A 43,698-nucleotide genomic window follows, 5' to 3' on the forward strand; every position below is an offset into this window, starting at 1 on the left:
TCAGCTACTGCTCGCCGGATCACGGCACGAAATCCTCGAACGAAGGCTTCATCAACGTATACGGCGACGCCGGTGCGGTCCGTCAGGCCGTTCGCGCTGCCCGCGATGCCGGTATCCAGACCCTCTCTGCTCTGGGCGGACCTTGTCCGTCAACCACAACTCCTTACATTTAAAAGCCAGCCGCTTCAAAAACTTTCGTCCCTAAACAAGCAAGGGCTGAACCCAGTTATATTTTAGGTTCAGCCTTTTTTAATTGGCGTTTGGATCACTCGATATCAAGTTTATCGTTTTTCAAAATCCGCGACCTTTCATTCGGCAGTCCTCCCGCTCTCCGGATCGTTCCGAAGCGCCGGGCCTCAGCGCATCCGCCTGATCCAGATAGACGCTGACCTCCACATCATCCCGATTCTATCCGTCAAATCCCGGCACCGTGCCGGCGCTCTCCCATTCCAGATATTTAAAAATTAATTCTAAAGGACGCGACGATTCCATCCATCGCCCGGGAGTGGCCCAGTCCGGCCGTCACCAGCAAAACGGCCTTTTGATGGGCCTTTATGCGGTCGATGCCGTCGTCATCTTGTTCTGCGCCAAAAATCAGGCCGTACCGCGGCATACATAACAAAGGCGACGCCATCCGCTGCGATGATATTCGGATACCGTGCGCGGATATCATCATCAATCGCATAAGGCGCCTCTCCCAGACTGCAGATGTTTGGATAGATATCGGCAGAAGCCGTATCAAACCATTTAAAGGCGTGCCCAGCTGCCTTGCCCCGGCGATAAACCATCTGCCGGTCGCTTCGACATGTCCCCGCTTCTCGGTCTGGCGGTGATCGTCAATATTCGCATACGCTCACCTTTCTTTTCTAAATCCAACCGTCTAAAAAAGCCCCGTTACCGGGGCTTAAAGAGGCTAATCATGGGCCGGCTTATTGAATGCCAATGCCCAGTTTTTCCTTCATGAATTTGATGGATTTGCGCATTTCGTCGATTTCCAACCGGCGGCCCTCTTCAATGGAATAGCCGGACAACGGCAGTTCGATTTCGAGGTCGATGGTGTCGAGTTCCGGCGGTGCCTGTTCGCGCAGAATCTTCATGATTTCCGCCACATCCACATCCCCGTCGCCAATGGCACACCCCAGGGAATGGGTGCCATCGGGATCGGCGAAAATTCTATTGTCGCAGAAGTGCACGCAATAAGTGTAGGGCGCCATTTTGCGCACGCACGCTTCGATGCCTTCAGCCATCACCAGAGAGTTGATCGTATCGCAGCAGGCGCCGATCAGCGGATGATGCAGTTGCTTGACGATGTAGATCACTTCGTCGGCGAAGAGGTCGCAATGATTTTCGATGGCGATCTTCATGCCGTATTTTTCGATGGTGGGGATATTGCGCTTGAAGTCCATGATGATCTTCGCGATTTGTTCCATGGCTTCCGGGCACATGCAGGCGTGAGAAATCGGGTGAGGATGTTCCACGTCGGTGGAGAATTTAACCAATTTGGCGCCGATCGCGTGGCCCACTTCGAGGGCTTCTTCGATGGTGGCGTTGACCCGGGGATCGCTGGGCGCGTTAAAGGAAATATTGAGTTCCAGATCCAGCCCGTGCTTTTCCGCATTGGCCTTGACCGCCGCCAGATGTTCAGCTGAGGTGTCGTTATCCAGATCGACCAGGGTGATGTGCAGCACTTCAATCCCTTCTTTGACGGCCAAATCCATCAAATCGTCCAAATTCATGGTTTTTTCAAAGGCATAGGTTCTCCCTTCGCTCTGAAAACCCCAGCTTTCGCCAAAGCCGCTCAGATGCAGCGTGTAGCTGTGCATACCCAATTTGAATTTCCGGTCCGCATTTTTTAACATGTTTATCTCCTTTGTCTTAAAAATTTAAAATGAGCCGGGCGCCGCCCGGCCCCGCTGTTCAAAAGCGAACCGCGCCGGCAACCGGTGCGGTTTTTCGCAGCGCATCTATCCAATCGATGCGTGAAGGCTACTCGGCCGCCTGACCGGCAGGCAATGCCGCCTCTCTGGCCGCATCGGCTTCGATTTGTTCCTTATTGATGTCCATCCAGACATCACAGTTTTTGATGCCGAGCCTCTGCGGATTGAAGTATGGATCCGCGACGCCGGCTTTTCGTTGTGCCATGTAATCGTCGTAGACCTTTTTAACGACGGGAATTTCGATCATCAGCGTAATCAGATTGAGCCATGCCATGCATCCGAACATGATTTCCGAAATCGCCCAGACCGTGCTGGCTTCAAGGTTGGCCCAGATGAAGAACATGATCGGCATGATAATGCGAACGCCCCAGATGAATTTCATCCGTTTCTTTTCCGGCAGATGTCTGAAAAGATAAGCGATGCCGGATTCACCTTCATAATAATAGGCAATGCAGGTGGAAAACGCAAAACAGGTCAGCGCGATGGCGATGATAGCGCCGCCGATGACCGGCCAGGATGCGTTGGCGCCTTCCTGCACCCAAACCACACCGGCGGTCGCGCTCAGCGCCTGTTGCTTCATCACGGCGGATCCGCTTCCAATATGGGCAAATTGCGCCAGACTGTTGGGATTTAAGACCTTTGATCCCGGAATCGCCACATTGTAGCAATTGGCAATCACCGCCATGATCCCGGAGCAGAAGCAGACAAACACGTCAATATAGACGGAGAATGCGTTAACAAGCCCTTGGGATGCCGGATGTGCACATTCCGCCGCAGCGGCTGAAGCCGGTGTTTCCCCGAAGCCGGATCCGGAGGAGTTGACCGCCCGCTTAACTCCATAGGAGAAGGCCCCGCCCAGAATCCCGCCGGAGATGGCGCTCTTTGTGAACGCGGAAGAAATGATTAACCCGATGGTGCCCGGAATGCTGGAAGCGTGGGTTGCCAAAACGACAATGGTGATGATCGCGTAGCCAATGGTCATGAACGGAACGATGATGGTCGAGAAAGAAGCGATTCTTCGGATGCCGCCGGCAACAACCAGCAGCAAGAGCACCGCGATCACCGCACCGGAAACCCAGGCCGGAACGTTAAAGCTGTTCTTGAAGGCCATGGCGATGTTGTTGGCACTGGGGCCGGTGACCATAAACGGCACACCCACGGCGGCAAGGACTGCGAAGAGCGCCGCGAAAACCTTTCCTAAGCGTTTCCATGGAATGCCGTGTTCCATATAAAAGTACGGGCCGCCGCGGTATTGACCGTCCATCCGAACCTTGTAAATCTGGCCCAAACTGTTTTCAGCGTAGGCAATGGCAGAGGTGACCAAAGCGGTAATGATCATCCAGAAAATGGCGCCTGGACCGCCCCACATGATCGCGACCATAACCCCGCCGATATTCCCGACAGCCACGCGATAAGCCACGACCGAACAGAAAGTTTCAAATGGCGAAATCCCTTCTTCGGAGCCTGCACCGCTCGTGAGCAGCTTCCACTGCAGCCCAATTTTTCTGACATTAGCAAATTTGATAACAAAGCAGTAAATGAGTGCGCCAAAGAATGTCAAAACAATCAAAGGCATCGCCCACAGCAAGTTATCGACGTTTTGAATCACGGTTGCAATATTCAATGTTCCCCTCCTCCAAAATGTGTCAATAAAAAATGAGAAAACACAAAAGGTTTTTTCAGCCGCTCTCACAGCCTGCGATATAGAACCTTTACACTTCCTATTATAAAGGTTTTCATGATGCATACTTTGCCAAAAATCGCATTCAATTTGCCGTAAATCTGTGAAAATGAATTTGGCAGCGTAAAAAAAGATATTTTTGCACTTGAGTTAGAATTTCTTGCATTTTATTAGATTGTCCGCACCTTCCCGCCGCGCACAAAAAGCCGCATCGAAGCAAAGCCACGATGCGGCAACTTAAAGAGGAATCTTTAAGAGGCTACCAACCAATTTTTCTAAGCCATTTGTATTTGCTGCGCGGCGCCATCGGTTCGCCGTTGTCCGGATCCTTCGCGCAGGCTTCCTCGTCGACATAGGAGCCGTCGGTATTCCGCGGACGCTTACCCAAATAGCGGATAAAGCCATAAGTCAGCCAGCCGCAGACAAAGGCCAGCGGAATCCCGCAGAAGGATTTGACGGTCTTCACCCCGTCGATGCCGCCGAGCACCACGAATACCGCCGCGATGATCGCAAAGACCAGACCCCAGAAAATCTTCAGCGGCCAGGGCGCCTCCGTGTTGGCATCGCTTTGCTTGATGCTCATGCTGGCCAGGGTGACCGTCATCGAATCGCACTGAGTCACCAGCGAAATTGTGATAATAATGAGCATGAAAATCTTGGCGATGGTCGAAAGCGGCAGCACATTAAAGGTCGAAAGGGTCAGCGCTTCGGCGCCTTGAGTTTGATAGATATGCCAAAAGTTAATATGCTCCCAAAGCTGCGCGTGGAGGATGGTCCCGCCGAACACGGCAAACCAGATGATCCCGAAGAGCGCCGGGAAGACCCATTCCACCGCGATGAATTCGCGAATCGTGCGTCCGTAGGCCACGCGGACCATGAAGAGCCCAAGCAGCGGCGCATAGGCCATCCAGTCTGCCCACCAATACATATCCCAGTTCTGGGCCCACATGCCGGAATTCTGGAAGGGCATGGTGTTCAGGCTGATGGAGAAAAATTTCGTGATATATTCGCCGATGCTGGCCGTGAACAGATTGCAGATATACGACGTCGGACCGAAGCAGAAGGCAAAAATCAATAAGATGAAAAAAAATTGCACATTTTTGTTGGACAGCCAGGTGATGCCGCTGCGCAGCCCGCTGAGCGCCGACGCGTTGTAGCACACAAACATAAAAGCGATCACCGCCACATACACCCACATGGTGGGATTGATGCCGGCGAAGGCCTTCACCGCGGCGGAAAGCTGCATCGCACCGTAGCCCAGGCCGCCGGCCACTGCTCCAGTAAGCGCAAAGGTCGTCAGCGCGTCAAAGACATCCGCACCGCGGCTGTTGACCACCTTGTCGCCAAAGATCGGTATGAGCAACGAGCTCGTGCGGAAAGGCGCTTTCTTGTTCAAAATGACATACGACAGGATAATCCCCATCACCACACAGGTGGCATAGGGGGTGAAGCCCCATTGCAGGAAGCAATGCACCATGCTCCAGATGACCGCCCCGTTGCTGCCGGATTTGATCCCTTCGCTGATGGCCGGCTGCATGGCGAACATCAGCGGCTCTGCCGAGCCCCAGAATACCACGCCGGCGCCGATACCGGTGCACAGCGAAATGCCGAACCACTGCATATAGCTGAATTTCGGCTTGGCATTGGGCCCGCCGAGGCGAATGTTGCCGATGGGCGTGACCATGACCACAATGCAGAAAACCACCATCGCCAGGCAGATCAAGCTCAAACACCAGCCGAAGTGCCACATGGCGTTGTTCATGATCAGCTCGTTGAGCACATGATAAAACTGCTTGGCGTTGACCGCGACGGCGATCAGCATCGCCACAAACAATACCAATGTGACCGACATAACCGCCGGGCGCATCGTATACCCGCGATTCTTGCCTTTAGCTTGTTTTGAATCCATTTGCTTCTCCTCCTCTCCGTTAACAATCCTGACCGAGCGCATTGCAATGCTTTGCAACCATTTTACACCCTCCCCATCAAAAAACGGTGCCGTTTTTCAGATTCTCTTTGCCGGATTTCAGAATTTAAATCGTTTACAGACCGGAACGGCTACTTCCGCCTTCAAACTTCCGCCGCCGACAGGTTGAACGAGCATCCTTAAACGCATGCAGATATCAGCGCCAATCACCGACTATGCATTAAACTCAACCACGCGTCAAACGCGTGGTTGTCGGCATACAAAAAACGGCCGCCCTTTCGGGAGGCCGCCGTGTGTGTTTGATTGAAGGCTGAAGAAGATGGCAGCAAAAGATCAAAGGGCCATTTTGTAAATCGCGGCCGCGTCTTCTCTGGTAAGTTTTAAGAAGTTGCCGTGATTCGGCGCCCCGTTAAACATATCGTCGACCATGGCCGGGATATCTTCTTCCTTGCCGCCGATTTCCGTGATGGTGGTGGGCATATCCATGAACTTGATCCATTCTTCGTATTTGTCGATCCCGTTCAGCGCCGTTTCTTCCGGATTTTCGAAGTTCATTTCGCAGCCGAAAACGCGGACGGCAAACTGGGCAAAGCGCATGATGTCCTTCTTGTGGCAATATTTCATCCAGGACGGATGCAGGATGCCGAGACCCGCGCCGTGGGAACATTTGTAGAAGGTGGACAGCTGGTTTTCCAGATGATGGGTGCCCCAGTCCTGAGCGCGGCCGACGCCGGTGATGTTGTTGTGGGCCTGGGTGCCGCACCACATGATGTTGGCCCGGGCTTCGTAGTTGTTCGGATCTGCTTTGATGCGTTTGGATTCCCGGTAGATCACGATCATCAGCGCCTCGAGCAGCCGATCGGTGAGCTCCACTTCCTTGGTGGTGGTGAAGTAACGTTCCATGCAGTGGGAGAACATATCGATGATGCCGCTGTAGGTTTGATACGGCGGCAGAGTCATCGTGACTTCCGGATTCATCACGGAGAAGACCGGGCGCAGGATATCGCCTTCCGCGCAGCGTTTCAGGTTGGTTTCCTTGCGGGTGACTACCGAGTCGGTGGACGCTTCGGATCCGGTGGCCGCGCTGGTCAGCACCACGCCGACCGGCAGGGCTTTAGTCACGAGGGGGCAGGTGCCGTCGTAAAAATCCCAGAAATCCCCGTCGTAAACCACGCCGAGGGCAATCCCTTTGCCCGAGTCGATGGCCGAGCCGCCGCCCACCGGCAACACGAAGTCGACCTTTTCTTTTTTGGCCAGTTCGATGCCTTCGTAAACCAAATCGCTGAACGGGTTGGACTGCGCCCCGCCGAGCTCGACGTGTGCGACGCCGGCTTCGTCCAAAGATTTGATCACGCGGTCCAGCAGGCCGGAGCGTTTGACGGAGCCGCCGCCGTAGTGAATGAGCACTTTATGGCCGCCGAAGCGCTTGACTAATTCCCCGGTTTTGGCTTCTGCGTCTTTGCCGAATTCAAAGAATGTCGGACTATAAAATTGAAAATTATCCATGATTACCCTCCTGAAATTTCAATACCATTTGGATATCCTTATTATAAAACCGCCTATGCAAAAAGTTTTTGCTGTTTGTCTCACTTTCTTTGCCGAAACTCATCTTTCTGACGACCGTTTGCTTCTCAAGGATCGGATGTCAATCTGGTAGCGCTTAATACGGTACTGCAGATTCTGCCGGCTCATGTCGAGCGCCTTGGCCGCCCGGGTGATATTACCGCGGTTTTCGGTCAGTACCCGCACCAGGGTGTCCCGCTCGATATCCTTGAGCCTGTCGGAAAGAGATTCCGCAGTCATTGCCGCCGGCCTCGGCGCCGCCTCGGGACGCGGATGACTGTCTGAAAGAATGTGCGGCGCAATATAATCCACGGTGATCATCGTCTGGTCCTGGGGCAGGAGGATCATCGCCTGCTCGATGGCGTGCTGCAGCTCCCGCACATTGCCCGGCCAGTCGTATTGGCAGAAGATTTCCGCCGTCGCCGTATCAATCCCGCGGATCTCTCGGTGATTTTTGGCATTAAACTGCAGAATAAAGTGCCGGGTCAGCAGGGCGATATCCTCCGCCCGATCGCGCAGCGGCGGCAGTTCGATATTCACCACCCCGAGGCGGTAAAACAAATCCTGCCGTAATCTGCTTTCCGCAATGGCCTGAAGCGGCGGCACGTTGATGCAGGTCAGCACCCGCACATCGATGCGGGTTTCGGTTTCGCTGCCGACCCGCCGCAGCACGCCGTCCTGCAGCACGCGCAAAAGCTTGGCCTGGAGAGAAATTTCCATGGAATTAATCTCGTCCAAAAGCAAGGTGCCGTGGTTGGCCTGCTCGAAGAGGCCGGGCCGATTTTCCGCCCCGGTATAGGCTCCCTTCACGCTGCCGAAGAGCAGGCTTTCCAACAGATTTTCCGGCAGCGCCGCGCAGTTGATGGCGAGAAACGGCCCGTCGGCCCGCAGACTCGCGTTGTGAATGCTCTGGGCGATGAGTTCCTTGCCCGTTCCCGTTTCGCCGTAGATCATCACCGCGGCATCGGTGCGGGCAATCTGCCGGCTCTGGCTCACCACCCGACGCATCGCCGCGCTGTTATAAACGATATCGTCAAAGGTAAAGCGCGCGCCGAGCGCCTTAGGCCGTTTGGCTTTTTCCGATCCCCGGCTGGCCACCAGCCGTTCCTGCAGATCAATAATCTGCCTGTGCAGGTCCGAGACGGTGCTCCAGTCCTCCACAATGTTGAAGGCGCCCAGCACCTGACCGCTTTTTAATACCGGGTAGGTGTTGGCCATGGTGTCCACCGACTTGCCGAAACGCGTAGTGTAACGGTGGCGCTCGTTCAGCGCCGGCTTGCGGGACTTGACCGTTTCCGGCAGCAGACAATTTTTCCCGTCGTTCATCCGATACACATCGTTGACGTTTTCGCCGAGTACATCCTTGGCCACCAGCGAATCCTGCTTAATCGCCGGTCCGTTAAAGAAATTCAGCCGGCTTTCGGCGTCGCACATCACCACTCCCTCTTTGATGTGCTCGACGACGTTCTGCATCATCGTCAGAAAATAATCATCCGCAGCATCGCGAAAGATCACCCAACGGCCACCCGGCGGCAAATCCTCCGGTTCCGGCCCGTCACAGCGGGTGAGATATTCGCCGAACCGCAGGCAAATAAACTGCTCCTTGGCATCGGGGTCCAAGAGCGCAGCGGCCTGATCGGGAAAGGGCAGGCCCTGCATGGAGCCGTCACCATGGAGCAATTTAACCCCGGCTTCGTTAATCTGCTGAATGCAATGATCCTTTCCCACCACAGCCGCCCCCCAGCCGCATTCGGAAAGGGCCGTCAATAAATCCGCACGCTTCATTTCTCTCCCTCACTCCTTCACTTAACACATTGATCACCCAGGATGTCCGTCTGCGCGAATCTTCAATTTTTCATAAACATATCATAGTTCTCGACTCAGAACAACAGCTGCGTTTATTTCTTCCGGTTCACCGTCTTGTTTTAATGCTGCCGACCTCTTTATCCCCTTGCACTGCCGAAGATCACAGCCCTATGCAATCCACTAAAACCCCATATGGGCATATGGGGTTTTATGATGGCGACGCCTTTTATCGCGCCGTTTAGATTATTTTTCGATGCCAACAATATCCTTAACCAGTTGCTTTTTGCCCTGAATATTGTCCTGGCGCGCAATCATGATGCGCTGGGCCTGGGGCGAACCGGCACCGTGCATGGATTCGGTCCGATAACCGACGGCCGCGGTCCCGAGGCAGACGTTTTCGAGGAAACGCATGACCTTCACGCGGTCTTCTGTCGGGATGCCTTCGTGAGCCGCGAAGTATTTGGTGCAGATATCGCCGATGGTTTCGCCGTTGCGGCCCGCCACCGTCGCCGACTTAAAGTCCTTGTCGGCCGGCAGGGTGACCATCAGGCCGCCGGCGATATCTTCGGCCAGGCGGACGATTTCATAGGGGAAGCGGGTGATGTTTTGCTTGCAGACATTGGCGAGCAGCAAATCGATTTGATAATTGCCGGCCGGGGTCGCATGCCCTTCGGCGGAACAGGCAATCCCGCAGGAATAAAGCGTTTCGTTCAAATGGGTCATTTCGATAAGCTTATCCTTGATGTGGGACGCGCATTCGACGCCGTTGCATTCCGCCGCAAGGGCTGCCGCCCCGATGACCACATCGCCCACACCGACTTTGCAGCCGCCGTAGCTCTGACGATGATAACCGGCAAAGCGTTCGACCATCATGCCGGAGAAGTCGGTTTCGCCGTTCATAAAGATATATGCGTTGGGAATAAAAACATCGTCCAGAACCACCAGGGCTTCCTGGCCGCCGAACTTCGGATTCCCGACATCGATGTCGCTGCCCTCCAGCTTGCGGGTGTCGCAGGACTGGCGCCCATAAACCATATAGACCCCTTCCGCATCGCTGGGACAGGCGAAGGACACCGCATAATCCTTGTCTTCTTCGCGCATGGCGATGGTCGGCATCATCAAATGCCAATGGGAGTTGATGGAGCCGGTCTGGTGAACCTTGGCACCGCGGACGACAATCCCGTCGTCCCGATGTGCCACCACGTGGACAAACATGTCCGGATCCGGCTGGGCATGAGGGGCGAGGCCGCGGTCCCCCTTCGGGTCGGTCATCGCACCGTCAACCACATAGTCGTTTTCCTGCACCATCTTCAGGAAGTTCTTGAAATTGTCGTGATAATGGGTGCCGTGGGCCTGATCGCATTCATAAGTGGTGGAATACACCGCGTTGAAGGAATCCATTCCCACACAGCGCTGGAAGCAGGATGCCGTTTTCTGGCCGAGCAGCCGTTGCATTTTAACCTTTCGCACCAGATCGTCGGCAGACTGATGCAGGTGATTGAAGCGGTTGACGGTTTCGCCGGTCAGGTTGGAGGTCGCTGTCATCAGATCCCGATAGGCCGGATCCTGGGCGAGGTCGTAGGTCATTTTAATGCTGTTAATGGAGGGACGAACGATGGGATGATCCACCCAGTTTTCGACGCGTTCGCCAAAGATATACACTCGCGTTTTTAATTTGCGCAAACTTTCGACGTATTGATCGCCTGTCATTAAAGCCATGGTTTTCTCCTTCTTTTTTCAATCTGAAAACCGAATCTCGGCAAGTGTCCCTGCCGAGTCGGTTTTATTTCCAAATAAACTTTGCGTGATGGTTTTATGGTTCTCTGTTAGCCAACGTCAGATAGCTTTGATATCTTTCCTTGGCATCCCGTTCAGCCTTGTCGTAAAGTTCCTGAGCCTTTTCGGGAAAGGAAAGTTTGAGGGAAGCGTAGCGGTTTTCTCCCATGAGGAAAGCCTGGAAGTCGCCCTTAGGTTCCTTGGAATCCATCGTGAACGGGTTTTTGCCCTGCTTCTTCAGATCCGGATTGTAGCGATACAGATGCCAGTAGCCGGCTTCCACCGCGTTCTTTTCCTCGGTGATGGATTGGCCCATGGCCTTCTTCATGTGATGCTCGATGCATGGGCAATAGCAGATGATCAGCGACGGGCCGTCATAGGCTTCGGCTTCACGGATCGCCTTGAGGGTCTGATTATAATCCGACCCCAGAGCCACCTGCGCCACATAGACATAGCCATAGCTCATGGCCATCATGCCGAGGTCTTTCTTTTTGGTGTCTTTTCCACTGGCGGCAAATTTCGCAATGGCGGAGGTCACTGTCGATTTCGATGCCTGGCCGCCGGTGTTGGAATACACTTCGGTATCGAGCACGAGTACGTTGATATCTTTGCCGGAGGCGAGCACATGGTCGAGACCGCCATAGCCGATATCGTAGGCCCAGCCGTCGCCGCCGAAGGCCCAAACGCTCTTCTTGGTGAGGTATTCTTTGTTGTCGCGGATAAATTCGGCCGCGTCACTGGTATCGCTTGCGATCGCGTCGAGCAGCACATCACTTACTTCACGAGAGACCGCTGCATCATTGCCTCTTTCGAGATAATCAGCGCAGGCCGCTTCGGCAATTCCCGCTTCTTTGAGCTGCTGCACTTTATCTTTCAGCTGCCGCTTGACGGCATCCTGACCAAGCACATAGCCGTAGGCATATTCTGCATTATCCTCAAAGAGGGACATGGCCCAGGTAGGGCCATACCCTTTTTGGTCGGTGCAATAGGGCGAGGCCGGTGTGGAGCCGCCGTAGGCCGAGGAGCAGCCGGAGGCGTTGGTGATGTACATCCGGTCGCCGAAGAGCTGGGTGATGAGCTTGATATAGGGGGTTTCGCCGCAGCCGGCGCAGGCGCCGGAGAATTCAAAGTAGGGTTTTGCAAACTGGGAGTTTTTGATGGTCTTGTCGTTGGCCACCGCCGTCTTGATGGCCACCTTTTCGACGCCGAAGATCCAGTTGTCGGCTTCCTTCAGCTGGGACGCGAAAGGCTTCATGACCAGCGACTTCTCCTTCGACGGGCAGACGTTGACACAGCTGCCGCAGCCGGTGCAGTCGTAGGGAGAAACCTGAATGCGGAATTGATAGGCGCCCATGTCCTTGCCGACGGCTTTCTTCGTTTCAAAGCCGGCCGGCGCCGCTTTGGCTTCCGCTTCGTCGAGGAGCACCGGGCGGATGGCCGCGTGGGGGCAGACCAGCGAGCAGTGATTGCACTGGATGCACTTGGTGAGATCCCATTCCGGCACTTCCACCGCCGCGCCGCGTTTTTCGTATTTGGTGGTCCCCGCCGGCCAGGTCCCGTCCTCGAGACCGTATTTGGTCATCTGAGCCACGGTCAGCGCGTCGCCTTCCTGGCGGTTCATCGGCACCACCACTTCTTTGATGAAGTCCGGAACGCCATTTTCGACCTTCGGATCTTCGGCGGTGCGCCAGCTTTCGGGAATATCGATCTTCACGAAGGCGTCGACGCCCTTTTCAACGGCCGCGTTGTTCATATTGACCACCTTCTGGCCTTTTTTCTTGAAATAGGACTTATAGTTGGCGTCCTTCATTTCCTGAACGGCCTGTTCGATCGGAATCACGCCGGAGAGCTTGAAGAAGGCCGACTGCAAGATGGTGTTGGTGCGACCGCCGAGCCCCAATTCGCGGGCGATGTCGATGGCGTCGATGGTGTAGAACTGGGCGTGTTTTTCGGCCAGCTGGCGTTTCATACTCGCCGGCAGATTAGCCTCGAGCTCGTCCATATCCCACTGGCAGTTGAGCAGGAAGGTGCCGCCATCCTTCAGGTTTTTCACCATGTCGTAATTGTGAACATAAGAGGGATTGTGGCAGGCCACGAAATCCGCCGCCTGAATCAAGTAGGGCGAGTGGATCGGATTCTTCCCGAAGCGCAGGTGAGACTGGGTCAAACCGCCGGACTTCTTCGAGTTGTACACGAAATAGGCTTGACAGTAAAGGTCGGTGGCGTTCCCGATGATCTTGATGGAGTTCTTGTTGGCACCCACGGTCCCGTCGGAGCCCATGCCCCAGAATTCGGCACTGGTTTCGCCTTCCGGCGTGGTGTTGATTTCACCGCCGATGGGCAGAGAAGTGAAAGTCACGTCGTCGACAATCCCAATGGTGAAGTTATTCTTCGGCTTGTCGGCTTTCAGATTGTCGAACACGGCGACGATCTGAGCCGGGGTGGTATCCTTGGAGCTCAAGCCGTAGCGGCCGCCGACGATGGTCATCGGCAGTTCCCGTTCTTTATAGATCGCGCAGATGTCCTGATAGAGCGGTTCGCCCATGGCGCCCGGTTCTTTGGTGCGGTCAAGCACGGCCATCTTGGTGACCGTCTTCGGGATCGCGTTTAAGAAATAATCCGCGGCGAAGGGACGATACAGGTGAACGTTGATCATCCCGACCTTTTCGCCCTTAGCGACCAGGTAGTCGATGGCTTCGCGGGTGGTTTCCGCGCCGGAGCCCATCAGCACGACCACGCGTTCGGCATCGTCCGCGCCGTAATAATTGAACAAATGATAATCGCGGCCCGTCAGCTTGTTAATTTCCTGCATATAGTGTTCAACGGCGTCGGGCAATTTGTCAAAGTTGGTATTCAACGCTTCGCGGCACTGGAAGAAGATATCCGGGTTGACCGTGGTTCCGCGGGTCGCCGGGTGCTCCGGGTTCAGCGCATGCTTTCTGAACGCCCTGATTGCATCCATATCGACCAGAAGGCGCAGATCTTCGTAATCCAGCGCGTCGATCTTCTGAATTTCGTGAGAGGTGCGGAAGCCGTCGAAGAAGTGCAGGATCGGCATCCGGCAGTGAATCGCCGCCAAGTGAGATATCGCGCCCAGGTCCATGACTTCCTGCGGAGAGGAAGATGCGATCATGCCGAAGCCCGTGCTGCGGACGCCCATTACATCAGAATGGTCGCCAAAGATGGACAGCGCGTGAACCGACAGCGTTCTGGCCGACACATGAAAGACTCCCGGCAGCATTTCTCCGGCGATTTTATACATATTCGGGATCATCAGCAAAAGTCCCTGGGACGCGGTGTAAGTTGTGGTCAGTGCGCCGCATTGCAGCGAGCCGTGAACCGTCCCGGCCGCTCCGCCTTCCGACTGCATTTCAACCACTTCAACCGGCTGGCCAAAGAGATTCTTCTTGCCGTTCGCCGCCCATTCGTCCACATGTTCCGCCATGGGTGAAGACGGCGTGATCGGAAAAATCCCCGCCACTTCCGTAAAGGCATACGAAATATAAGCCGCCGCTTCATTCCCGTCCATTAATGCGATTTTTTTGGACACAATTCTTTACCTCCTTCTCACGTCACGAATAACGATTTGTTCGTCCTCTCCGCAACATTTCAACATACACCACCATAAAAATGCATGCATATTTTTAATATACACACAGAATACACCGTTTGAAATCCTTTGTCAATAATGAATGAGAAAACTTTTTATTGTTTTTTAAATGATAAATTGCACTAAAAATATTTGAATCGCACATTCGGTTATTATATACTGTAAATATTTAAGAGATTTGATGGCGGCTGCACAACCGGCGGCGTCATCTCTTTTTTAGGAGGTATTATCTATGGGTTCTCAATCAATGACAGCCTATCAAAAAATAAAAGAAATGATTTTTCACATGGAACTGCTGCCGGGCGGCAAGATTTCCGAACCGCAGATCTCGGCCAAGCTCAACATCAGCCGAACGCCGGTTCACGATGCGTTGCGCCGGCTTGCGGCCGAAGGCCTCGTCACCATCGGGCGCAACCGCGGCGCTTCCGTGAACGACCTCTCGGATAAAGAGATTAAAGAAATCGGCACGGTGCGTTTGTCCCAGGATATTCTCTGTGCCAACCTTGCCTCCTATTACGGCAGCGCCGCCGACTTTGAATGGCTGCGCCAGCTGGCTAAGGCCTGCGAGGAAGCCGCCGCCCGGGGAGACATTTATTTGCGCATCAAGGCCGACAACGACTTTCATCTGGCTATTGCCAAAATTTCCGGCAACGCCTATTTGTATCGCCAACAATACGCCCTTTATCAGCAGGTGCACCTGGTGCAGATTTCCAAATACAAGGACATCAAAACCAGTCTCGTGCAGATCCATCATCATCTGCCGCTGATCCAAAGCATCCACAAGGCCGATCTGGACGAAGCCGCCGCGCTGATCTTTGACCATATCAAAGACTTTTACCACCTGGATCCCTATGTGATGAAGTGCTATACCCGGTCAGATGCGTCGGCCGACGCGCCGAAGCCGGCACAATAACGAGGTGATATGATGAGCGCCATCCAAAAAAAGCCTCGGCTCACCAAGCGTCAGCTGCAGGCCATCGAAACCAAAAAAAAGATTTACGACGCCGCTGTCCAAGTGATCAACGAAAAGGGATTTGGCAATGTCAGCATCGAAGACATCACAACCCGGGCCAACGTGGCCAAAGGCAGCTTTTATACCTATTTTAAATCCAAGGAAGACCTGCTGTTCGACACCTTCCGACAGTCCGATGCGGTTTATGCCCAAGCCTTTGCCCGGGTGCAGGACGAAGATTTTCTGCCCATGGTCACCCGCTTCGTCAAAATTTCCTACACGGAATACGAAAAGCGCGGCAAGGGCATCATCAAGGCCATCGTTGCCAATTATTTCACCTTTCCGGACAATAATTTTTACGGAGAAGACCGCGATCTGCTCAAGTGCCTGAATCACATTGTGACCAAGGGCAAGCTGCAAAACCACCTCTCGGCCCATGTGCCCACCACCCAATACGTCAGTCTCCTGCTGTCGACCCTCATCGGTGCCGAGGTCATGTGGTGCATCGACGACCGCGGCAGCTGCCTGGCCGATATGGTCGCCGATGCCATTGAAGTGGCCGCCCGGGGCATGATGCAAATGGCCGCAGTCCCTGCCAAAGAGATCGCAGTCAACGCTTGAATGCTTTTGAGGCGCCCGATTTTCTGCCGCCGCCCCGGCGGCTTTCTTTCTTCCGTACCCGCCCACGCAAAAACCCCCTCGGGACCTCGTCCTAAGGGGGGTTTTTAATGCTCATATGATTTTTTAATCCGAACGCTGCAGGACCTGCTGCTGATTCGCCGTGCCCCAGCGCATCACCGGGCGGGTCACCACGGCGATCAGCGCCGTATTGATCGGGAACATCACCAATTCCTTCACGGCCCGGGCCGTCAGCACGGCCACAAAGCCGTTGCCGTAAAGCATTGACAGCCACAGGCTATTGAGCAAAAACGAAATGAAAAGTGCGTTGATCGCCTGAGCGAGCACGGTGCGCTTCAGCGAGACATGGCCGTGCAGCATCAGCCCGAAGATCAGCCCGGACAGAGCAGCACTGATGGTAAAGCCCGGGAAGAAAGGTCCTGTCGGTCTCACCAGATAGCCCAAAATATCGGCTGCAGCCCCAACCACTGTACCGCCGATCGGCCCGAGCAGCATTCCCGCCGCTGCAATGGGCAGGATGTTAAAGCGCAGCTCGGTCAAACTGGTGATCGGCACTTTGAAAAAGCTGAAAATCACGGAAATCGCCACGAAGAGTGCTGCCAAAGTCAACGTCTTGGTCTTGTTAAAAATTGCCATCAAAAAACCTCCTTTGCAGTTTCCTTTCGCTACAAAGGAGGATATCCTCAAAAGTAGCAGCGGGATGCGATGTTCGAAACCGTAAGCGATGCTTTTCGTTCTGACGACAACTCCCCGTTCGTCAGACACTTAACGCTTCGAAATCTACTCTGCTTGATTCTTTTATTGATGCCATTATACCGCCGGTCCGCCGCTTTTTCAACCGCTGCGGTCATTTTTATTTTAATTATTAATGGCGTGATGCGGGGCGAAACTCTTGCGGTCAATCGCCTTTAAAGCATAGCCCTTGGCCTGGTAGTACTCGATGATTTTAGGCAGCGCCTTCACGGTCGTTGACTTAGTATCCGTGTCATGGCAGAGCATAACGATATTGGAATCGTTGCTGCGCTTCGCCATCGCGACAATCTTGTTGGGATCGCCGTTAATCATCGTAGCATCGGTGCTGTCGCCGTTCCAATCGTAATATTGATAGCCTTTTTTATTCAGTTCCATCGTAAGCACATGCATGATGCCATGGCTATAATTCCGGGAGATTGTATTGGATGATCCACCGGGGAAACGCACAAAGCAGGGCACATAGCCGATTTCAGATTTCACCGTTTTTGCAATGGCATCCAGATCGGCAAAATAAGCATGAGGCGAGCGATAAATGCTGTAGGCATGGGTGCTGGTGTGCAGGCCGATGGTATGGCCTTCTCGGTAAGCCTTGCCGATCATGTGGCGATACTTTGGCTGCTGATTGGTTACGAAGAAAGTGGCCTTGGCATGGTAGCGATTGAGAATATCGAGAATCGGCTGGGTATTTTTGGATGGACCGTCATCAAAGGTGAGATAAAGCACTTTCTTCTTGGACATCCGCATCCTCCCCGGCAAATCGCTGGGCCGCAGATGAAAATCCCGGCTGTCCTGCAGGATTTCGCCAGCTGTCAGCGAATCCGACAAGAGGCCCGAAGCCTTGGCAAAGGCTTCCCAATGGCCCGCCGCCAAAGCCCTGGGAGATGCCGCCCAAAGCAGACATGCTGCCACGCCAATAATGCCCAAAAATCCGATCCATACCAACCACTGCTTTCGTATCTCCATCGCAAACCTCCCAAAATTAGATTGTTTTTCATTATAACACAGCGGTTTGACCGGTGAAAGGCTTTGATTCAAAGTTTTAAAGCATGCCACAAGATTGACGCTTTCATTCCGGGAATCCTTCGTTTATAATGAAAGCGCGCCGAACGCGGACCGGCGTCCGGTCTGCGTCGGCAGATCGAAAAGCATTGTCGAGGAAGAACCATGCGAAAAGCCTTTAATGATTACATCGGCGTCTTCGATTCCGGCGTCGGGGGCATCTCGGTGCTCAAACATCTCACCGAGCAGCTGCCCAACGAAAATTTTCTGTTCTACGGCGACTCTGCCAACGCGCCCTACGGCGAGAAATCGGTTGAGCAGGTGCGCGCCCTTGCTTTTGACATCGTCCGCCGGATGGTCGAAGGCGGCGTGAAGGCCATTGTCATCGCCTGCAATACCGCTACCAGCGCTGCGGCAAAAGAGCTGCGCCGCGCCTTTAATCTGCCGATCATCGGCGTGGAGCCGGCGCTTAAGCCCGCGGCCACCGCCTCCGGCCGGCACCGCGTTCTCGTGATGGCGACTCCGGTTACCTTAAGCCTTCAAAAATACCGCGATCTTTGGGATCGCTACGCCGGCTATGCCGAGTGCGTCTCCTGCTCCTGTCCGGGGCTGGCCAAGCGCATCGAACGCGGCCGGCTGGACGCACCGGATCTCACCGCCTTGATCGAAAAGCTCATCGGCTGTTATCGCGGCCGGGTGGACAGCGTGGTTCTGGGCTGCACCCATTATCCCTTTGTCAGCAATCAAATCCGCGACGTCCTCGGCAGCCATGTCACCCTTTATGACGGCGGCGCAGGCACCGCGGGCGAACTTAAAAATGTGCTTGCCCAAAAACAGCTGCTCACCCGTGCGGCCACGCCCGGCGGCGTTCTCTTTCAGTCGAGCTTCAAGCAGTCGAGCGAAATCGCGCTTTACAAGCATTTTTATCATTTCGATCTTTAAAATCAAAGGAGCCGCGCCATGACAACCATCACCTACCAGCCCATCGGCATCATCCGCACCGCCTTCACCACCCGGGAAAACACGCCCCGGGGCGTCGCTGCCCAAAATGCCCGGGGCATCATCCAAATGCGCCCCGACTATCGCGAGGCCATGGCCGACATGCACCCCGGCGAACGCTATCTGGTGCTTTTCCACTTCGATCGCTCTCAGGGCTATGCCCAGACCGTCCCGATCCACGGCGACGGCCCGATGACGGGGCTCTTCTCCACCCGGGCGCCCAATCGCCCGAATCCCGTCGGCCTGACCACCATTACGATCGAAGCGATCGATGACAGCCGCATCACCTTTCGCGGGGCGGATATGATGGACGGCACCCCGGTGCTCGACATTAAGCCGGTTTAAGCGCTGAACCCAAACGCACAAAAGCCGCCGACGATTTTAAACCGTCGGCGGCTTTTTACGTGCTCATGATTCATTCGTCAAAATTATTTTATCCTCCACAAGGTTATCGCCGGCACGCAAATTCATCGTCATTGGCCGCCGACAAACAGAACTGGCACACGCTTTGCGGAAGGGTGCTTGCCGCACAACGATCGCTCCGGTCGCTGAAACCTATGCTTTTTCAAAATTACCGAATTCGGCTTTAGAGGACTTTCTTATTTTCCGCGCCGGGCGTGGTTACGATGATCTTTTCCACCGTTATCATCAACGCCCCTTTGGCTGTCGCAGCGCCATTAAACATCTCCTCCACCATCGCTTTGAAGGTCTCCACGACGGCTCCTTCGGTCACATACTCTGCAACTCCTTTGATTTGGTATCCTTCAAGGCTTTGCGCATCATAGGCGGAAATGGCGATTCTGCCGCCGTTGTTTTTGATATTGTTCAAAGTCGTTTCCAAAAACACATCGCCCACGATCAGCTTGCCGTCATCCGCGACATCCTTGAAAGCGACGGGAACCACATTGGGTTCGCCGTCAGCGCAGGTTGCCAGATCCCACATACTTTTCTTAAGAATATTCTTTACATTTTCATTCATGGTTATCTCCATTCCGGAGCGCTCTTTACGACAGACCATTTGCGGCACTCCGACACAAACAGCTGTTTGAAGACTGGACGGGGACTTTCCCTTGATCCACCACCGGTTTACTCACATCATGCTTTTGCGACACACTCGATCTCGCACAGCGCTCCTTTGGGCAGAGCCTTCACGGCAAAGCAGCTTCTGGCAGGTTTTGATACAAAGTACTTTGCGTACACCTCATTAAAAGCGCCGAAGTCTGCGATTTCAGCCAAAAAGCACGTTGTCTTGACGACCTTCTCCGCACCGGATCCCGCGGCATCCAGAATAGCGAGAACATTTTTGCAGCTCTGCTCCGTTTGTGCCGTGATTCCTTCCGGGATCTCGCCTGTTGCGGGATCAGCCGGAAGTTGGCCGGATGTAAAGATCAGCCCATTCGTCATAAAGCCCTGAGAATAGGGACCGATGGCGCCGGGAGCGCCGGAAGATTGAATTTGTTTCATCGTGACCTCCTTATCGAAACAATGATAATAAATTTAGATATCTACTGGATTAACCGATCGCGCAACTTCTTTTTCCTCCCTGGTGCGCATGAGACCGAATTGGATCGTCAAACAGGTAAACAAAAGCAGCAGTATCGGATAAAACTGATAACGGACAATATCCAGATAATTGACGCCTTTCGCATAGGTCTGCACCAGGAGCACGCCGCTGTCATGCGGCACCAACATCAAGGCCGCCGCTCCGAAAATATCCAGAAGGGATGCCAAACGCTTGGGCGCGATCTTATAGTTGTCGCCCAGATCCTTGGCAAGCGGCGCGCTAATCATAATCGCCACGGTATTGTTGAGGGTGATGCCGGAGATGATCATGGACACAAGCCCGATGATGTATTCACAGCTCTTTCTGTTCCTGATCTTTTTCATCGAGACCTTTAGCAAATACGCAATGCCGCCATAATAGCGGACAAGCTCTACCATGCCGGAAATCATCATCGCGAAGACGGCAAGCCAGAACATATCCTCCATACCGGCACCGATGGCTTTCGTCCAACCAAAGAACGAGATCGTCCCGCAAGCCATCCCGATGATGCCTGCCAGAACCGTTCCGATCACAAGGACGACCGTAACATCCATCCCGGCCACCGCAAGAATCAAAACGACAAAATAGGGAATCACCGTTGGCAGGATGTAGTTTCCGGCGTGTGCCGGGCCGCCGCCGGAAGCGTGGCTCAAGACGGTATAAATCACCATCGTGAGGATCGCTCCTGGCAGCGCAATGAGGAAATTCATCCGGAATTTATCCTTCATCTCTGCGCCGACACCCTTGGTCGCCGCAATGGTCGTATCGGAGATCATCGAAAGATTGTCCCCGAAATAGGCTCCGGCAATGGCTGCTGCTCCTGCCATGCCCGTGTTTAGACCGGCGCCCTCTGCCAAAGCGATCGCGACCGGGATCATCGTAACCTGCGTCCCCATAGACGTTCCGATGCAGGTGGATATGATGCAGCAGATTAGGAAAATGCCCGGGATCAACAGATGAGCGGGAATAATGGAAATCCCCAGGTTCACCATGGACGTTTTTCCGCCGATCTTTGCCACGGCATTCGCAAATCCGCCGGCCAGAAGAAGGATCAACCCCATCTGCATGACGCCCGGCCGACCAGCGCCGGCGCAGTAAACGTTGATTTTGTCATCGATCTTTTTCTTGCGGTCAAAACAATAAATGCCGATCAGGATTGCAACCATCGCCGCCACATATCTGGGCATTTGATAAAAAGCATCTTTGACGCCCACCAGCATCAAAACCATGCCGCACCCGACATACAACCCCAAGAATACAATAAACGGGATCAGCGCCAGCGCGCCGTAGTCCCTTTCACTTCTTTTTTCTGCCATGTGCGAGTCTCCCCTTCTCATACATTATCGCAGCTATAAATGCGAGATCGCTTCAATGATTCTCCCATCAAGCCTCAACGTCTTCATGTTATATCCGCCGCTGCCCGCGCGAGATTGTCCGCCGCCCGGCGGACCAGCGCAGGATTCGTTGCGAGATTCATCCGGATAAATCCTTTGTATTGATCTCCGAACCACTCCCCGTAGTCCACGCCCAGCCGGGCCTTCTCCTGCACAAACAACCGACACTGCGCCGGATCGCAGCATTCCCGCAGATCGACCATGACCAGATAGGTTGCGTCCAGACAACAAACCGCCGCCTGGGGCAGCCGCGAAGCCAGCTCCGTTTTTAAATAGGTATAATTGTCCCGGATAATTTCCAACACATGGTCCAGCCATTCGCCGCCGTGCCGATAGCCCGCCATCGTGGCATACATCCCCATGACGCTGATCTCTGTCCTGTTGTTCCCGGATGCGTAATCGTCATATTTTGCCCGGAGCTTTCCATCCTTAATGATCATATGGGCGTGAAGCAGCGTTGCCAGGTTAAACGTCTTGGACGCCGAATTGATCGTGATCAGGCGATCCGCATATTTCCCGCCGCTGACTGTCAGAGCCGGGACAAACGTCTTCTCCGAGTTGATCACAAGGTCCTGATGAATCTCATCACTCGCCACCAGCACGTCGTGTTTTCGGCAAAGCTCGAACAGGCGCGCCAGCTCTGCCTCACTCCAAATGGCCCCGGCGGGATTATGCGGAGAACACAAAAGAATCAGCTTCACGTTATGCCGCACGATGGCGTCCTCGATCGCCGCGGCGTTCATGGACCAGTTTCCGTTTGCATAATCGAGATCGACGCTGACTAATTTTCTATGGTTGTTCGTAACCACATTGAAGAACGGATAATAGACCGGCGTCATGATCAGGCAGGCGTCGCCCGGCTCGGTGAAACAATTAATCGCATAGGCCAGGCCCGTGACGCAGCCTGTCGTGAAGCGGACCCATTCCTTTTCGATCTTCATGCCATAGCGGGATGCCATCCAATCCGACATCGCCTGATAGTATGCTTCCGGCGCCTTGGTGTAACCAAAAATCCCGTGCTCCGCGCGCTGAACCAATGCCTCGCGGATATACCGGCTGGTTTTAAACTCCATATCCGCAATCCACATACCAATCAGATCGCGAGAGCCAAATTTTTCCTCGAGGCCATCCCATTTCAAACAATCTGTCCCGCGGCGGTCTGCCAGATATGCCTTTAGAAACGCTTTTTTATCCATCTTCTCCTCTCTTGCTCGCATCACAAGTGCGACGGCGCACCAGTCGACAACGCCCGATCTTTGCCACGCTCAGTGATTATCTCTTTGCGCTTTGTGCGCGTTGACAGCGTCCCGCATGCGCTCAAGTCCTGTCTTGATGACAGCTCTCGGCATCGCCAGATTCAGTCTAATATAACCTTCCGCATTGCCGACAAACAACGCATTGCCGCCCTCGAGCAGAACACCCGCGCGATTGGCAAAGAAACCTGGCAGATCCGCCACATCCGGAAGCACCTTAGACAGATCGACCCAGGATAGGTAGGTTGCTTCGGAAATGTTCATCACCGCCTCCGGCATGTGTTCGGCGAGAAACGCTTTGACAAACGCGAAGTTCCCGTCCAAATAAACGCGCAATTCCTGCAGCCAGGGATCGCCGAAGTCATAGGCCGCTTTGGCTGCGGTGAGCGACATCGTATTGACCATGCCGAACAGCTTATCGCGCTTCCGGAAGGTCTCCCGCAGCTCGGGATCGCGGATGATGATATTGGAAAAGGAGAGCCCCGCCATATTGAAGGTTTTGGTCGGCGCCATGCAGGTAATCAGTTTGGGATAATCCGGCATGATCTTTGCCAAGGGCGTGTGCACCTGCCCTTGTCTGATCAGATCGCAATGAATTTCATCCGAGATGATCCAGAGATTATACTTCTCTACAATTCCGGCAATCCTCTTCAGCTCGTCTTCTTTCCACACGCGGCCGGTCGGATTTTGCGGATTGCACCAAAATATCAGCTTGCAGTGAGGATCGGCGCACTGTTTTTCAAAATGATCGTAGTCGATAAAGAATTCTCCCTTTTCATTCTTTGGGAGGGGCGATTCCAAAACGCCAAGATTCGAATACTCCGCCGCGTGAAGAAAGTAGCCGTAGGCCGGCGTATGGATCAAAACCTTCTCCTCCTGCGTGCAGAGGGTTTCGGCCAGCTGATACAACGCGGGAATGATGCCGGGAGAATAGCAAAGCTCCTCCTGCGGGAAAACCCATCCATAATGGTCTTTGCACCATTTAACAACCGACTCGTAGTAGCTGTTGTCAAAAACGCCCGTGTAGCCGAAGATCCGGCGGTCAATTCTGGCGCGCAGCGCATCCAGAATCTCTGGCGCGATCCCAAATTCCATATCTGCCACCCACATGCGGACAAACGCCTCGTCTTTATAGGGGAAAACCTTCTCGGGTCCTGCATGGAAGATATAGCCGCGAAAGCCGTCCGTGTTTAATGCGTTCGTATTTCTTCTGTCAATCATTTCATCAAAGTTATACATCTGTGTGCTCCTTTCTCATTGGGGGTCATTTCTTTTGACAAGATGATTATAAGGATATTTTGGTTTGCATTCAAAAGTGGGTCTGTATCATTAAAGTGGATTATATTAGATAAAAGTTTCATAAAAGTGTATTTAGGGGCATTCCTGTGTTAAAATTGAGCTCAAATGATGGAATATTGTCTCCATTCACAAAATTGTGTATTTGAGAGAAACTACAGGAGGGAACACATGTCAGAAATTACTGCCGGAATCGGGCACAATATCCGTGTTTACCGAAAAAAAACCGGCCTGACGCTGGATGCGCTGTCAGACCTTGTCTTTAAGAGTAAATCAACGCTCTCGAAATATGAAAAGGGGGAAATATCCATCGACATCGAAACGCTCTATGAACTGGCGGACGCACTCCATGTCCATGTGGAGCAGCTGCTGTATGTGCGGAAATCGCATACGGGGATTGCCACATCCGACGCACATCCTTCTTTTTTTAACGGAGTATCCCGATTTTTCAGTTATGTTTTTGATGGCCGAAGCCATCAACTTCTTCCTTCCGTTTTCGATATCCTCTCCGAGACGGACAAAAATCAGTTCAAGATCATGATGTACATGAATTATAAAACCTATGATCATTACCAGGACTGCGAAACGACTTACATCGGTTATATCGAGCACTATGACGCTGTGACCAATATTATGCTGACCAACCAGTATTCCCCCATGGAGAAAGCCAGTGCCCAGATTTTAGCTTCCTATCTGGATTCCGACATAAAATGGGGGCTATGGAACGGTCTGTCCTCCAGGCCGCTGATGCCGATCGCGACGAAAATGCTCTTTACCAAAACCAGACTTAAAGGAAAGGAAGATATTATCAATGATTTAAAAATATCCAAGGAGGATATAAAGCTTCTGCGCCTATATAATATGCTGCCGGTGTTCTAAAACGAATCCATAACAATCCCTTGAACATAAAAACGAACTTTTCTCTCCAACCCGACATTGGCCGAGAAAAGGCTTAGGTTGACAGGACTCCCTCTTCAGCACGACAGACGTTTTACAGCCAAGAGCGCTGCGGACGCTTTTTCGCTTTGACAAATAACACTGTTTATTTTAAAAAAAGTTTTTTAATCCTTAAACTTTCTGAAAGACTACGCGCCTAACCCGTGATTCTCTGCAATCAAATAAGTGCAGCCAATGGAGATTCTTCTCTATCTGCTACACTTTTATGGCACTAAAAAACCGTCTGCCGAAGCAGACGGTTACCCGATGTGTGGATGGCGGGATTAATAGTTTTCTTTTTTGATTTCGAAATAAGCCTGAGGGTGGGCGCATACCGGGCAAACATTCGGCGCCTTCGGACCGACAACGATGTGACCGCAGTTCGAGCACTGCCAGATGCGATCCCCGTCTCTGGAGAAGACAACGCCATCTTCGATGTTTTTCACCAGCTTTTTATAGCGGGCTTCGTGTTCCTGTTCGATGTCGGCCACGGCACGGAAAAGGCGGGCGATATCGTCAAAGCCTTCTTCCTCGGCGTCTTTGGCCATCTGCGGATACATTTCCTGCCATTCGTAGGCTTCGCCGCCGGCAGCTGTCTTCAGGTTTTCGACGGTTTCGTCGATCCCGCAGAGAATCTTATACCACATTTTGGCGTGTTCTTTTTCGTTCTTCGCCGTTTCTTCAAAGATATTGGCAATCTGAACGAAACCGTCTTTTTTCGCTTTCGCTGCAAAATAGGTATATTTATTGCGGGCCTGGGATTCGCCGGCAAAAGCGTCCTGCAAATTCTTTTCGGTCTTGGTTCCTTTTAAAGCTTCAGCTCTGCATTTCAAAAAATCTGCCATGATGTTTTCCTCCTCTTGATTGTGCATTTAAATTCGGTCATTCACAGGTGTTCTGTAAATTACTTTGTAATGATATCAAATTACATTGTCGAAATCAATTCAAACTTTTGCTTTTCACGTTTTGGTTAAGCATTCAGTCCTCTCTAATTATTTAGGAAGGTGCAACCCTCGCCGTTTTGATTACTAACTTAAAATTTATATATAGGGTTTTAAAAAACGCTTGACAAGAATATTTAAAACTTATATAGTTTGACCTATCTTATGCTACTGAACGAAACAATCTTTCGCCATTCAATGCTTCTTATCAGGAGAAATCTATGTCCTATCAGAATTTAACAGCCCCCGACGGCCGCCATCTCACCTTTCCGCTGCTGCAAGGCGGGATGGGGGTCGGCATTTCTCTGGGCAGACTGGCCGGTGCCGTCGCCCGGGAAGGCTGCATGGGCACCCTCAGCACCGCCGACTGCGGCTACCGGGAGCCCGATTTTTATCGGCATCCCGATACGGCCAACCTGCGGACTCTGCGCGAAGAGATTCACAAGGCCTTCGCGCTGTCCCGGGGAAACGGCCTTATCGCCGTCAACGCCATGGTCGCTACCACCCAATATGCTGACGCTGTTCGCGCCGCGGTGGACGCCGGTGTGGACGCGGTGGTCTCCGGGGCGGGGATGCCCTTATCGCTGCCGGAATACGCCGAGGACGGCCCCGCGATGATCGCGCCCATCGTCTCCAGCGGAAGAGCCGCCGCTCTCATCTGCAAAACCTGGCATCAGCGCTACCATCGACTGCCGGATTTTGTCGTGCTCGAGGGCTGTGAAGCCGGCGGTCACCTCGGCTTTAAAAAAAAGACCCTGCTCGCCGGCGCCTGTGCCCCGCTGAGCACCTTAATTCCCGAAGTGATCGACGCCCTGGCGCCCTATCGCGATCTCGCCGGCCGGGACATCCCCGTCTTTGCCGCTGGAGGGATCCGCAGCCGGTCCGATCTGAACGCGATGACGGCCCTGGGCGCCGCCGGCGTCCAGGTCGCCACCCCTTTTATCGCCACAAAGGAATGCGATGCCAGCCGGAATTACAAACAAGTGCTCATCGATGCGAAGCCCGAAGACATTCGCATCGTCCAAAGCCCGGTGGGCCTGCCGGGCCGCGCCCTCAACACCCCGTTGATGCAGCATTTGGATGCCATCGGTCGGATCCCACCGCAGCGATGTTCCCACTGCATCAAATCCTGCGACCCTGCCAAGGTGCCCTATTGCATCACCGAAGCGCTCATTCAGGCCGCCCGCGGCAACCGCGACGCCGGGCTTTTCTTCTGTGGCAGTCAAATTGCTGATCTGCAGAGCATTCGCACCGTCAAAGACGTGGTTGCCGATTTTTGCTGAATCATTTCTCGCCCATCATCTCCAGGGATCCTCGCCGATCCTCGGAGTTTTTTTATGCGTTTTTAATTTATTTATAATCATTTTAAATTATGCTGGATTTTTTTAATTCAAACTGATACACTGATTAAAAAGGAGGATGAAATCGGTTGCTCATCACAAGAGAAACAGACCATGCCATCCGACTGCTTCGCGGCATCGCCGGCAGCGGGAAAAAGCGTCCCTGTCCTTGCGGAAAATGAACAAGTCCCCCGGCCCTTTGCCTATAAGATTGTAAACAAACTGCAACGGGCGGGCATCGTCGCCGTGAGCCGCGGTGCAGCCGGCGGGGCTTCCCTCAATCGCCCGCTGGCGGCGTTCACCCTGCTGGATCTGTTGCGCGCTCTGGATGATCATCCCACGGCGACCGCCTGCACCCGGACGCCTTATCATTGCGACTGGTGCGAACACCATCGGACGGACTGCCGCGCGTATCAGCACATGGCCCAACTTCAGCGGCGTCTTGAAGCCGAACTGGCAGCGCACACGCTTCAGGCGGTTATCTTTGATCTGCCTGATCGCGATGATCCGCCGATACGCATCCCTGCGCCGCGCGAAGCCCCATAACCGATCAGCGAAGCCATCCGCCCCTTTATTCATGCAAACATTTAATATTTTATAAAAAGAAGGAGAAAAAGATGTTATTTCAAACCACCGAAGCTCACGAAGCCCTGCGTCAGCAAATCCGCGCCTTCGCGGAAAAGGAAGTCAAGCCCATTGCCTTCAGCCTCGACCAGCAAAATGCCTTTCCTGCGGAAATCGTCCGAAAAATGGGCAAAAACGGCTGGATGGGCATCCCCTACGACGTCGAATACGGCGGCGCCGGCCTCGACGTCATCAGCTACGCTATCGCCGTAGAAGAACTTTCCCGGGTGGACGGGGGCACCGGGGTGATCCTCTCGGCCCATACCTCCTTGGGGACCTATCCCATCGCGGCCTTCGGCAGCAAAGCGCAAAAGGCTCAATATCTGCCCGATCTGCTCAGTGCCCAAAAGCTTGGCGCCTTTGGCCTGACGGAGCCCAACGCCGGATCGGACGCCAGCGGCACCGAAACCACCGCGGTGAACCGGGGCGATTATTATCTGCTCAACGGGGGCAAGGTCTTCATCACCAACGCCCCGAAGGCCGATACCTATGTGGTCTTCGCCGTGACCACGCCGGACATCGGCACCCACGGCATTTCCGCCTTTATCGTCGAAAAGGGCTGGGCCGGCTTCGACTTCGGCGATCATTACGACAAGCTGGGGATCCGCTCGTCCTCCACGGCGGAGCTGATCTTCAACAACGTGAAGGTCCCCAAGGAAAACCTGCTGGGCGAGGAGGGCGATGGCTTTAAAATCGCGATGATGACCCTCGACGGCGGCCGCATCGGCATCGCCTCCCAGGCGTTGGGCATCGCTCAGGGCGCTTATGAAGCCGCCCTGGCCTACGCCAAAGAGCGGGTGCAGTTTGGCAAGCCCATCGGCTCCCAGCAGGCCATTGCCTTCAAGATTGCCGACATGGCCACCAAGCTGCGTATGGCCCGCTTCCTCGTTTATTCCGCGGCCGAGCTCAAGACCCACCACGAGCCCTACGGCATGGAGGCGGCCATGGCCAAAGGCTACGCCTCGGACATGGCCCTGGAAGTGGTCAACGACGCGCTGCAGATCTTCGGCGGCACCGGCTACCTGAAGGGCATGGATATCGAGCGGATGTACCGCGACGCCAAGATCACGACAATTTACGAAGGGACCAACGAAATCATGCGGGTAGTCATCGCGTCGAAGCTGCTCGGCAAGATGCCCCGCAACCGCCAAGGCGGCGGCTCGAAAAGCAGCGCCGGCGCGAAAAAAGCCGCCCCGGTCACCGGCCTGCGCAAGCAGCAAATCTTTAATGAAGGGGAACCGGCCGATCAGGTGAACGCGCTGGTCGCCGAATTGAAAAAACAAATCGACTTCAGCGTCGGCATTCCCATCGACACGCCCATCGCCCAGGCCGAGCGGGTTGTTGCCGCAGGCAAGGGCATTGGTCCTAAAGAAAACATGCACCTGATCGAGGAGCTGGCCCAAGCGGCCGGCGCGGCCATCGGCTCCTCCCGGCCCGTCGCCGAAACGCTCAAATATCTGCCGCTGGACCGCTATGTGGGCATGTCCGGCCAGAAGTTTGCGGGCAATCTTTACATCGCCTGCGGTATCTCCGGCGCGAAGCAGCACCTGAAGGGCATCAAGACGGCGTCCATCATCGTCGCCATCAATAAAAATCCCAACGCTCCGATCTTCAAAAACTGCGATTACGGCATCGTCGGCGACGTGAACGAGATTCTGCCGCTGCTCACCCAGGAGCTGGATAGCGGCGAAAAGCAGCCGGCACCGCCGATGGTTAAAATCAAACGGCCGCGCATCCCCAAGCCGAAACCTATCGGTCCACGCTATGTCTGCAACGGCTGCGGCTACGAATACGTGCCGGAAATGGGCGATACCGAAGCGGATGTGCTGCCCGGCACTCAATTTGCCGATCTGCCCAGTGATTGGGTCTGTCCGGAATGTGCCGAGGAAAAGGCGAACTTCACCAAAATGTGACGTTAAGCCTTCACATCAAAACCATAACCAACCGAATGCCATTAAATTTAAATCGAAAGGAAAACCATGCATATTACCCGAAAAGTCACCGACGACCTGTATTGGGTCGGCGCCAACGACCATCGCCTCGCCCTGTTTGAAAATGCCTATCCCATTCCCCGGGGCGTCTCCTACAACGCATATCTGCTCCTGGATGAAAAAACCGTGCTCTTCGACACGGTGGACTGGTCGGGCTGCCGCCAGCTCCTCGAAAACCTCGAGCACTTGCTGGCCGGCCGCCCGCTGGATTATCTGGTGATCAACCATTTGGAGCCGGATCACGCCGGCTCCATCGAAGAGGTGCTCATCCGCTATCCGGATGTGAAGATCATCTCTAACGAAAAGGCCTTTATGCTGATGCGCCAGTTTCACTTTACGGTGGACCACCACGAATGCATCGAAGTCGCCGAGGGGGACACCTTCTCCTTCGGCAGCCACGTGGTGACCTTTGTCTTTGCGCCGATGGTGCACTGGCCGGAGGTGATGGTGACCTTCGATACCACAAGCGGCGCCCTGTTCTCCGCCGATGCCTTCGGCACCTTCGGCGCTCTGGACGGCAAGCTCTTCGCCGACGAGGTCGATTTCGACCGCGACTGGATCGACGACGCTCGCCGCTATTTGGCCAATATCGTAGGCAAATACGGCCCGCACATCCAGGCCGTTCTCAAAAAAGCCGCCGCCATTCTCGACCAGATTAAATTCATCTGCCCGCTCCACGGGCCGGTCTGGCGCGACGATCTCATGTATTTCATCGACAAATACGACACCTGGAGCCGTTACGCCCCGGAAGAAGCCGGCGTGATGATCGCCTACGCCTCGATGTACGGCAACACCGAAGGCGCCGCCCAGGCGCTGGCCGCGAAGCTCTGCGAGCGCGGCATTACCAACGTCGCGGTTTACGACGTCTCCACCACCGATGTGTCCCAGCTGATCGCCGAAACCTTTCGCCTGAGCCACCTCGTGCTGGCCTCGGTGACCTACAACCTCGGCATTTATCCGAAGATGCTCGACTTCCTTCAGGATATGAAGGCGCTGAACGTACAAAATCGCACCGTCGCCATCATCGAAAACGGCTCTTGGGCCGTGCGCGCCGGCGATCTGATCGAAACCTTCTTAAACGACGAGATGAAGAACATGACCGTCCTCGAGGACCGGGTTTCCCTGGCCTCCGCCCTGGATGATACCCAGGCGATCGACCTCAACCGTCTGGCCGACGCCATCGCCGACGACATGCAGGCTGAGGCCTGAATCTATCCGCGGCCGCTCCGCAAGGAGCGGTTTTTTGCTGCAACTAAAAAACGGCCCAAAGGCCGTTCAACGCGCCATTGATAAACTGACAAACGTCGAAGAGCGGCGAACGCCGCCGCGAAGCGCGTGTCCCTTTCGCTGATGCCCGACGCTTCAAAAAGCCCTTGCTCCTTTGATAGGCGAGCATCGGCAGGGGATTCTCACTGCTGAGATGGACGAGCAGGCTAAATCCTTGCGCAATGCAGACTTGCCCTGCTTTTAGCGAAGCTCCAGACCCTTCGCATTGTACCAAAGAAAGCCGTTTTCTCTGCAATAGTTGTCGATTTTTCTTGAAAGCGCCGGATCTGCACCGTATTCTAAAAGATAGACGGCTAAGCCAGAGCTTTTTGCTCTTGCGAGATAGGCCTTAAAATATAACGTTTCTGTTTTTCGCTGTCTTCCGTAGCTTTTGCTTTTAAAATGGATGGTCGTAAAGACCGTTTCCTGATTGATCCCATCAAACAGGGAGGGGGCGATCCCTTCATTCATGCATCTTGTGACAAAATCATCGCCGCCGTTGATCAAAAGCGGGACACCATAGGCCTTCAATCCTTTCAGGATCGCGCAAAGACCCTGGAAGGTTTTTTCTGTCGGATAGTGATAATAGACGTCTGCATTATCCAAAAAGAAGCCGTCCAAGCCCATATCGGCGTACTGCTTTCCAAGTATCTTAACAACAAAGGCCTGCCACCGGGGATTTGAAACGTCGATCCAGCGCTCATTTGGCCAATCTCCATAGACGCCGAGCGTCGCCTCCCTGAAGCGCTCATAATAAGAACGATATTGTTCAATGGCGCCGATATTCAAATAACCGTAGACCGTCTTTCCCGCCGCGTGAAGCTCCCGGATCTGCTTTGCCTGAAATTCTGACGGCTCGATAACCACAAAACGGTAATTCTGCAGGCGATGCATTTGTTGCCGATTGATGCCGAGAAATACTCCGTATGCCATTGATGGCTTTATCGCACAGCCAAGGACCGTTGCCAAAAGACAGAGCAGAACGCACAAAACAATGCTTAACAAAAAAAGCCGTCTTTTGCATTTCATAAAGATACCTCACATGCCCATGGTTTTTTCTTCCTTTATCGCCTCATCCTTGCTCAAGAATAAGGGCGTTTTTCCGTCCGCATTGACGCGCATGTGCCACATTCCCAAAGCAGGTGTGCTGTTTAAAGGCTCAAGGAGTGTTCGCCAGAATGTCTGATTCAGGCAGCGTTTTTTAATCCTATTTCGGCCTTTATCGTCAAACTGCATCAAACTTTGCCAAACGACACCGCCTTTTGTAGTTAGCCACATATAACTATGATATTGTAATATAAAACCTCTAAAGTATAAAGTTAATTTTTCATTGGCAAAAAATATTTTAAAGAGCCGTCATTCAAAGCCCAGCGATCGCTCACGCATCGCCAAACGGCGCCGTTTTTCCCGATGTTCGGACCAACCTCAAAATTCACCGTCACAGTCGTAAGTTTCAGCCGCTCCGCGAGGGGAGGGGCCGCTGCAATTAAAAAACGACCCGAAGGCCGTTCACTGCTCCATGAATGATCTAACAAACGTCGAAAATCGACGAACGCTCGTGGCGGCGCGCCACCGCGAGGCGCGTGTCCCTTTCGCTGATGCCCGACGCCTCAAAAAAGCCCTTGCTCGTTTGATAGGCAAGAATCGGCAGGTTGTTCTCGTGGCTCAGATGGGCGAGGACGATCTGCTTCACGCCGCTCTCCGCCAAAGTCACCGCGGTATCGCCCGCCGTATCGTTGGAGAGATGGCCGTGCTCGCCGGCGATGCGCCGCTTGAGCGGGTAGGGATAGGGCCCGGTCTCGAGCATGGCTGCGTCGTGATTGCTCTCGAGCACCACCAGCTCCCTGCCTTTGAGCGATCCGAGGATGGTCTCCGTCATCACGCCGGTATCCGTTGCGATGCCCAGGGAGTGATTGCCGCTGTCGATGGCAAATCCCACCGGCTCCGCCGCGTCGTGGGAGATGGGGAAACTGTCAATCTGCAGATCCCCGATATCAAAAGGCACCTCGGTCACAAAAAACCGGACGTTGTCCCCGTCGATTTTGCCAAGCTCCGGCGCCATGGCCTCCCAAGTCGCCGCATTGGCATAAATCGGCAGGTGATAACGCCGGGAAAGCACCCCGGCCCCGCAGATATGGTCCCGGTGCTCATGGGTGATCAGGATTCCGTCAAGTTCTGCCGGCAACACATCCGCCGAGACGAGCCCCTGCTCGATTTTCTTGCCGGACAGCCCCGCATCCACCAGGAGCCTGGTGTGTCTATGGGCCACGTACAGGCAGTTACCCGACGAACCGCTGTATAAAGAACAAAATTGCATAAAGTCAAAACCCTTTTCTATGGTCTGCCGTGCCAACCTGCCATCAATAATAATGATTGCCGCCGAAGGAAGGCGGAGACGAACCGGCGTGAAAACTTTGATAGCTGTGATTGCGGATACCCTTGAGCATGCAGTCTTCCACCGCCCGTTTGACATGGGCCGGATACCGGCCGCTCAGGTATCTTTTATAGGCCCCTGATGAATAGGCCGAAAATTGTCCCGGTGCTTTTAATACCGCGACGCAATTGCGGCCGCCCCATCGGCCGGTATCTCCGCGATTCATCACGCAGCTGATGACCGCCAGCGATCCCTGATAATCAGAATTGCATTCCTGCGCCACGACCGCGCAGATAAAATCCATCTGGTTGCTGTTTTCCGTGCGGTGGCCGGTGGTGGGGCTGACTCCGCTGGTGCTGCTGTTGTCGGATGTATCCGGGTGCTCTTTTTCATAAGCCATCAGCTTTTGCTGCACGGTTTTAAGCCGGGCGTTCAGCTGCTTCTGGGATTGCTCGGCCTTTCGTTGCTCCTGCTCCAGCGCCGCTTTTTCCCGGGCGATCTGGCGCTGCAAACGCTCCACCTTGGCTACCTGGGCGTTATCCGCGCTCATCACGGTGCGCATCTGATCCGCCTTGGCCAAAAATTCCGAGATGCTATCGGACGTAAACAAATACTGTAAAACGCCGTCGCTGCCAAACATATAAAAGGCGCGCATCCGTTCGCTCATCCCCTGCCGAGCCTGGGAAAGGGCCTGCTTTTGTTTGGCTAGCTCCGCATTTTTGTTTGAAATCTGGGCCTTGAGGGCATCAAGGCGCTTGGCCTGCGCGTCGATCTGCTTTTGAATGTCCGTAATCTGATTGGTGAGCGACTGGGTGTCTGCCCCCGAAACCGGTACTGTCGTGCCAAATATCAGGATTCCGGCAAACAAAAGGGACACCCACAACCGCCCGACGTTTCTTAAAATAGCCATGGTTTAAATATCCAATTCCGCAGGATCCATGGGCCCCCGGCGAATGCGGGCACCGAGATCTCGGAAATTCCCCTCAAGATTTTCGTAGCCACGATCGATGTATTGGAGGCCGGTCACCTCGGATTCGCCCTCCGCCACTAGCGCGGCAATCACCATAGCTGCCCCGGCCCGCAGATCGGTCGATACGATTTTGGTGCCGGAAAGCTTCGGCACGCCGGTGATATTCGCAATGCGCCCGCTGATGGTGATATTCGCGCCCATCTTGCGCAGCTCATCCACATATTTAAAGCGATTCTCGAAGATGCTTTCCTGAATCATGCTATTGCCCTCGGCGATGGCCATCAGCACGGCCATCGGCTGTTGCAGATCCGTGGGAAAGCCGGGATAGGGCAGGGTTTTAATGCGGCAGGCCTTGAGTCGTTCCTTGTTGTTTTTCACCCGCAGGCCGTCCCCCTCCAGCGTGACTTCGGCGCCCATTTCCCTTAATTTGGCCGTGACCGATTCCATGTGTTTAGGAATGACCCCGGAAACCAGCACATTCCCGCCGGTGGCCGCCGCAGCCATCATGTAGGTGCCGGCTGTGATCTGATCGGGCACCACCGAATAAGAGCAGCTGCCCAACCCTTCGACGCCGCGGATGCGGATGGTATCCGTACCGGCACCTTTAATATTAGCGCCCATTTTGTTGAGGAAGTTGGCCACATCCACGATGTGAGGCTCCTTTGCCACGTTTTCAATCACCGTTTTGCCCTCGGCCAGCACCGCCGCCAGCATGATATTGATGGTCGCCCCGACGGAAACCACGTCCAGATAAATATCCGTGCCCACCAGACGATCCGCCTTCAATTTTACCTGGCCGTGCTCGATCACGACCTTGGCACCCAAAGCTTCAAACCCCTTGATGTGCTGGTCGATGGGGCGGTCTCCGATGTTGCAGCCGCCGGGCAGGGGGACAATCGCTTCGTGATAGCGGCCGAGCAGCGCGCCGAGCAAATAATAGGAGGCGCGCATTTTGCCGGTCTGATCCTGGTAGGGAGAGCAGTCATGGGAGATTTTTTCCCTGGCGTCAATGGTAAGCACATCGCCTTCGCTGTCGATGCGCACGCCGAGTCTTCTTAAAATATTGACCATTTTCTGAACGTCGTTGATCTGGGGCACATTGTCCATCACGATGACGTTGCGGCTGAGGATCGCCGCCGGAATGAGTCCCAGCACGGCGTTTTTCGCGCCGGTAATCTTCACTTCGCCCTGAAGGGGAACGCCCCCGTTGATGATTAGTTTATCCATCGTATCCTCTCAATTTATCTTCTCTTCATGATCATGGCGGCATCCGGGCCGCCTGCTTTTCAAATTGGTTTTCGATTGATTTTGCGAGCCGGCTGACGCGCCTTTCGATCCGGGCTCAATTTGAATTATTATATCACAAGATTGACTGATGGCAAGAATCCGGCCGCTCTGCCTTCAGGTTTTACGAGTTCGTTACAAAGTTAAAGATTCCCTGATCGCGACACTTTTTTCAAATGCGCTGCCGGCGACCGGCCGGCTGTGATATAATACGAAAAGAATCCGCGGCGGTCTTTTTTGAATCAGGCCTTCGCCGCGCAGAGAACGAAAACGCGACACGCGACGAGGAAACACCATGCAATCGAATCACACCAAAGCCACGCGCTTCAGTTTTGAAAGCGGCAACGACAATCTCGGCATCACCCCGGTGGAGAATGCCTTCATCAATCTTTATATGCCCCAGGCCCACGGCGATTACGTCAAGGTTTATCTCTACGGACTTAAGCTTTGCTTTGGCCAAGGCGCCATCCCGGTGGACAACAGCTCCCTCTCCCAGGAGCTGCACATGACAGAAGGCGATGTGCGCAAGGCCTGGACCTACTGGCAGGAGCAGGGCATCCTCTCCGTAACCTACGGCACCGACGGCCAGGCCGACGTGCAATTCTTTAACATTCCGGCGCTGATCCTCAACGGGCCGAAAACGAAGCCCGCCAAGAAGCAGGCGGCGAAAAGCACCGTGCCAAAAGGCCAGCTCTCGATGGCCGACTGGCCGGCAGCTCCCAAGGATCCGAACGAGGCCCGCATCGCCGATATGTACGCCAAGGTGCAGGCCATGTTGGGCAGTGAGCCTTTATCCCGCTCCGGCACGATGGCCTTGAGCACCTATGTGAAGGATTACTATTTCGATCCGGAGGCTGTAGTGGTTCTGGCCGAATATACGTTAACCATCATCGCCGGCAAAGACACTCCCTTCTCCCAGAAACAAATGTTTCACTACATGGATGCCGTTGCCGACAACTGGCACCGCGCCGGGGTCATCACCTTCGAGGACGCCGAACGCGTTAAACGCGAATCCAGCGACCGGCAAAAGCGCTACTACGATGTGCTCAAATACCTGGGCATTCACCGCGGACCCATGCAATGGGAAAAAAAGATGATCGACAAATGGTTCGACGATTACGGCAACGGCATCGAGCTGGTCCAGGCCGCTATGGACCGCACCCACACCCCCAATCTGAAGTACATCGACGGGATCTTAAAACGCTGGCACGAACAGCAGATCACCACTCTCGAGGCGGTCGAGGCCGAGGAGGCCGCTCATTATAATAAACGGCGCCAGCCGGTGCCGATGGCTCCCGAAGAGGCCGCCGATACCAAGCGCCGGGAAGCCCTGATGGATGAAATCACCGAACACGATATCGAAAACCTGAGGAGGCTCTACGATGACAACCAAAACGACCCCAAACCGGCGCATTGACAGCCTGATCCAGGATTTTCTGAACCATCGGGCCCGCCATCTTTTTGAAGAGCATCAGCGTATCGCAAAGCTTGAGGCCCGCTATCCCGCTCTGGCCGATTTTAAACGGGCGCAAAACGCAGCCGGCACCCGTCTGGTACGCGAACGCCTTGAACAAAATCCCGAGGCCGACGCCCATTATGCCGAGTCCCTGGCAGCCATCGCAGAAGAACGCAATTTTTTTCTCGCCGCCAACGGCATTGACCCACAGGACCTCGCCGTTCATTATCTGTGCGAGCATTGCTGCGACACCGGCTATGTCGGGGGGAAGCCCTGCGCCTGTCTGCGCGCCGAACTGACCTCGGCAGCCTTCTCCTGTTACGACCTGACCCCTCGGGCCAAAGCCGAAAACTTCGACACCTTCCGCCTCGATTTTTATCCCGACGCGCGCGTCGGCGACCGGCCCAGCCCCCGGGAAAACATGGCCGTCGTCTATCAGATCATCAAGAACTACTGTGCGCGCTTCGATGTGATCCATCAAAGTCTTTTATTCACCGGAGCGCCGGGGCTCGGCAAAACCTTTCTCTCCAATTGTGTGGCCGGCGCGCTCATCGCCGAAGGTTACCAAGTGATTTACACCACGGCCCAGCACCTCATCGATCTGGTCCGGGAGAATTTAAAAGCGGAGCAGGGCGGGATCTCCCGCATTTATGACGGCCTTTTCGACTGTGATCTGCTCATCATCGACGACCTCGGCGCCGAATACCGCACAGCTTTCAGCGACGATCAATTGTTCGAGATCATCAACGGGCGGATACTCGCGGGACAGAAAATGATCATTTCCTCCAATCTGGGGGTGAAGGCCATTCAGCAGCAATATAGCAAGCGCCTCGCTTCCCGCATCAGCGGCTACTTTCAGATCGTTCCCTTCTGGGGCGACGATATCCGCCTGATTAAAAAGCGGCAAGCGGCTCAAAACAACGCCGCAACCGCCGATTGCAACTCCAAGTTGTCAAATTGACGCGCCCACTATCTGGCTTCGTTTCAATGCACCTTTTAGAATAAAGATATCGATCGATGACCACACTAAAAACGTTCAGGAGGAAAGCCATGTTACTTGCCGATAAAATCATCGCCCTGCGCAAACAAAAAGGCTGGTCCCAGGAGGAACTGGCCGAACAGCTCGGCGTGTCGCGTCAGTCCATTTCCAAATGGGAGAGCATGCAGATGGTGCCCAGCCTCGACAAAATCGTCAAACTCGCCGAGGTTTTCGCCGTCTCCACCGATTTTCTGCTGCGGGAGGAAATCGAAGACCCGAATCTCGTAAAGCCCGTCCCGGCTGAAAGCGTGCAGCAGGGAGAGCCGGCTCACGTCGTCAGTATGGAGGAGGCCAATGCCTTTTTATCCCTCAGTCGGCGCCGCGCCCGCCGCCATGCCTGGGGCGTTGGCCTGCTGATTGCCGCCTTTATTTTCGTTTCTCTCAGCTCAATCACCCCCGCTTTTAACCTCGAGATTGTGGTCTGTGTGGCCTGGGCCATCGGGCTTTTTGTAAGCACCCATCTGAGCCTGAAACCCTTCGAGCATTTGATGCACCAGCCCATCGAACTGGCCTATGGCGTCGCCGGCATGGTCAAAGAACGCCAGCAGCAGGGACTGCCGACACGCAACGCCAAACTGACCGCCGGCATCGTGATCTGCGCCGCGGTCTTTTTAGCCTTCGGCATCAGCGGCAATCTCAACGGATGGCCCACTATCCCGCTGTCGCGGTTTGATCTCATCCCCCTCGTCCTCATCGGTTGTTTGGCCGTCGGCGCGGGACTGATTGCCGACGCAATGGTCATCCAAGTCGCTTTTAAAATTTTACTGGAAGAAAAGCGTTACGACCCCGCCGCCAAGGTCCTGCGGCGCCGCACGGTTTTTTTCCGCCGGGGATATGCATTGATGCTATTGATGCTTTTCTTGATTGATGGGCGCTGGCTCCGGAGGAGCATCTGGTTCTTCGTGATTTTGCTTGCGGCCATCCTGGCCTATCGTCCGGCAATCGCTCTTTACGACCGTTATCTGAAGGAGCGAACGGACAACCCGAAGATCCGTTGACCCCCTTTAAACGCAAAAAAGCTTCGCCCGAAGAAAATTTCTTCAGGCGAAGCTTTTTATTTTATGCCCCTGTGTGTTCACCCAGCTGGGAAGTGCAATGGGGGCAGCGGGTCGCTGTGATATCAATTTCGCTTTTACAGTAGGGACAGGTTTTAGTGGTGGGTTCTGCTGCTTCGTCATCGCCGATGAGAGGCAGCTTATCGGCCGCATGGCTGACAATTTTAATGATGATGAACAGCACGAGGCCGGTGATGAGAAAATTGATCACCGCCGTGAGAAAATTGCCATATTTGATGACCGGAGAATTGGCATTCGCCCCGATCTTCACCATCAGATTGGAGAAATCCACGCCGCCGAACAGCCCGAGGATAGGGGAGATAATATCGTTGTTTAAGGAGGCAACAATCGCCGTGAAAGCCGAACCAATGATCAAACCAATAGCCAGATCCATCACATTGCCGCGGGATAAAAATTTTTTGAACTCTGAGAAAAAACCTTTTGTTTTCTTCATTTAAAACTCCTTTAATTTAAAAAATTCAGCCCTATCTTATCACACCCTTAAACCTTTGAAAATGCTCAACTAAATTTATTTAGAATTATTTTAATTCCGATTGTCATGAATAAATGGCAAATCAATGATCCATTATTCTATCCGTCTTTCCCATGTCCCCTTGGAATGCTTTCTGCCCCGATTTGTTTTTTCCGCTGGCTGTTGATATAATAAGCGCGTTGTGAGTTCGAGACCTTCCTCACATAAAACAAAACTAAAGGAGACAACCTCATATGCAAAACCAAAAACTATCCTTTCTCGTGCAGGCGGCAATGATCGCCGCGATTTATGTCGCCCTGACCCTGGTCTTTCAGGCCGTATCCTTCGGGCAAGTTCAGGTGCGCGTTTCCGAAGCGCTGACCATTTTGCCGCTGTTCACCCCGGCAGCAGTGCCCGGCCTTTTCGTCGGCTGCCTGATCGGCAATATCCTGGGCGGCGCCATCCTGCCGGATATCGTCTTCGGCAGTCTGGCCACGCTGATCGGCGCCATCGGCACCTATTGGCTGTGCGGGCGCAAGCCGATTCTCGGACCGCTGCCGCCAATTCTTTCCAATATGATCGTCGTGCCGCTGGTCCTCAAATACACCTATGGCACGCCGCTGCCCATTCCGCTCATGATGCTCACCGTAGGCATCGGAGAAGTGCTCTCCTGCGGGGTACTCGGATTGATTTTATATTTTGCGCTCAAAAAATACGCCCACGTGATCTTTAAATCCCAAAAGAAAGTTTCGTAAAAACTTGATCCGAAGGGCGCATTTTTCATCAAGATGGCCTTGACAAAGGCCCGGGGGACAGGTAAAATAATATCTGTTCTTTGCAGGGGTATCGCCAAGCGGTAAGGCAATGGACTCTGACTCCATCATGCGCAGGTTCGAATCCTGCTACCCCCGCCATTTCAATCGCAACGCCCAGTCGGGTGTGAACCAGGCACCGAGATCCGGTGTCTGTTTTATTTTTTGGTTTTTTATTTTAAATTCAGTTTTTTGATCCGCCTTTTCGATCTTTTTTGCCCTGCAAATTAAATTTATATTGTTATTCTAATGCAACCGCTTGCTATTTTTTATCAAAACAATTACAATAAATATGGAAACGTCTTGATCAGAATAAGGAGGTTATGGGGAAATGGCTGATCGTTACATTGCCTATTACAAAGCACCTTTTGGTCTTTTGCTGTTGGAATCTACAGAGGATGTGCTGCTTCGCTGCAAATGGGTAGAAGATAAGACAAAGCCGGAGACGGAGACCCGTCCTATTTTGGAAGAAGCCAAAAGTCAGCTGGCAGAATATTTTGACGGCAAGCGCCAAACATTCAATCTGTCGATCAACGCCCTGGGAACGGCATTTCAAAAAAAGGTGTGGAAGGTCCTCAGAACCATCCCGTACGGTGAAATTCAAACGTATCAGGATATTGCCGACGCCATCGACAATCCGACGGCACCGCGGGCGGTCGGGCGTGCCAACAATAAAAACCCGCTGCAGATCATCATTCCCTGTCACCGGGTGATCGCCACCAGTGGCCTGCTCACCGGCTATGCCGGCGGCGTCGAGATTAAAAAAGATTTATTGGATCTCGAACGAAAAAATTTACGCAACTTTTAATACATTAGGTTGACGCTTCAAATCAACAGAAGCAGCATCCGTTTAAGGAGGAAAATCATGGCTAACATTAATTTTGGAGAAGAAATGAAAAAAATCGTGCTCGCCGGTGTCGGCGCTGCAGCTGTCACCGCCGAAAAGGCCGAACAGCTCATCAATTACTGTGTTGAAAAAGGAGAAATCACCGTCGAGCAGGGCAAGGTGATGAACGAAGAACTCAAGCGCAATGTGAAAGACGGCATGCAGACCGCCAAGGAAAAGGTTCAGGCCACCAAGGATCGCTTCCAGGGCAAGGTCAGTCTCGACGATTTGATGAAATCTGTGGATAATCTGTCACCGGAGGATCTCCAGACATTAAAGGATAAAATTGCAGCCAGCGAAACCCCTGGGGATGCAGCAGACGCAGACAGCGATGCCAAATAAAGAATCGGTCGTCCCGCAGGTATCCGGCCGCCGTCAGCGCAGCTACCGGCACCGGCGTCTGCGGGAAATCATGGCCATTCTCTCCCGTCATGAGATCACCAAGGGGATCACCCCGGTCAAACTGCGGGCGATCATTGAAGATCTCGGGCCTACCTTTGTTAAACTCGGGCAAATTCTGTCCATGCGCCAGGACATTTTGCCCAAAAGCTATTGCGACGAATTAGAAAAACTCAGAACCGATGTGAAACCTTTGCCTTTTGCCACCATTGTTTCGGAAATTGAGCATGCCTATGGGGAACGGGCGAAGGTTCTTTTTGCGTCCATCGATCACACCCCGCTGGGCTCCGCCTCCATCGCCCAGGTGCACCGCGCCGTCATGCGCGACGGCACCGAAGTAGCCATCAAGGTGCAGCGCCCTGACGCCTATGAAACCATGGCGATCGATATGGCCATTCTGGAACGCCTCACCGGGCTGATTCAGCGGTTTTCCCCCACCGGCGACGTCATCGATTTCAAGGCGGTGCTCGCCGAAATCTGGAACACGGCCAAACAGGAAATGGATTTCTTGATTGAAGCCCAAAACGCCGAACACTTTGCCGCCGATAATGCCGGCATTGCCTATGTCGGCAGCCCGAAGATTTTCCATCATTTCACCACCTCCAAGGTGCTAATGATGAGCGATGTCAAGGGAATCGCCATCGACGATATTGCCGCCCTGACCGAGCAGGGCTACGACTTGAAAGAGATCGCCGAGAAACTGGCCGAGAATTACATCAAACAGGTGATCGACGACGCCTTTTTCCACGCGGATCCCCATCCGGGGAACATCCGCATTCACGAAGGCAAGATTATCTGGATCGATCTGGGCATGATGGGCACTTTATCCCGGCGTGACTGCGACTTGTTCCGCGACGCCATCGCCGCCGTCGGCACCAAGGATGTGGATGGCTTCAAAACCATGCTGCTCAATCTGGGCGAACACAGCCAGCCCATCGACCATTCGCGGCTTTACGCCGATCTGGCCGACCTCATGGATGGATACGGCAACGTCAACATCGGGGAAATGAACCTGTCCGAGCTGATGCAAAAAGCCCTGCAGATCGCCGCCTATCATCATATCGCTATGCCCCGCAGCGTAACGATGCTGGCCCGCTCGGTGATGACGATGGAAGGCGTGATCGCCATGCTCGATCCGGACATCAGCATCATCGAGGTGATGGCCCGCCACGTCGCCCAGAAATCCCCGCTGAACATGGATTACCGCCAGATCGCCCGGCATCTGCTCCACGATTCGGCAGCGGCCGGCAAGAGTGCATTGGACATCCCCGTGTATCTGGCCGATCTGCTCAAATCCACCCTTAAGGGCCAGTCCAAGGTCAACCTGGAGCTCATCGGCAGTGAGGAACCTCTGAAAAAAGTGGAGCGCATGGTTAACCGGTTAGTCACGGCCATCATCACCGCAGCGCTGCTCATCGGTTCCAGCTTCATTGCCACCACCCGGATGAAGCCCACGTTTATGGGGATCCCGCTGCTGGGATTCATCGGTTTTTTCGCCGCTATCATTCTCGGCAGCACCACCCTGATCAGTATTTACCGCAGTCAGCGCAAACGCAAAAAACGCCGGTTTTAACCGGTAAATTCATCTTTTTAAACTCTAATATAAATTTTCAACTATCTTTTCAAAAGTCTTTATATGCCGGTATAGCCTGTTGTTTCAGGCATTTCCGGCATTTTGTGTATCGGGAGATACTCACATATTTTCTTAAATCTGCTTGTGTTTTC

38 protein-coding genes and 1 riboswitch are annotated in these 43,698 nt (G+C 53.8%); of the genes, 16 read left to right on the plus strand and 22 right to left on the minus strand.

Annotated elements, in window-relative coordinates:
* Nucleotides 1-457 precede the first annotated feature (457 nt).
* The 8 genes from V3C63_RS09690 to nifJ form a co-directional block, all read right to left on the minus strand.
* Nucleotides 458-685 (minus strand): hypothetical protein, encoded by a 228-nt coding sequence (locus V3C63_RS09690; protein ID WP_329887576.1) that lies wholly within the window; start codon nt 683-685, stop codon nt 458-460.
* A gap of 244 nt (nt 686-929) precedes the next feature.
* The gene (locus V3C63_RS09695; protein WP_425355380.1) at nt 930-1,823 is read right to left on the minus strand and encodes a sugar phosphate isomerase/epimerase family protein; all 894 of its coding nucleotides are present in this window, start codon (nt 1,821-1,823) and stop codon (nt 930-932) included.
* Nucleotides 1,824-1,986: 163 nt separating this feature from the next.
* Nucleotides 1,987-3,561 (minus strand): alanine/glycine:cation symporter family protein, encoded by a 1,575-nt coding sequence (locus V3C63_RS09700; RefSeq protein WP_329887578.1) that lies wholly within the window; start codon nt 3,559-3,561, stop codon nt 1,987-1,989.
* A 316-nt stretch (nt 3,562-3,877) separates the two neighbouring features.
* Complete coding sequence (locus V3C63_RS09705; protein WP_329887580.1) at nt 3,878-5,527, minus strand: BCCT family transporter; 1,650 nt, start codon at nt 5,525-5,527, stop codon at nt 3,878-3,880.
* A 351-nt stretch (nt 5,528-5,878) separates the two neighbouring features.
* Nucleotides 5,879-7,051 (minus strand): iron-containing alcohol dehydrogenase, encoded by a 1,173-nt coding sequence (locus V3C63_RS09710; protein ID WP_329887581.1) that lies wholly within the window; start codon nt 7,049-7,051, stop codon nt 5,879-5,881.
* 99 nt (nt 7,052-7,150) lie between these two features.
* Complete coding sequence (locus V3C63_RS09715) at nt 7,151-8,893, minus strand: sigma-54 interaction domain-containing protein (protein ID WP_329887582.1); 1,743 nt, start codon at nt 8,891-8,893, stop codon at nt 7,151-7,153.
* Between the two features lie 264 nt (nt 8,894-9,157).
* Complete coding sequence (locus tag V3C63_RS09720; RefSeq protein ID WP_329887583.1) at nt 9,158-10,633, minus strand: 4-hydroxyphenylacetate 3-hydroxylase family protein; 1,476 nt, start codon at nt 10,631-10,633, stop codon at nt 9,158-9,160.
* A gap of 94 nt (nt 10,634-10,727) precedes the next feature.
* Nucleotides 10,728-14,219, minus strand: coding sequence for a pyruvate:ferredoxin (flavodoxin) oxidoreductase (gene nifJ, locus V3C63_RS09725; RefSeq protein WP_329887618.1), 3,492 nt, complete (start codon nt 14,217-14,219; stop codon nt 10,728-10,730).
* Between the two features lie 313 nt (nt 14,220-14,532).
* Between nifJ and V3C63_RS09730 the strand changes: the two genes are divergently transcribed.
* The gene (locus tag V3C63_RS09730) at nt 14,533-15,213 is read left to right on the plus strand and encodes a GntR family transcriptional regulator (RefSeq protein WP_329887584.1); all 681 of its coding nucleotides are present in this window, start codon (nt 14,533-14,535) and stop codon (nt 15,211-15,213) included.
* A 12-nt stretch (nt 15,214-15,225) separates the two neighbouring features.
* Complete coding sequence (locus V3C63_RS09735) at nt 15,226-15,873, plus strand: TetR/AcrR family transcriptional regulator (protein WP_329887585.1); 648 nt, start codon at nt 15,226-15,228, stop codon at nt 15,871-15,873.
* Nucleotides 15,874-15,996: 123 nt separating this feature from the next.
* Here the strand turns inward: V3C63_RS09735 and V3C63_RS09740 are convergent, their stop codons facing one another.
* Both V3C63_RS09740 and V3C63_RS09745 read right to left on the minus strand, forming a co-directional pair.
* Nucleotides 15,997-16,527, minus strand: coding sequence for a folate family ECF transporter S component (locus V3C63_RS09740; protein ID WP_329887586.1), 531 nt, complete (start codon nt 16,525-16,527; stop codon nt 15,997-15,999).
* A 55-nt stretch (nt 16,528-16,582) separates the two neighbouring features.
* Nucleotides 16,583-16,681: riboswitch (THF riboswitch) on the minus strand.
* Nucleotides 16,682-16,749: 68 nt separating this feature from the next.
* On the minus strand, nt 16,750-17,607 hold the full coding sequence (locus V3C63_RS09745) for a polysaccharide deacetylase family protein (protein ID WP_329887587.1): 858 nt from the start codon (nt 17,605-17,607) through the stop codon (nt 16,750-16,752).
* Between the two features lie 201 nt (nt 17,608-17,808).
* On the opposite strand from V3C63_RS09745, the gene murI reads away from it, so the two are divergent.
* Together murI and tsaA are read left to right on the plus strand one after the other, a co-directional pair.
* Nucleotides 17,809-18,585 (plus strand): glutamate racemase, encoded by a 777-nt coding sequence (gene murI / locus V3C63_RS09750; protein WP_329887588.1) that lies wholly within the window; start codon nt 17,809-17,811, stop codon nt 18,583-18,585.
* A gap of 18 nt (nt 18,586-18,603) precedes the next feature.
* On the plus strand, nt 18,604-18,987 hold the full coding sequence (tsaA, locus tag V3C63_RS09755) for a tRNA (N6-threonylcarbamoyladenosine(37)-N6)-methyltransferase TrmO (RefSeq protein WP_329887589.1): 384 nt from the start codon (nt 18,604-18,606) through the stop codon (nt 18,985-18,987).
* 241 nt (nt 18,988-19,228) lie between these two features.
* On the opposite strand, the gene V3C63_RS09760 is transcribed toward tsaA, so the two are convergent.
* The 5 genes from V3C63_RS09760 to V3C63_RS09780 all read right to left on the minus strand — a co-directional run bounded on the left by V3C63_RS09760 (nt 19,229) and on the right by V3C63_RS09780 (nt 24,071).
* Nucleotides 19,229-19,621, minus strand: a complete 393-nt coding sequence (locus V3C63_RS09760) for a pyridoxamine 5'-phosphate oxidase family protein (RefSeq protein ID WP_329887590.1) — start codon at nt 19,619-19,621, stop codon at nt 19,229-19,231.
* 116 nt (nt 19,622-19,737) lie between these two features.
* Nucleotides 19,738-20,106 (minus strand): Rid family detoxifying hydrolase, encoded by a 369-nt coding sequence (locus tag V3C63_RS09765; protein WP_329887591.1) that lies wholly within the window; start codon nt 20,104-20,106, stop codon nt 19,738-19,740.
* 33 nt (nt 20,107-20,139) lie between these two features.
* Entirely contained in the window at nt 20,140-21,501 is a 1,362-nt protein-coding gene (locus tag V3C63_RS09770; protein ID WP_329887592.1) for a Na+/H+ antiporter NhaC family protein, read from the minus strand.
* A gap of 83 nt (nt 21,502-21,584) precedes the next feature.
* Nucleotides 21,585-22,775 (minus strand): MalY/PatB family protein, encoded by a 1,191-nt coding sequence (locus V3C63_RS09775; RefSeq protein ID WP_329887593.1) that lies wholly within the window; start codon nt 22,773-22,775, stop codon nt 21,585-21,587.
* A gap of 69 nt (nt 22,776-22,844) precedes the next feature.
* On the minus strand, nt 22,845-24,071 hold the full coding sequence (locus tag V3C63_RS09780) for a MalY/PatB family protein (RefSeq protein ID WP_329887594.1): 1,227 nt from the start codon (nt 24,069-24,071) through the stop codon (nt 22,845-22,847).
* Between the two features lie 228 nt (nt 24,072-24,299).
* Here V3C63_RS09780 and V3C63_RS09785 point away from each other — a divergent pair, with 228 nt between their 5' ends.
* The gene (locus tag V3C63_RS09785) at nt 24,300-25,007 is read left to right on the plus strand and encodes a helix-turn-helix domain-containing protein (protein ID WP_329887595.1); all 708 of its coding nucleotides are present in this window, start codon (nt 24,300-24,302) and stop codon (nt 25,005-25,007) included.
* Between the two features lie 341 nt (nt 25,008-25,348).
* On the opposite strand, the gene rbr is transcribed toward V3C63_RS09785, so the two are convergent.
* Complete coding sequence (rbr, locus tag V3C63_RS09790; protein WP_329887596.1) at nt 25,349-25,909, minus strand: rubrerythrin; 561 nt, start codon at nt 25,907-25,909, stop codon at nt 25,349-25,351.
* A 317-nt stretch (nt 25,910-26,226) separates the two neighbouring features.
* Between rbr and V3C63_RS09795 the strand changes: the two genes are divergently transcribed.
* The 4 genes from V3C63_RS09795 (at nt 26,227) to V3C63_RS09810 (ending at nt 31,169) form a co-directional block, all read left to right on the plus strand.
* Nucleotides 26,227-27,288: an NAD(P)H-dependent flavin oxidoreductase gene (locus tag V3C63_RS09795; protein ID WP_329887597.1), complete on the plus strand. Its 1,062-nt coding sequence runs from the start codon at nt 26,227-26,229 to the stop codon at nt 27,286-27,288.
* 171 nt (nt 27,289-27,459) lie between these two features.
* Nucleotides 27,460-27,891 (plus strand): Rrf2 family transcriptional regulator, encoded by a 432-nt coding sequence (locus V3C63_RS09800; RefSeq protein ID WP_329887598.1) that lies wholly within the window; start codon nt 27,460-27,462, stop codon nt 27,889-27,891.
* Nucleotides 27,892-27,962: 71 nt separating this feature from the next.
* Nucleotides 27,963-29,882 (plus strand): acyl-CoA dehydrogenase family protein, encoded by a 1,920-nt coding sequence (locus tag V3C63_RS09805; RefSeq protein WP_329887599.1) that lies wholly within the window; start codon nt 27,963-27,965, stop codon nt 29,880-29,882.
* 66 nt (nt 29,883-29,948) lie between these two features.
* On the plus strand, nt 29,949-31,169 hold the full coding sequence (locus tag V3C63_RS09810; RefSeq protein WP_329887600.1) for an FprA family A-type flavoprotein: 1,221 nt from the start codon (nt 29,949-29,951) through the stop codon (nt 31,167-31,169).
* Nucleotides 31,170-31,427: 258 nt separating this feature from the next.
* Here V3C63_RS09810 and V3C63_RS09815 read toward each other — a convergent pair whose 3' ends face one another.
* The 5 genes from V3C63_RS09815 to V3C63_RS09835 form a co-directional block, all read right to left on the minus strand.
* Entirely contained in the window at nt 31,428-32,159 is a 732-nt protein-coding gene (locus V3C63_RS09815; protein ID WP_329887601.1) for a glycoside hydrolase family 191 protein, read from the minus strand.
* Between the two features lie 105 nt (nt 32,160-32,264).
* A complete protein-coding gene (locus tag V3C63_RS09820) occupies nt 32,265-32,462 on the minus strand; it encodes a hypothetical protein (RefSeq protein ID WP_329887602.1) in 198 nt (65 codons plus the stop codon).
* A 292-nt stretch (nt 32,463-32,754) separates the two neighbouring features.
* Entirely contained in the window at nt 32,755-33,543 is a 789-nt protein-coding gene (locus V3C63_RS09825; RefSeq protein ID WP_329887603.1) for an MBL fold metallo-hydrolase, read from the minus strand.
* A 43-nt stretch (nt 33,544-33,586) separates the two neighbouring features.
* A complete protein-coding gene (locus V3C63_RS09830) occupies nt 33,587-34,510 on the minus strand; it encodes a cell wall hydrolase (protein WP_329887604.1) in 924 nt (307 codons plus the stop codon).
* A 3-nt stretch (nt 34,511-34,513) separates the two neighbouring features.
* On the minus strand, nt 34,514-35,797 hold the full coding sequence (locus V3C63_RS09835) for a UDP-N-acetylglucosamine 1-carboxyvinyltransferase (RefSeq protein ID WP_329887605.1): 1,284 nt from the start codon (nt 35,795-35,797) through the stop codon (nt 34,514-34,516).
* Between the two features lie 352 nt (nt 35,798-36,149).
* On the opposite strand from V3C63_RS09835, the gene V3C63_RS09840 reads away from it, so the two are divergent.
* The 3 genes from V3C63_RS09840 to V3C63_RS09850 all read left to right on the plus strand — a co-directional run bounded on the left by V3C63_RS09840 (nt 36,150) and on the right by V3C63_RS09850 (nt 39,347).
* On the plus strand, nt 36,150-37,271 hold the full coding sequence (locus V3C63_RS09840; RefSeq protein WP_329887606.1) for a DnaD domain protein: 1,122 nt from the start codon (nt 36,150-36,152) through the stop codon (nt 37,269-37,271).
* Nucleotides 37,237-38,271 (plus strand): ATP-binding protein, encoded by a 1,035-nt coding sequence (locus V3C63_RS09845; RefSeq protein ID WP_329887607.1) that lies wholly within the window; start codon nt 37,237-37,239, stop codon nt 38,269-38,271. Before V3C63_RS09840 ends, V3C63_RS09845 begins: the two co-directional genes overlap by 35 nt.
* Nucleotides 38,272-38,360: 89 nt before the next feature.
* Entirely contained in the window at nt 38,361-39,347 is a 987-nt protein-coding gene (locus V3C63_RS09850) for a helix-turn-helix domain-containing protein (protein WP_329887608.1), read from the plus strand.
* A gap of 61 nt (nt 39,348-39,408) precedes the next feature.
* Here V3C63_RS09850 and mscL read toward each other — a convergent pair whose 3' ends face one another.
* Nucleotides 39,409-39,858, minus strand: coding sequence for a large conductance mechanosensitive channel protein MscL (gene mscL, locus V3C63_RS09855; protein WP_329887609.1), 450 nt, complete (start codon nt 39,856-39,858; stop codon nt 39,409-39,411).
* 272 nt (nt 39,859-40,130) lie between these two features.
* Between mscL and V3C63_RS09860 the strand changes: the two genes are divergently transcribed.
* The 4 genes from V3C63_RS09860 to V3C63_RS09875 all read left to right on the plus strand — a co-directional run bounded on the left by V3C63_RS09860 (nt 40,131) and on the right by V3C63_RS09875 (nt 43,546).
* A complete protein-coding gene (locus tag V3C63_RS09860) occupies nt 40,131-40,631 on the plus strand; it encodes a QueT transporter family protein (protein ID WP_329887611.1) in 501 nt (166 codons plus the stop codon).
* Between the two features lie 388 nt (nt 40,632-41,019).
* Nucleotides 41,020-41,496, plus strand: a complete 477-nt coding sequence (locus tag V3C63_RS09865; RefSeq protein ID WP_329887613.1) for a methylated-DNA--[protein]-cysteine S-methyltransferase — start codon at nt 41,020-41,022, stop codon at nt 41,494-41,496.
* A gap of 57 nt (nt 41,497-41,553) precedes the next feature.
* Nucleotides 41,554-41,916, plus strand: coding sequence for a hypothetical protein (locus V3C63_RS09870; protein ID WP_329887614.1), 363 nt, complete (start codon nt 41,554-41,556; stop codon nt 41,914-41,916).
* Nucleotides 41,906-43,546 carry an ABC1 kinase family protein gene (locus V3C63_RS09875; RefSeq protein ID WP_329887616.1) on the plus strand — a complete coding sequence of 547 codons (1,641 nt, stop codon included), beginning with the start codon at nt 41,906-41,908 and terminating at the stop codon, nt 43,544-43,546. Before V3C63_RS09870 ends, V3C63_RS09875 begins: the two co-directional genes overlap by 11 nt.
* The last annotated feature ends 152 nt before the right edge of the window (nt 43,547-43,698 follow it).

Source organism: Pseudoramibacter faecis (assembly GCF_036289405.1).
Taxonomy (GTDB): Bacteria; Bacillota; Clostridia; order Eubacteriales; family Eubacteriaceae; genus Pseudoramibacter; species Pseudoramibacter faecis.

Coding starts and splice junctions, on each gene's coding strand:
- V3C63_RS09690 (WP_329887576.1), bottom strand. CDS start 685: ATGCGATTGATGATGATATCCGCGCACGGTATCCGAATATCATCGCAG.
- V3C63_RS09695 (WP_425355380.1), bottom strand. CDS start 1,823: ATGCACAGCTACACGCTGCATCTGAGCGGCTTTGGCGAAAGCTGGGGT.
- V3C63_RS09705 (WP_329887580.1), bottom strand. CDS start 5,527: ATGGATTCAAAACAAGCTAAAGGCAAGAATCGCGGGTATACGATGCGC.
- V3C63_RS09710 (WP_329887581.1), bottom strand. CDS start 7,051: ATGGATAATTTTCAATTTTATAGTCCGACATTCTTTGAATTCGGCAAA.
- V3C63_RS09715 (WP_329887582.1), bottom strand. CDS start 8,893: ATGAAGCGTGCGGATTTATTGACGGCCCTTTCCGAATGCGGCTGGGGG.
- V3C63_RS09720 (WP_329887583.1), bottom strand. CDS start 10,633: ATGGCTTTAATGACAGGCGATCAATACGTCGAAAGTTTGCGCAAATTA.
- nifJ (WP_329887618.1), bottom strand. CDS start 14,219: ATGGACGGGAATGAAGCGGCGGCTTATATTTCGTATGCCTTTACGGAA.
- V3C63_RS09730 (WP_329887584.1), top strand. CDS start 14,533: ATGGGTTCTCAATCAATGACAGCCTATCAAAAAATAAAAGAAATGATT.
- V3C63_RS09735 (WP_329887585.1), top strand. CDS start 15,226: ATGAGCGCCATCCAAAAAAAGCCTCGGCTCACCAAGCGTCAGCTGCAG.
- V3C63_RS09740 (WP_329887586.1), bottom strand. CDS start 16,527: ATGGCAATTTTTAACAAGACCAAGACGTTGACTTTGGCAGCACTCTTC.
- V3C63_RS09745 (WP_329887587.1), bottom strand. CDS start 17,607: ATGGAGATACGAAAGCAGTGGTTGGTATGGATCGGATTTTTGGGCATT.
- murI (WP_329887588.1), top strand. CDS start 17,809: ATGCGAAAAGCCTTTAATGATTACATCGGCGTCTTCGATTCCGGCGTC.
- tsaA (WP_329887589.1), top strand. CDS start 18,604: ATGACAACCATCACCTACCAGCCCATCGGCATCATCCGCACCGCCTTC.
- V3C63_RS09760 (WP_329887590.1), bottom strand. CDS start 19,621: ATGAATGAAAATGTAAAGAATATTCTTAAGAAAAGTATGTGGGATCTG.
- V3C63_RS09765 (WP_329887591.1), bottom strand. CDS start 20,106: ATGAAACAAATTCAATCTTCCGGCGCTCCCGGCGCCATCGGTCCCTAT.
- V3C63_RS09770 (WP_329887592.1), bottom strand. CDS start 21,501: ATGGCAGAAAAAAGAAGTGAAAGGGACTACGGCGCGCTGGCGCTGATC.
- V3C63_RS09775 (WP_329887593.1), bottom strand. CDS start 22,775: ATGGATAAAAAAGCGTTTCTAAAGGCATATCTGGCAGACCGCCGCGGG.
- V3C63_RS09780 (WP_329887594.1), bottom strand. CDS start 24,071: ATGTATAACTTTGATGAAATGATTGACAGAAGAAATACGAACGCATTA.
- V3C63_RS09785 (WP_329887595.1), top strand. CDS start 24,300: ATGTCAGAAATTACTGCCGGAATCGGGCACAATATCCGTGTTTACCGA.
- rbr (WP_329887596.1), bottom strand. CDS start 25,909: ATGGCAGATTTTTTGAAATGCAGAGCTGAAGCTTTAAAAGGAACCAAG.
- V3C63_RS09795 (WP_329887597.1), top strand. CDS start 26,227: ATGTCCTATCAGAATTTAACAGCCCCCGACGGCCGCCATCTCACCTTT.
- V3C63_RS09800 (WP_329887598.1), top strand. CDS start 27,460: ATGCCATCCGACTGCTTCGCGGCATCGCCGGCAGCGGGAAAAAGCGTC.
- V3C63_RS09805 (WP_329887599.1), top strand. CDS start 27,963: ATGTTATTTCAAACCACCGAAGCTCACGAAGCCCTGCGTCAGCAAATC.
- V3C63_RS09810 (WP_329887600.1), top strand. CDS start 29,949: ATGCATATTACCCGAAAAGTCACCGACGACCTGTATTGGGTCGGCGCC.
- V3C63_RS09815 (WP_329887601.1), bottom strand. CDS start 32,159: ATGGCATACGGAGTATTTCTCGGCATCAATCGGCAACAAATGCATCGC.
- V3C63_RS09820 (WP_329887602.1), bottom strand. CDS start 32,462: ATGCAGTTTGACGATAAAGGCCGAAATAGGATTAAAAAACGCTGCCTG.
- V3C63_RS09825 (WP_329887603.1), bottom strand. CDS start 33,543: ATGCAATTTTGTTCTTTATACAGCGGTTCGTCGGGTAACTGCCTGTAC.
- V3C63_RS09830 (WP_329887604.1), bottom strand. CDS start 34,510: ATGGCTATTTTAAGAAACGTCGGGCGGTTGTGGGTGTCCCTTTTGTTT.
- V3C63_RS09835 (WP_329887605.1), bottom strand. CDS start 35,797: ATGGATAAACTAATCATCAACGGGGGCGTTCCCCTTCAGGGCGAAGTG.
- V3C63_RS09840 (WP_329887606.1), top strand. CDS start 36,150: ATGCAATCGAATCACACCAAAGCCACGCGCTTCAGTTTTGAAAGCGGC.
- V3C63_RS09845 (WP_329887607.1), top strand. CDS start 37,237: ATGACAACCAAAACGACCCCAAACCGGCGCATTGACAGCCTGATCCAG.
- V3C63_RS09850 (WP_329887608.1), top strand. CDS start 38,361: ATGTTACTTGCCGATAAAATCATCGCCCTGCGCAAACAAAAAGGCTGG.
- mscL (WP_329887609.1), bottom strand. CDS start 39,858: ATGAAGAAAACAAAAGGTTTTTTCTCAGAGTTCAAAAAATTTTTATCC.
- V3C63_RS09860 (WP_329887611.1), top strand. CDS start 40,131: ATGCAAAACCAAAAACTATCCTTTCTCGTGCAGGCGGCAATGATCGCC.
- V3C63_RS09865 (WP_329887613.1), top strand. CDS start 41,020: ATGGCTGATCGTTACATTGCCTATTACAAAGCACCTTTTGGTCTTTTG.
- V3C63_RS09870 (WP_329887614.1), top strand. CDS start 41,554: ATGGCTAACATTAATTTTGGAGAAGAAATGAAAAAAATCGTGCTCGCC.
- V3C63_RS09875 (WP_329887616.1), top strand. CDS start 41,906: ATGCCAAATAAAGAATCGGTCGTCCCGCAGGTATCCGGCCGCCGTCAG.